Here is a 44,584-nt window from a genome sequence, read left to right as displayed (position 1 = left end):
CCACACCGCCGCCGGATTCCTCACCGTCGCCGCCTCGGTCGCGGGCGCCGCGGCCCGCCACGACCGCGCTGTCACCGGCCCCGTGCCCGGCCTCCTCGGCCGGCTGATCGAGGCGGCACTGGTCCTGGGCGGGATCGTCGTGCTCTGGGTGGTCTGCCGCCGCGGCCGCAGCGAACGGCGCCTCGACAACCAGCTCGACCGCGTCCTCATCACCTATCTGCCCGGCGCCGCCCTCGCCCTGCTCGTCCTCGCCGCGGCGTACGCCGCCTGGTCCCGGCCCGACTGGACCTCGGCCGGTGCCCTGCCCGGCGACCTCGCCTTCAGCGTCATCACCCTCGGCCAGGGGACACTCGTCGTCGTACTCGCCGTGGTGTCCCTGTGCCTGTACCGCCGGACCCCCGAACCCCGCACCGTCATGTACGGACTCGGCGGGCCCGTGGTCGCGATGCTCGCCTGTGCCCTCGGGGGAGTCATGAGCGGCGGGGTCTCCCAGCGCGTCGCCGACTGGCTCGACGGCCCCGGCACCCCCGGCATGGGCCGAAGCTCCGTCATCGAGGGGCCGCCGGTGCTGCTCAGCTGGCAGGCATCGGTCATCCCCGTGCTCCTGGTGCTGCTGGCCGTCCCCGCCCTGCTGCTGCTCGCACGGACCTGGCTCGCCGCCCGTGCCCTGGAGCCCGGGATCGACCGGGCGTACGAGGAGGAACGTCCGGAACCCGCCCGGACCCGGCAGATCGCCCGGATCCAGGCCGCGGCCGCCCTCACCGACTCCGCGCCCTGGATCCTCGGCCCGGTCTGCGCCGCCACGCTGCTGCTCGGCGCGGCGGCGGTCTGCGGGGCCTGGGTGAGTGGAGAGGTGCCGGGGCTCGCGATGAAGGGGAGCGGCCCGTTCGTCGAGTCCATCGCCCAGGCCGCGCAGTCGACCGGATCCTGGATGGTCGGACTCGGCTTCATACTCTTCGTCACCTGGGGCCGCCGCGCCTACCGTGACGCCTCGGCCCGGCGCACCATCGGCATCCTCTGGGACGTCGGTACGTTCTGGCCGCGCGCCGCCCACCCCTTCGCACCGCCGTGCTACGCCGAGCGGGCCGTCCCCGACCTGGCGTCACGGATGTCAGGCTGGACCGCGCTCACCCGGGGCAGGCTCGTCATCTCCGGGCACTCCCAGGGCAGCGTCCTCGCGGCGTCCGCGGTCTGGCAGCTGCCCGCCGAGACCCGCAGCCGGGTCGCCCTGCTCACCTACGGCTCGCCGATCGAGCGACTGTACGGGCGCTGGTTCCCGGCCTACTTCGGCCCCGGACCACTGCGCGCGCTGCACCGGTCCGTGCACTGCTGGCGCAACCTGTGGCGGGCCACCGACCCGATCGGCGGCCGGGTCCGGCTCGACGAGGGCCCCGGGCCCGAGGTGGACCGCGGGCCGCTGAAGGACCCCCTGGTCTACGGGCGGACCCGCGAACATCCGCTGCCCGAAGCCGTTCTGGGGCACTCGGACTACCAGGCCGACCCGGTCTTCGCCCAGGAGCGGGCCGCGCTCCTGGAGCGGCTGGACCCGGTCCTGCCCCGCCAGGCAGGCGGGGAGGACGGCTCCGAGGCCCCGCGCACTCAGGGCAGTTCCGGCAGGTCCTCGGGGTAGAGCAGGGTGAGGTCGTCCGTGCTCGGCGCGGCGAGCTGGGCGACCCGGCCCGCATGCCGCTCCACCATCGACTCGAAGGTCTGGCGCGCGGTGCGGCCGTTGCCGAACGCCGGACCCTTGGGGAGCTCGGCGAAGTACTTCAGCAGCGCCTCCCCGGTCCCGGAGGCCAGGCTGTACTCGTGCTCGTCGGCCTGCTGCCCGACGATCCGCAGCAGTTCGGCGGGCTCGTAGTCGCTGAAGGTGATGGTCCGTGAGAAACGGGACGCCACACCGGGGTTGACGGTGAGGAACCGCTCCATCTCGTGGGTGTAACCGGCGACGATGACGACCACCGCGTCCCGGTGGTCCTCCATCAGCTTCACCAGCGTGTCGATCGCCTCCCGGCCGAAGTCCCGGCCGGAGTCCTCGGGCGACAGGGCGTACGCCTCGTCGACGAACAGCACCCCGCCACGCGCCCGGTCGAAGGCCTCCTGGGTCCGGATGGCGGTCGAGCCGATGTGCTCGCCGACCAGATCGACGCGGGACACCTCGATCAGATGGCCCCGCTCCAGCACCCCGAGCGAGGCGAGGATCTCGCCGTACAGCCGGGCCACGGTGGTCTTGCCGGTGCCGGGGGAGCCGGTGAAGACCAGATGGCGCCGGACCGACGCGGCCTTGAGTCCGGCCTCCTGGCGCCGACGGCCCACCTCGATCATGTCGGTGAGGGCCCGCACCTCCCGTTTGACGCTGTCCAGGCCCACCAGCGCGTCCAGTTCCCCGAGCACCGCGTCCGACGTGCGCGCCGGTTCGGCGACGGGCACCTCGGCCGGGGCGGGCTCGACGGCGCGCTGTCCGGGGACCCCGCCGAGCAGTCCGGGGGCCGACTGGGTCGCCGTCAGCACGGTGGGCGCCGGGGGAGCGGGGGTGCGCAGCGCGCTCTCGTCGCTCGTGCAGTCCTCGACGACGGGGCCGGTGCCCTGGCCGTCACCGTGTGCGGAGACCGGCTCGGCGAACTCGTATCCACCGCGTGCGCACCGCTCGGTCCGGCAACGGGTCAGCGTCGTACGGCAGCCGTCCATCACATGGAAGCCGTAACCATCGCTGCCGGTGACCCGGCAGCCGTGGAAGGTGCCGCGGCCCTCGGCGGAGACGTAGAAACCGGCCTCGGCGGGCGAGGTGACCGTGCAGCGCTCGATGGTCGGGTCGGCGCCCTTGGTGACGATCACTCCGGTCTGTGCCGTGTCGATGGTGCAGTTGTTGAGCGTGCCTCCGCTGCCGTGGTCGCGGAACCAGGCACCGGTGGACGCCTCACGGATGCGGCAGTCGTCCAGCTGGGCGGTCGCCCCGTCGCTCACCGACACCGCGGTGTTGCGGACCTGGGACAGATCACTGTCGACGACATCGGCGCGCGAGCCCCGGTCGAGCACGAAGATGGCGTCCGGTACGTCATGGACCCGGCAGGAGTCCAGTATCACGGTCGCCCCGTCGCTCACCCAGACCGCCGGGTAGTCGCCCGTACTGTCGTGGATCTCGCACTGGTTGGCGTCGACACGGGTACCGGGATCCCAGACCGAGAGGCCGTTGCGGCCGAAGCGGCGCACCGTGGAGCGGGTCAGCGTGAGTACCGAACGGGAGCGCAGATCCACCGCGTTCTCCGGGATGTCGTGGATGTCGCAGTCGGCGAGCGTCAGCACGGCATCGGTGTCGAGCGTGACGCCGTCCGCCGAAGTGCGGTGCACCGTGCAGTCGGTGAGGTGGGCGGCCGCGCGTGCGGTCACCTGTATCCCGCTGCCCTTGATCTCGTACACCTCGCAGCCGACGCCCTCCAGGCCGCTGCCCTCTCCGGTGACGCTCAGGCCCGCGCCCGACGCGTGATGGATCCGGCAGCGCTCCAGCCGCGGATGCGCGCCGTCGCGTACCGAGACCCCGGACTGCCCGGCGGAGACGACCTCGCACTCCTCGAACACCCCGCCCGCGCCGTCGAGTACGGCGATGCCGACCCCGGCGGGGTTGTCGACCGTGCAGCGGCGCACGGTCGGCCGGGCCGCGCCGCGCACCTCGATCCCGGCGGCGGACCGGGTGACGATCCGCAGGTCCGCGATCTCCGCCGCGCCGTCCTCGACCAGCACCGCGGGGGCCGTCGAGTCCTGGCCCTCCACATGCAGGTCCGAGACGACGGCGGAGGCGCGGACCGTCAGCGGCACGCCGTCGGCCGGCGCTATCCGCACTGAGCCGACAGCCCCCTCGGGGCCGCGCAGGGTCACCGCGCGGTGCAGGACCAGATTCTCCCGGTAGGTGCCCGGCGCGATGGTCAGGACATCCCCGTCGGCCGCGGCCTCCAGGGCTGCGGTGAGGGAGGCGTACTCGCCTGTGCGGCGCCGCCACCGCGATGTGCCGGTGTGTGTCACCTGGACCGTGCCCTGTGCCATGGCGCTGTTGTGCCCCCACCTCGTGCGTGCGTGATGCCCGTGTCACCGGCCTTCCGGCAGCGGCGAATCCCGGGACCGCCCACCGGGAATGCGGGCGGGCCGGTCCACCGTAGCGCGCGCGGCGGGCGGGAGTTGCCGCGATCAGCAGCTGATCAGCTGCCGGCTCCGGTCCTGCCCCAGTCCGGACCGGCCTCGGCCCAGTCCCGGTCGATCCGGGCGTACCTGCCCCGCACCATGCGCCGGACGATCAGCCGGCGGCCGCCCTCGATCAGTCCGACGGCGAGCAGCGTCGCCCCGAACCCGGCCAGCACCGCATGGGTCCGGGCCGTCGGAGCGTCCATGGGGCGCGATACGGGACGGCCGTCGAGGTCCGTCCAGATCTCCACCCGGGCACCGGGGCCCGTCCTCCGGGAGGTGGTCAGCACCGTCCCGCGGCGGTTCGTGCCGTCCGGGGCCTTCCAGCGCGCCACCACCGAGGTCTGCGAACCGCGCTCCGAGGACACCTCGGGATCGGCGACGGAACGCGGCGCTTGCGGTGTCCTGCGCAGCACGACCGCAGTGGTGGCCTGACGCCCGGCCCGCTGGGCCCGCACCGCTTTCTGCAGGGCGTCGTCGGTGTGCGACCCGCACACCCAGCCCAGGGCCGGCGCCGCCAGCACCATGAGGAGCAACGCGACCAGAGCCACCCATGCCTCGCGCCGGTCAGTGGCGCGGCGCAGGGGATTGTGCCGCCAACGCCACACACCCGTGACCGCTCGCACAGTCCTGCACCCCCTTCCGTATCCGTCTTAGCCTGATACGGCATGCTTCGCGCGCTGAAGGAGCGAAGAGAGAGCAACTTCACCCCGGCCAACGCGCGGACCACCCCCGTGAGTTCCCGCCCGCCGGACCGCTGACGGTCCGTCCGGTTCGGGAACGCCGAAACCGCCGCCGAGTCCCCATGGCTCGACGACGACTTCGTACGACCGTGCGTGATGTCGGCTCAGTACCCCCGGCCCTGGTACGGGCGGTTGTACGGGTCCTCGTAGGGCGAGGGCGCCGGGGCCGGGCGCGGCGACGCCGGACGCATCGCCTCGTAACCGGTGTTGTTGCCCGGCGCGGGCCGCTGCTGTTGCTGCGGATACGGCGCCTGGTACCCGCCACGGGCCGCGGTCGGCTGCTGCGGGATGTACGGCGCCGGGGCGTGCTGCAGCTGCGCGGGCTGCATCGGCGCGTAACCCTGCTGGGCCGTCGGCTGCGGGTAGCCGTACGACGGATTGGGCTGGGAAGGAGCCGCGGGAAGAGCCGGCAGCGCCGCCGGGAGCGCCGGCAGGTAGCTGTTGCCGGTGTCATAGGCGGCAGGCACTCGGATCGGAGCGATCTGAGGGGTGCCCCGCTCCGCGACCAGGGAGTCGTAGATCGGAGTCTCGGGGAACGACGGTGCGGCGTAGTAGCCGCCGCCGTAGGTGGAGCGGGGGGAGGTCATGACACCTAAGTTAAGCCCACGATGTGCTGGTTGGGGAGCCCCAATCTCGGGGTCATCCGTTTTACGCTGGTTCTGTCCGCCTGACCTGCCAAAACATCGTTAAAGCGCCGTTAACAGCGGGGGCTTTTCCGTTGGAGGGCCCCATGGCCGACGAGAAGTGATGGATGGGCTGCAAAGGGCGACACCCGCGTGGCACTCGCCAGGACGGAGGGCTTCGACCCCGAGCGCCTGGAACCTCACGACTGTCAGGAGATCGCCGACGGCACCGCGGGCTGCCGGTCGTCACTGCCGACAGCACGCTCGGTGACTGCTGGGCCCACTGGCTCGGCGGCGTCGCCGCCCACCGGTTCCGGGAGAACATCCACTCCCGCTACGCCGCCTGCGCCCGTCTCCACCCCATCCCCAACTGCGGCGCCAAGAAGGGCGCCCGACTCAAGGTCAAGGACGTACGCACCTTCTTCGACCGGCTCCACACCACCTGCCGGTGCTGCGGTCAGGGCTGGACCCCGAACGGAAGAGGTGCCGCGTGATCGGCCAGTGCTCCTGACGGTGAACTGAAACAACATCAGAGCCTCCGGACAGGACGCAACGGCAGCCCGGCTGCTTCGAGCCGGGCTGCCGCTGCGTATGTGGATGGCGCTTGGCCGAAGTGGGATGCGTGCGGCGCGCACAGCAGGAGGCCGCAGGCTCCGTCCGCTGGGTTGCGTGACTCGCATTGCCGGGAGAGCCTTTCGGCCGGTGAGGAGGCCGTCCGAGCAGATCTGGATTGCGCGCCATGCGCCTGCCGGAGCGGGTTCTCCGTGGGCCGGTCGCGGCTTCCTGACTCCGGCAGATCGGCGCCGTCGACGTCACGCTGGTCGACCCGCCACCTGGCCCGGGGCAGCAGTCGGATCTGCTCCTCCTGCTGTGCCCAGTCGGGCCTCGTCCCAGGTCACGTCGCCGGTCGGTTCATGTCGACGTGATTCCGATGACCTCGCCCGTGGAGTGCGTGGCGATTCTGGAGCTTGCCGCAAAGGGCGTCTGACCTGCTGTTTCCTCTGGTTCTTCAGGCTGCTGGATGGCCGCCGACCTGTTTTCGCGTGTGCACGACGTGGAACGTGTCGGGGGACCAGGGAGAGGGATTGACCTGCGGCTTCGTGAACGTCGTGCGAGACGGTGGACGCGTTGTCGCTACTCCGCGGGGCGTATGGGAACCGTCCTGACGCTGGTCCCGACGGAGCGTCAGACGAGTAGCCCTCTGGTCCGCAGGGTCGTCTGCCGCCCATGCCGTCTTTCCCTGGGCAGATGGTGTCAGCGGAGGAGATCGGCGGGGCAGGGCTCAGCGACCGATCGTGCCGCGAGCGGCATGGACTCCGTCCTCGACGATTCCTCCGAGTCAAGAAAAGTCGTTCACAGCCACCCGCACCGCTTCCCGCTGCCGGCCCCCGTCCGGGCCTCCCGCGTCCCTCTCAAGAGGACCTGCCTGGACGGGGGCCTCGTCGCCTGTGCCTGTACGGGCAGCCCGACCCCGCGGGCCTGGCGGATCGGCCCCAGCGGCTCGCGCTCCGCCGGACGCTGTTCGGTGCGCAGCGCCGTGGCCGTACGGGCCCTGGCCGCCCAGCCGGCCGGGATCAGCGCGCCCAGCACCGCGATCACGACCCCGCCCAGTCCCAGCAGGAGCAGCTGAACAGGCTCGTACACATCGAGGACCGGCGACGGCAGACTGATGCCTACGGCACGCCCCATCACCGGCATGACGAGGCTGTGCAGCGCGTACCCTGCCGGCACGCCGATCAGCCCGCCGATCACGCCGATCGCGGTCACCGAGGAGAGCACGAGGCTCATGGTCTGCCGCGGCGACATGCCGATCGCCTTGCAGACGCCCAGGTCGTGGATGCGTTCCCGGGTGTCCAGGACTACGGAGTTGAGTACGCCGAGGCCGGCCACGGAGACCAGCATCAGGGTGAGCAGCACCGCCATCGCGGACATGATGAGGATGACGCCCTCCTGCCCCGAGGGGGCGTTGGGCGTGGCGTCGCCGCCCAGCGGCTGTACGACCGCGGCGACCCTCTCGGCGTACTCGTCGCCGGAGACGCCGGACTTCACCTCGACGAGGAAGGTACTGGGCTCGGCCGACGCGAAGTTGGCCATGTCCGCGTGGATCTCCAGATCGCTGCCCGAGGTGTCGAAGGACTCGCCCACGATCCGCAGGTTCGCGGTCTCCTTCTCGTAGGTCACCCGCACCGTGTCACCGATCTTGGTGCTGGTCCCCCCAGGGGGAAGGCGCCTTCCCACACGACGCGTACGGTGCGACCGACGAGGGTGCGCAACAACGGCCACATCTGGAGGAGCGGATCCCGGTTGAGGTAGTGGGGCAGATCATCGCGCAGGCCCTCGTGCAGGACGGTGCGGTACAGGCCCATGCGCTGGCGAGGCTTGCTCATGTCGTACGACGTCAGCCCCGACCACGCCATGTGCAGCGGCAGCTCCACGACCCCCTGAGTGGGGTCGTGCAACTCGTCCAGCGACTGCGGCAGACGCCGCCGGAACTTCTCCCGGTACAGCGCGAGGTCCTCGGCGACTGTGCCCGAGATGTCCATCGGCGCAGGTGCGGGATGCTGTGGGCTGGAGGGCATGACTCCATCATGGCGGCCGGAGAAGGTGGTGCGGGTCATGATGTGCGAGCCGGTGTGCGGAGTGAGCGTAAGCGGGCTCGGGCAGAGAGAGCTGGTCGGGGCAGCCTGATTCCGCGCCGAGGAAGGAGGGACGGACTGTTCGTCATGATGCTCGTTTGACGCCATGGTCGCCCGCAGGCGGGACAGCGAGCCGGAAAATGGGCTCTGACCTGGTCTTTTCCGAGACTCGCTCAGGACGACATTTTTCCGATGACCTCGCACGCGGAGTGCGTCGCGATTCTTGAACCGGTGCGGGAAGACGCCTGACCTACTGTTTTATCGGTGTGCATTATGTGCGCTGTGGGTGTTACGGGCGATATCTTGACGCTGAAATGACGCTCGTGGCGCTCATGTGACGCTCGTTCTGATGGGGCGTCACCTGATTGACCGTGCAGGTCATGCGGGGCGGACGGTGCGCGGGGCTTTCTCCGTTCCCGGCGTTCTCCTCTCGGGACCGGGCGGCGGGCTCTCTGCCGTAGCGGCGGAACCGAGCATGGCACCCTCGCCGCGCTCAGGCCTCTCGGCATGTTGCACAAACTCCGACGTCGCTGCTTGCCGCGATTGCGCAGAGACGGGTCTCGAACCGTGCTTCAGGATGTGCGATCAGACAAGGCGTGAGCCGGATGAAACATCCAGTTCACCGAGACGACATCGGGAGTCCGCTGTGCTCTGGAGAAAACTGCTCGTCCCCCTGACCTCGCTCCTGCTCCTGCTGACGGCTTCTGCCGGCGCGGGAGCGGCAGCGGCGTCCACCGGTTCCCCCGCCGGTGCCAGTGCCGAGGCGGCCGCGGCCGACTACGGCGCTCCCGGCCCCTACGCCACCGCGGTGGAGGTCGGGGCGGTGACCACCCTGTACTACCCGCGTGACATCGCGACCAGCGACCGCCGCCACCCCGTGATCGTGTGGGGAAACGGCACCTTCGCCTTCCCGGTCGTCTACCGCGACCTGTTGCTCCACTGGGCAAGTCAGGGCTTCATCGTCGCCGCCGCCAACACCCCGCAGTCCAACCTCGGCATCTCCATGCGCGCCGGGATCGACCTGCTCACCCGTCGCAACGCCGACCACGGCAGCCCCTTCCACGACCGTGTCGACCTGGAGCACATCGGCGCGTCCGGTCACTCGCAGGGCGGCGCCGCCGCCATCGTCGTCGGCGCGGACCCGCGTATCGACACCATCCTGCCCATCCAGCCCGGGCCGCTCGCCGACATCGACGACGTACACGTACCCGCGCTCCTCCTGGCCGGGCAGAAGGACAGCATCGTCTTCCCCTTCCTGGTCAAGGCCTTCTACAACGACGCCGACCACATACCGGCCATCTACGGGGAACTGCGCGGCGCCGATCACCTCACGGTCGTGGGTGACCCCGGCCCGTTCGCCGCGCCCACCACCGCCTGGTTCAAGGCACACCTGATGGGGGACCAGACTGCGAGTGCACAGTTCTTCGGGGCCGACTGCGGGATCTGCACCGACAGCGACACCTGGTCCGACGTCCGCCGCAACGGCCTCGCAAACCGGTGACCCGCTCCTGGAGATCCCTTCCGCCGTGACCGGCGGCCGTCCCGATCCACGCCGCCCGCCCCTGACGCTCCCGCGACCAGGGGCGGCCGGCCCCCGTTCGCACATGGAAGGAATCGCCATGGACCTCATCGCGACCACCGGGCAGGGCAAGGTCCGAGGCCGTTTCCACAGCGGGATCGCCACCTTCCTCGGCATCCCCTACGCCGCCCCGCCCTTCGGCGCCCACCGCTTCCGCGCTCCCGCCCCGGTCGAGCCCTGGGAAGGGGTACGAGACGCTCTGGAGTACGGGCCGACCGCCCCCAAACGCCCCTACCGCCCGCCCCTCGACCGGCTGATACCCGATCCGAGCATCGCCGGGGACGACTGTCTCAACCTCAACGTCTGGACCCCATCCGTCGGCGAGGGCCGGCTGCCCGTCATGGTCTGGATCCACGGGGGTTCCCTGCGCAACGGCTCGGCGAACCTGCCGCTCTACGACGGGGGCGCCTTCGCGCGCGACGGGGTGGTCCTCGTCTCCGTCAACTACCGGCTCGGCGTCGAGGGGTTCGGGGTCTTCCCCGACGCCCCCGTCAACCGGGGCCTCCTCGACCAGATCGCAGCCCTGATCTGGGTCCGCGACAACATCTCCGCCTTCGGCGGAGATCCGGCGAACGTCACCGTGTGCGGGGAGTCCGCCGGCGCGATCAGCGTCGCGGCCCTCATGACCAGCCCCAGCGCGGCCGGGCTGTTCCACCGGGCGATCCTGCAGAGCGGCCCGCCGCACACGATGTCGCGCCGCGAGGGCGCGAAGACCGTACGGTCGATGGCGAAGAGACTGCGGATCCCGGCCACCGCCGAGGCGTTCGCGGCGGTGGACCGAGACCTGCTGCTGGACGCGCAGGCCGCCGTCGTCGACCGGTCCGACCCCATCGGCGGCGGTCCCGGCTTCCACATCGTGGTCGACGGCGACGTGGTGCCCGCCGCCCCGCCCCTTCCCGAGGCCGACCTACTGCTGGGCTGCAACCGGGAGGAGTACCGGCTGTGGTTCGTACCCGGCGGAACCGTGGACCGGATCAGCCGACTCACCCTGCGGCTGGCACTGCTGAAGATCCGTGTCCCGCAACGCGTGGCACGCCTGTACCGAGCCACCCGGCCGCACGCCAAACCCGGTGAGATCCTGGGAGAGATGGCCACCGACCTGCTGCTGCGGGGGCCGCTCAACCGCCTCGCCGACTCCCGGCCCGCCCGCACCTTCGTCTACGAATTCTGCTGGCGCTCGCCCGTGATGGGACTCGGCGCGTGCCATGCGCTGGAAATCGGCTTCGTCTTCGACAACCTGCGCGCCGCCGAGGACCTGACCGGGCCCGGCGCGCCCCAGCCACTGGCCGACGCCATGCACCGGGCCTGGGTCGCCTTCGCCACTACCGGACAGCCGGGCTGGTCCGGCTGGAACGCGGACCGGCCCGTCATGGTCTTCGACCACCCCGGCGCCGGCCCGGTCCTCGCACCCCGGCACGAGGAACTCGGCGCCTGGCTCTGACAGATGACAGGCCGAGCGCTCGCCGATGCCGGCCGTGGTTCATCCGCTTTCCGCTGCTCCTGCGGATCCCTGCCATCCGGTGACCCCGCGGTGATCCGCGGGCCCGGCCAGGTCCCTGGCGACGAGCGCCGCCTGGATCAGCCGCGCCTGCGCGGGAACCGCGAGGTCGAGGCCCGTCAGCGCGCTCACTCGCTGCAACCGGTAGTCCAGGGTGTTGCGGTGGACGCACAGCTCCAACGCCGTCTGGCGGCGGTTGAGTCCCCGCTCCACGAACACGCGCAGTGTCTCAAGCAGGTACGGATGCTCCTCCAAGGGGTCGAGTTTGGCCGCCAGCCGCACCAGGCCGTCCCCGGGGCGCGCGAGCTGGTGCTCCAGCAGCACGTCGTCGAGGCGGTAGCACCCGGGCGGGCGTCCCAGGCGCCGGACGAGATCCAGCACGCGGCCGGCCTCCTGCGCCGCCGAGGAGATGGCCGCCGGTACGGAGGAGCGGGCGGCGGCGGCGCGCACGGGCTGCCCCACGTCCTTCTCCAGCCGGGCCACCAGGCCCGGCACGTCGGACCTGCCCGGCAACAAGGCGATCCGAGCGACGTGGTCCATCAGCACAGGGATCCCGGTGAAGGCGTCGAGCGAGGACTGCACCAATCTGCTCGGCGGGTCGGACTCGAACGCGAAGGCAACCACCTCGTACTCACCCACCACGGCCACCCGCGCCACGCCCGCCAGCTCCTCGTACGGCCGTCCTGCCAGCAGGGCGCCGAGCAGGGCCCGCCGTACGCGCTTGTCCTCGCTGTGGAGGTCCTCCTGGGCGTTCTGGTGGGCGAGGACGACCGCGGGCAGCGCGGCGTGCAGGCAGGCGAGCAGCTTGCCGCCCGCCCCGGCCAGCTCACCGGGCTCCGCGACCTCGGTCAGCGTCTGCCACCACACCTCGGCGCCGATCAGGTACGCGGCGATCACCGCCTCCAGGGGGACGCGCTCCTCGGCCCGGCGCGCCGACCACTCGATGAGCCGGGTCAGATCGCCCGGCCCCATCGGACCCCCGCCGCCGTCGCGCAGTGCCCTGAGCAACAGCGCGTGCACCGCCGCGATGGACCGCGCCACCTCGCCCTGGAGGGTGGCGCGGGGCAGCGCCCCGTAGAACGGCGCCTCCGCCGCGCAGCGCGCGACCACGACGGCCGTGAGGCCACCGACCCGGGCGGCCATCCGGGCATGCAGGTCCGACATCGGCGCATCGTCACACCGCCCTGGCCGTGCCGTCAATCGGAGCCCCGGGTCCGGCGGCGCGGGCAGTGCGTCGGGCGTGTCCCCGAACCGCTCCCGACCGCCAACTCGTCGACGAAAGAGGCGACGTCACGTGGCACACCCGTAGCACTCTGTGGGGCACTACTGTCTGGACAGCGACAAGCTCGACGTACACACCGTTGCGCTTCCCCGGTCACTGCTTCGACTCGGATACAGGACTCCACTACGACTACTTCCGCCACTACGACCCCGAATCCGGTCGACGGTGGCTGGCGCCCGGGGGCGAGCATCGACCGGTGATTCCGCACATCTGACGTCCTTGTTTCCGGCAGTGTGCGGGACTGCCGTCGACACCCGTCGAGCAGGGCCGACCCGTCTGGGCCGTGACGCTCATAAGGGGTGTTGCGCGCGATGTCCTGACGCTGCATGGCGCTTGTGACGCTCATTCGACGTGTCGTCCCGATGTAGGGTCAGGCACCCTGCCCGGCCTGCGCGAGCGTCGGATCGATCACCCTTGGGAATCCGGTGTCTCGCGGTGCGGTTCGATTTCCGGGGTGGGGGAGCTGTCGAGGGGGTGGCTTCGGTGCGTGAGGGTTTGGTTGAGCTGTCTTGCCAGTTGGGGGACGGTTGCCGGGGGCAGGTATGCCTCGGCGCCTGCGTCGAGCAGGCGTCGGACGGGGCCTTGGTAGCTGACTCCGAGTTCGTCGTCCTCGATTTCGGCGACGACGACCCGGGCCCCGGGGAACGCCGACCGCAGGCCCCCGATCAGCTGCGGGCTGACCGGCGGCACCAGCAGGACGTCGGCCGATACGGGAGCCGCGTGCATGTCGAGCACGATGTAGTCCGCGCCGAGTTGGTCGGAGAGGGAGGCGCGGGCCGAATCCGACAGTTTCATCGCCGTCACGACGACCGTGACGCCCTTGTCGGTGGCCGACGGCTCCTCATCGGACGCGCTTGGCGTCACCGGATCGATGACGGTGCCGATGACGACGGTGCCGGGGACGCCGGAGATCCTCGCGACCGGTTTGCTGTCCCGGATGATCACCAGGTCCTCTCCGGGGTCGAGGGCGTCGATGCGTGCCATGACGTCCTCGGGCAATCGCGTCGCGTCGATCGCACACGCGGCGCGTTCGTCAGTCATCGGGTGCGGAACGGGGGCGGGTCGGAGCCCGGTGTGCGGCCGGGGCGTGCGTGTGGTGGTGGGCTTTCCGGGGAGTGAGCGGTACCGGCCGGCCTGGTCCGATGGGTGCGGTGGACTGAAGGGGAAACGTCCTCACAGCAGCTGATTCTCCCATATCGGACAGGTGATCGTGGGGTACTCAGCCGGGGTGATACGGATCATGTGCGCCAGTCGTGTGTCTCATCCGTTCACTTCGGTGAGAATCCGTTCGGCCAGTTGCCGGGGACTCGCATCGTCCGTCAGCAGGACGACGGTGTCCGCCCCCAGTCAGCGGGCCAGGGCCCGCTTGTCGGAGGAGCGGCCGGTGACCCAGGTGCGCACGCCGCTCGCCGGGACCAGGCTGATCAGCGCGGTGGAGAGCCCGCCCGCGGCGCTGGACGAGCACGGTGACCCCGGGACGCAGCGCCGCCTTCGTGAACAGCATCTGGTACGCGGGAAGCCAGGTGCACACCAGGCACGCCGCCTCCTCCCAGGACAGGTGGTCCGGGACCGGCAGCAGGCTCTCCGGGGGAGCGGCGACGTACTCGGCGAGAGTGCCCGGCCGGGCATCGACGAGCTGCGCCGCGGGCATCGCCAGTGTCTCGTCGCTCATGCCCGGCGAGGAACCGAGCAGCGGATACGGCACCACTCCCGTCCCGTCCGGCCGTTCCCCCGCCGCTTCGCAGCCGAGGATGCGCGGGTACTGGTCACGGTTGATCCCGACGCCGCGCAGGGTCCAGAGATCCTTGTGGTTCAGGGAAGCCGCCCCGACCTCCACCCGCACCCAGCCCAGAGGCACTTCGGGATCGGGGCGGTGCCCGACGACGACAGCGGACAACGGGTCGTCAGGATCGGGGGCGGTTGCGAAAACGGCCTTCATGAGTCCTCGTCCTCGGACTGTCCGACAGCGTTACCACGCATATGACTGCCTTCGCGTCAGTGGGACGGAGAGCCGAGCAGCTCGGCCGACGGCACGGTCGCGCGCGCGAACCACATCGCGAATCCGGACACCACCAGCGCCCGCACCCGCAGCGGAGGCCCGGAGCCGCCCGTATCGCAGCGCACGCGCACCTCGTTACCTGTCGCGATGCTGTGCACGCTCCTGGTGTGAAGGCCCCCGGCGCCGTCGTCGACGTCGACGACCACCCGCGCGGACGGGGCCGGGTGCGCACCGCCGGAGAGCCGCGCGCCGTCGGAGGGCCGCGTACCGCCGAAGAACCGCACGCCGACCACCCTCGGCCCCTCCAAGGTGACGAGGGGGAACCGCTCTCCGTCCGACGACCTGCGGGCATTCATTCTCCAAGAGCAGTCCGTCACATACTGTCGCTGGTGAAATATCACTTTCATTGATAGGGCGCGACCCATCACTTGACCTCGCGCGCCTGGCCGTTCAAGGCAACCGGAAGGCACACGGCCGCCCGATGCACCATTGATTCGCGCGAAACCACCGGATCGGATCAGCCAGGGTGTCGCCCGGTTTCCGGGCCGGGGCCATAGTTTCGAAGAATGACGCGGGAATGGCTCAATATTGGCCAACCGGAAGAGGACACGAGTCCGAGCGTGGGTAAGGTCCTGCCCGCCACAGCGGCATGGCGTCGGCTTCGGCGGACGCCATGCACGCACGACGAAAAGCACGAAGAAGGGCGTCGAATTGACTTCTCCATGCGTGATCGATCCCGACCAGGAACCGTGGATTCTCGCACGGCGTTTCACGAATCGACTGGCCGACGCCCTGGGCGACACTCTCCGTGATGTCGTGGTGGTGGGATCCGCGTCGCTCGGCGACTGGCAGGCGAACAGCGACATCGACCTCGTCTGCGTGGTGGAGAGGGGATTGGATTCACGGGAACGCGACGCCGTCTCGCCGCTGCACGAGAACTCCAAGCACGAATACGGTCACACGATCGATGCGATGTACGTGACAAGAGACGGTCTGGCCAAGGGCCCTGACACCCTCCAGTCCGTCGTGGCGTCGGTCGCCGGAACCCTGCATCCCGAGTCGACGGACGGACCGATGAACTGGGCGACCTGGCTCAACATCGTCGAGTCCGGTGTCCGTGTCCCCGTCGCCGAGGACGGGGCCATGACGGTGGTGGATCCGAGGAACGCCGGGATGCCGATCGAGGAGGAGACCGCGCGCGACGGGGCGATCAGGTTCTCCCGCGCCAATCTCGACCAGTACTGGCGCAACAGGATCACTCTGTCCGAACAGATCTACCTGCACAACGAAGCGGCCCACCCGGTGTCCACGTTCGAGGTCGAGTGGATGTCCCTGGGGCCGGCTCGCCTGCTGGCGACGGTCCTCACCGGGCGCATCGTCTCGAAGTCGGAGGGCGGCGAGCTGGCCGCCGACAGGTCTCCGGAGTTCCGGCCGCACCTCACGCAGGTGCTCGATGCCCGCAGGGGAGCGGACGTCACAAGGGCGTGGAGCTGCGGGGACCTGGAGCGTTCGCTCGACCTCGCCCGCATCTGCGTGCGACTCGGGGCGGGGTAGGGCGGCCAGACGGTGGAAGGCGACGGTGAGTTGGTGTCGCCAGGGCCAGGTTGCTGCGATCCGCAGGCGCAGGCGACGGCCGCCGCGGTGAGACGGGCAGCGACGTGCAGGATCCGGTAGCGGAGTTTCTTGGGTTCGGCGGTAGCCGGCTCGCCGTCCAGCAGCAGGAAGCGGGTCCAGGTCAGAAGGCCGATGGCCGCGAGGCTGAGCTTGAGTTTGGCGGCGTTGACGGAGAACAAGCGGGATGGGAAGCGTCCGAAACCGGTCGTTTTGCCGCACCGGATGTGGTTCTCGACGGTGGCGTGTCCGCGGTGGCGGACCTCCAGGAACTGGCCGAGTCGCCGGAGTACGGGGTGTCGGTGAGGAAGACCTGGTGCCGCAGGCCGTCGTCACTGTCGAACAAGGAGAGCTGGGCGCCGGTGCGCGGGCGTTCGCGGCGCACGATGATGCGGGTGCCGGCCGGGTGCCGTTCAGGTCGACCATGCCGGTCAGCTCGGCGACCTCGGCGGACTCACGCAGGGTCCCGCCGGCGTCCAGGGGGGTGCCAGACCTGTTCGGGCATGGCGCGGATCGCGCGGCGGACCGGTGAGGTGACCGCGTATCGACCGAGAATCGCAGGTGAAGGCCGTTGTCACGCAAGGCGCGGAGATGCGTGAGGAACGCTTTCGCGCTGCCCGCGCTGCCCGCGCTGCCCGCGCTGCCCGCGCGGACCAGGATGCCGGTGCCGTGCCGGCGGGCGTCGGGGATCTGCGCGAGGGCCTGGTCGAGCACGGTGATGTGATGGGCGGCGGTGTTGGCTCCGGCGTGGCCAGGCCGTAGCAGCCCGGACATCGCCTCGCCGGTGTTGGCCAACTGCTCGCAGCTCGCGGGCGGTTGGAGCGTCGCGCGCGACGTGGGGGGCGTGCGCCTTCAACCACGTCTCCATGCGGTCCCACGCCACTGTCACAGCAATCCCACCAGCCAGGCAAAGACAGCCGCGGCCTCTGCCGCGGGCCTTCGGCCCGAGGTAATGCGGACGCTCCTTCGGTCCACCTCATGCGAACGTGTGAAACCACCACGCCCCGTAAGAGCCGCCCACCGCCGTAACAACGGGCGAAGAACCGTTCCGCAGGTCAACTCCAGCCTTGAACGGCCACACAATCCCATCCTCAGCGCATGCCATCGTGTCCGCCGGGCGCCACCACGCCCACCCCACCAACCGAAAGCGAGGCACCGTGAAGAAGCCCGTCGCCTACTGGACCGCAGCAGCGGCATGTGCCCTGCTCGCCCTCACCGGAACCGCCGAAGCCGCCGATACCACCATGGCCAAGCCCAAGACGTGGTACTCCACCGCCGTCTGTGGTGTCGAGAAGATCGGAAGCGGCGACCACGGAAAGAAGCAGCTCAAGGGCACCGGAAAGGGAAAGAGCAAGTCGGAGGCCGAAAAGACCGCCCAGCGAGATGTACAAGACCAGATCAGTAAGAAGTACGGAAAGGGGTACCGGGCGCACCACTGCACCTTCCGCAGCTCCAGGCGGTAGGCCCCGCGCCCGTGGAAACACGTGAACAACAGAAAGCGTAAGAAGCTGCCGAAGCGGCTTGCCGCGGCTGCCGGTGACGGACACGTCGGACTTCTCCAGCGACTCCTCGCCCAAGGGGCCGATCCCGACACCCGCGACCCTGACGGAGCCACACCGCTCTACCTCGCCGCTGTCCAAGGCGAAAACCGCTGTGCCGAGCTGCTCCTGGCGGCCGGGGCCTTGCCCAACGCCGAATCCCGGGGGTGGCGCAGCGGACTGCCACTCGCCGCAGCCGCTACGAAAGCGAACCTGCCCCTCGTCGAGCTGCTGCTACGTCATGGAGCCGACCCGCACCTTCGGGAGTCGGGGGGCGGCTCGGCGCTCGACTGGGCACAGGGCTGGAGCGATGACACCGAGGAGCGGCAAGCCGTCCTGGACCGGCTGCGCGACCTCACCGCTTGAGCCGTCCCCACCGGACGGCCGGCACCTCCGGTTTGCCGAGTGCTGCTGGGGGTGCCCCTATTTGTTTCGTCAACCTTGGCTGGGGTTGTCATAGGGGGTTTGTTCTGGTTACGGAAAGCGTGAGGTTCCCAGCAGGTCGGGTGCCGTGTGGGCAGACCTGTGGCCGATATGGCGGGTGGCCGCGCCGGTGCGCAGACGCGACGGGGCGGAAAGGGTATTCGAGCAGGTCGTTTGACGCTTCGAGTACGTGGAAGCCGCTCCTCAGCCCGCCGGGCACCGCGTGGAAAACCGCTCCCCCCACACGCGGCACAGCACCCGCGTTCAGTCGTGGGTCAGTGGCTGTTCCGGGCGATCGCGCGCAGGAAGGCGATGGTCTCCTCCTCGCCGCTGATGGCTTCGTCCAGGGACGTCCCGTACAGGCGGCTGGCCGAGAGCTTCACGATGGTGGTCCGGCTGACCGGATCGACGTAGACGAACTGGTTGTAGACGCCGACCGCGCTGAACTCGCCACGGTCTCCCGCCGGGAGCCACCACTGGTAGCCGTAGCCGACCCCATCGGCTTGCTGGCCGCCGACAAGGGGGCGGCCGGGTTGCAGGTGCGGCGCGGTCGCGGTGACCGAGTCGCGCACCCACTGTGCGGGCACGATCTGCCGGCCCTGCCACACACCCCCGTTGCGGTACAGCTCGCCGAGCCTGGCGAAGTCGCGGGCGGTCAGGTTGAGCCCCCCGAAAGCGAGTTCCGTTCCCGCGGGGTCCACCAGCCAGTGACCCGCCGATGTCATGCCGAGCGGCTCGCACAGCTTCTCGTGCATGTAGTCGGCCATCGGGCGGCCGGTGGCCCGGGCTATCAGGGCGCCGAGTATCTGGGTCTCACCGGAGTTGTAGCGGCAGACCGTGCCGGGCCCGGTCTCGCGCACCATGCGGGCGACGAAGTCGTCGAGCGTGCCGCCTATGCCCGCCGTCGCGGCGGTGAGCTGATAGATGTCGGAGGCCGGGTCGTTGTAGTCCTCGTTCCACCGGGCGCCGGAGGACATCTGGAGCACGTCCTTGATGGACACACCGTCGTACGCGGATCCGGGCCGCACCGGCACGTAGGAGCTGATGGGCTCGTCGATGCCCGTGATGTGCCCCTCGTCGACCGCTATGCCGACGAGCGCGGAGACGAAGCTCTTGGAGACCGACATGGACAGCCACTGCACGTCCGGGCCGCCGGTCAGGAAGTAGCTCTCGTGTCTGATGACCCCGTCGACGAGCACGAGCAGTGCCGACGTGTCGGTGCGGGCCAGGAACTCCTTGGTCACCCGTGCGGTGCCGTCGTAGTCGAAGCTCTCCGGCAGCGGGGCCGCCTCACCGCGTGGCCAGAGGTGAGGGTGTGCGGAGGGGGCCATCTCGCGAGTGTCGAGGAGGTCCTTCATCCGGCAGAAGTGCTCGTGCTGCGGCACCCCTGTGAAGAGGCCGAGGTCGACCAGGGTCATGCGCTTGTGATCAGTCATTGCCGTCCTTCGAGTGTGAACGGGGGATCCGGAAGGAGAGGGTGGGCGAGCCGACACCACTTGCCGGGGCGGGCTCGTCCTGGGGCCGGAGTGACCGGCTGCGATGACTGGAAAGTAGCAGTACCACTCGGTTAGTGCAACCGAGTGGTACTATTAAATCTCCATCAACGCATGAACAGGGCAAGGCGGCGATGAGTTCATCCCACGTCGACGGGCGCACCCTCCGGTTCCAGCACCGGCGGCCCGAGTTGCTGGCCGCGGCGACCGAGTACATCCTTGAGCACGGCATCAGCGGCCTGTCCCTGCGCCCCGTGGCACAGGCGCTCGGCGTCACCCACGCGACACTGCTACGACACTTCTCCTCGAAGGACGAGCTGCTCCTGGCCGTCGCGGAGAAGGTCCGCACGGATCTGGCCGCATGGCTGACGTCGGACGCGGAACTCCGCGAGGCACACTCGACGGCCGAACTCGTCAGGGCGCTGTGGCGCCGGCTGTGCGAGCCGCAGGAGCAGCGCCAGTTCCGCCTGCTCTTCGAATTCGTCGGCCATCACGGGGAGAGGTCCGGGGAAGACGAGAAGCTCTCCCGGTCGATCGTCCACGACTGGATCGGGATCATCGCCAACAGGCTCGCTGCGGACGGCTGGCCGCCCGAGGACGCCTCCGCTCTGTCCACCCTTGTCCTCGCACAGGTACGGGGCCTGCAGCTCGATCTCCTCGTCTCCGGGGACCGCGCACGAACGGACCGCGCCATCGACCTCGCCGTCCGCCTCCTCGACCGATCCACCCGGGCCAACAGCGCAGACGATCACGGATAGACAGCCGCGTTCCGGCTCCTTCGTCTGATGCCGACCCGACGACCACCGCCGGCTCAAGTCGGCGGCAGCAGAGCTGGTCAATCGGATCAGAGCCAGTGGACTGGATTTTCCATACGCCTGAGCGGCTGCCTTGTCTCCGCATCGCCGACGTCCTCCGGCAGCGGATCGCGGAGCATGAGTGGGCGCCGGGAGACCGGCTTCCGCCGCGCTCCCGGATCGCCCGGGAGTGCGGCGTCGGTGAGAACGTGGTCCGCCGGGCGCAGGAGCTTGGGAGAGCCGGACCGATGCGAAGGTCCCGGCGCCGGCGGAGATCGCGGCGCGGCTCGGCATCGCCGAGGGCGACCTGTGCGCCCGTACCGTGTACGAGTTCCTCGCCGACGGCCGGCCGGTGCAGCTGTCGACGAGTTGGGAGCCGTACGACCTCACCGAGGACAACTATCAGGTGAGAGCCCGTTCTTGACCCCCCGGCCGTGATCGGTTGGGGGTCTTCTCGATCCCGGATTCCACAAAGAGTCCACCATCCCGGATGAGTACGGAACATGGGAGGGGCAGGGGTGTCTCCCCGCGCGCGCCTGACACATGCCTCCCGCACCCTGCTGTCCCGGCGGGGAGGCCGGGACCACGGGCAAGACCCCCACCGCGCAACTCGGTGGGGGTCTTCTGCTGAACGCGGTAAACCGCCCGCATCCAGTCCCCTCAGTGGATTTCGCCACCGCGTGGGTGCGCTCAGCGTGGGTTCGCTCAGTCGGTCACGGCGACGGTTTCGGTCGCGCCCGACTCGGTACCGTCCGCGTAGAGGGCCGTGACGCGGTAGTACACCGTGGTGGCGGTCGGCTGGGTGCGGTCGTACCAGGAGCCGGAGCTGGAGTTGTCCTCGGGTTCGGTGCCGATCAGGTCGAACGTCTTGGTCTGCGGGTTCCAGCGGTAGATGTTGAAGCCGGAGACCGCACTGCCGTTCTCGTTCGTGGCGCCGGAGAGGGCCCACACGAGCCCGCCGTGCGGGTAGGTGCTGAGATTCGCGAGTGGTGCGCCGGTCGCGGGCGGGGCGGTCGGGCGGAGGTCCAGCTCGGTGACGTCGGTGACGGTCGCGCCGGTGTCCGGGGTGAGCTGGTTGCCGTACTGGTCGACGGCGACGACGCCATAACGCACCTGCTGCCCGTCGGCCGGTACCGCGTCGTGGAATGTCGTCTCCGTGATCTCCCGCGGCCGCAGGGTCCAGGGGTCCTGCACCGGGGCGTACGTCCACTTCCCGTCGACGAAGGTGCCGCGCAGCACGCGGTAGTGGTCGAGACCGGGCTCGTTGCTCGCGTTCCAGGAGAGGGTGACGCCGTTCTCCTTCGGGGCCGCGGTCACGCCGGTGACCGCGGCGGGGGCGGTCGTGTTGCCGGCGACCGCGACGGCGACCTCCTCGGACGGGGCGCCCCCATTTCCTGCGTGGTCCAGGGCGACCACCCCGTAGTAGTACGTGACGCCGGGCGGCGGGGCGGCATCGGTGAAGCGGGTGCCCTTCACCCCCTTGCCGACCTCCTCGCGCTGGGCCCCGGCGACGGTGCGCGGCTGGCGCGATCGGAAGACCGAGTAGCCCGCGAAGTCGTCGCTGGTCCGCTCGGAGGCGTCCCAGGTCAGCGTGACGCCTGCCTCGCTCTCCGCGCCTCGCGCGTTGAGGGCGGTGTCCACCGGACCCGTCAGATCGCGGGTGTAGTACATCGCCGCACCCGAGGCCGCCGACTCGTGGCCGTGCGTGTCGACGGCGGTGACGACGTAGTAGTAGACGTCGCCGGTCTGCGGCAGGGGCCCGCTGTAACCACCGCCCGAGAGCTTGTCGCCGTTCAGCAGGTTCTCGGTGGTGAGGGCGACCGGGGTGGACGTCGAGCGGTACACGCGGTATCCGGCGAGGTCGGACTCCGTGTTGCTGTCCCAGTAGAGAGTGATCTTCTCGGGATAGCCCATGGCCCAGTTGTCCTCGACGCCCTTCGGAGCGGCGGGGGCGGTCTGGTCGAGGGTGGTGATGCCGAGGTCGGCGGTGCCCGAGGAGGCGTTGCCGGCCTTGTCGTAGGCGCGGACCTCGTAGTAGTAGACGTTGCCGTCCTTCGGGACGGTCGTGTCGGTGTACGAGGTGGACGTCGTGGTCGCGATCGGCTTCGCGGGGTAGGAGGTGCCCTTCAGCCGCCGGTACACGCGGTACCCGGCGAGGTCCATCTCCTTGTTCCTGGCCCAGCTGATCTTCGTGGACGTGGTCGCCGTGCTGTAGGTGACGGTGGTCCCGGTCGGGACGAGCGGCTTGACCTTGTCGACGGTCGCCGAAGTGCGGGGGTTGTAGGCGAACTTGACGTTGGCAGCGCCGGTCCAGTTGACGAAGTCGACGCGGAGACTGTGCTTGCCCGACGGGATGGTCACATTGACGGTCTTGGACACGGTGGTGGCGACGTTCTTCCACATGTCGACCTTGCGGATGCCGTCGAGGTAGACGCGGATGCCGTCGCGGGAGGAGACGGTGAACGTGAAGGGCCCGCCGGAGCCGAAGTCGCGGGTCATGGACCAGCGGACGCCGAAGTCGTTGGCGGGCATGCCCTTGTAGCCGGGTGCGCCGGTGCCCCAGTTCTGGTCGATCACCAAGTCGCAGTCCGTGCCCTTGGGGGTCCCGGAGAACGTGGTGTTCGCGTAGAACGTCCGCTTGAAGACGGGCGATGCGCAGGTCACGGCGGCGGAGGCAGGGGTGGCCGCGGCGAGCAGGCCGCCCGCGGTGGCGAGCACGACGGCGCCGGCAGTGGAGGCCGTCGTGCCTCTGGGTCGGTTCATGCGTTCCTTCAGTCTTGATCATCTATGGCGGGATGTGACCGCCGAGATCAAGACTCGCGAGGAACGCGCTTGGTTGTAGGCCCGGGAAATCCGACTCCGGCTCATTGTCCCGGCGCTTCACGAGGAGAGGGTCCTCGTCCTCGGAGCGGTGATCCACGAAGCCTGACCGGGTACGAGGACGGCGTGGACACCCCAGAGTCACCGGGACCGGCCGGTGCCTCGCCGGGGACTCCTCGGGCAGGGGGTGCCGGACCGGGCCGCGTGCCGCGCTGGGTGAGAGCAGATCCTGACCCCGGACGCACAAAAGCGCCCCCTCCTGCCCGAAGGCAGAAGGGGGACCGCCGATACGGTGGCCGTCTTGCGAGCGTCCGGGATGCCGGTCGACGTGGGTATGGCCGGAGGGTTTGGAGTACGTACGCCGAGGGCGGGCAGAGCGCCGACACGACGGCGGTACGGAGCGCGGCTCGACCCGATATGGGTTGGGCTACAGGTGTCCGTCCGCTCCCGGGGACGGGTTCAGGGCCCGGTTGAGTGCGGTCATGCGGTAGTTGGTGATGCGGGTGCTGAGCTCGGCGTCGGGGGCGAGCAGTTCGCCGGCGTGGATGCCGCCGGGGTAGACGTGGAGTTCGACGGGGACGCCCGCTTGCATGAGCCGGTTGGCGTAGGCGATGTCTTCGTCGCGGAAGAGGTCGAGGTCGCCGACGTCCAGGTATGTGGGCGGCAGTCCGCTGAGGTCCTCGGCCCGGGCGGGCGCGGCGTAGGCGCTGACGTGGTCGGTGCCGAGCCTGTCGCCCAGGAGGGACTGCCAACCCTGGAGGTTGGCGGCGCGGTCCCAGATGCCGATGTCGGTGATCTCGTGGCTGGACGGTGTCGTGTTGCGGTCGTCGAGCATCGGGTAGGGCAGCATCTGGAAGGCCAGGTGAGGGCCGCCGCGGTCGCGGGCGAGCAGGGCGACGCCGGCGGCCAGGCCGCCGCCCGCACTGCCGCCGTAGAGGGCCAGTCTGCCGGGGTCGATACCGAGCGCGGAGGCGTTGCGGGACATCCACAGCAGTGCGGCGTAGCAGTCCTCGACGGGGGCGGGGTCGGGGTGTTCGGGTGCCAGGCGGTATTCGACGGAGACGACCACCGCGTCGACCGCTTCGACGAGGGGCAGCACCTGCCGGTGGTCGGTCCGGATGCTGCCGGTGATCATGCCGCCACCGTGGATGTACAGGATGCCCGGGAGGGGCGCGGTGTCCGTGCTGTCCGTGGGGCGGTAGATCCGTACGTTCACCTCCGGGCCGTAGGCCGGGCCGGGCACGGCGAGGTCTTCGTACCGCACTCGGTCATTGGGCGGCAGCGCCGCGAGGGCTGCCCGGTTCATCTCCTCGTACAGCTCGCGCTGGCGCGGGATGTCGAAGTTGATGAGACCGCCGGGCCCGGTCAGCGCGTGCAGGCCCCGCAGGCCCTCGCGGACCTGGGGGTCGATGCGATCGGTGATGCGCGGGTCGGACATGTGTGCGCCTTTCCTTCAGGGGGGTCAGGTGCAGTAACGTAAAACCCTCACGTGAACGTGAGGGTCAACGGCAGGCGTTGTGAGGTGGGCCACATGAAGATCGGCGAGCTCTCGCGGATGACCGGTGTCAGCGTGCGCGCGCTGCGTTATTACGAGGAGGAGGGGCTGATCCGGCCCGCCCGGGGCAGCAACGGCTACCGCGACTTCTGTGACGGAGCCGACGAGGTGGTCCGGCAGATCCGCGGGCTGATCGAGTGCGGGCTGCCCACCCGGATCATCCGCGACATCCTGCCGTACCTCGACGGCCCGTCGGATCTGCTGCCGCAGGTCCCCTGTGCGCAAATGCTCGACCAGGTGGCCGCCGAGCGGGAGCACCTCGACAGCCGCATCCGGTGCCTGACCCGCAATCGCGATGCCGTCGACGCCTATCTGCGGGCCGCCCGGGAAGCGGCCCGCGCGACCGTGGAGGCGTGAGGGCTGGGCGATGAGGCCCGGATTTGACCCTCACGTAGACGTGAGGGTTTTAGCCTCCGGGCATGACCTCCGATACTCACTCTCCGCGTTCTGCGAACCCCCCGTCCACCACCGCGAGTTGGTCCCTGGGTGGGCTCCTGGTGCTGGCCGGATCCGCGTTCGTCACCATCCTCACCGAGGCTCTGCCGGCCGGATTGCTGCCCGCGATGAGCGCCGACCTGGGCGTGAGCGAGGCGCGTGCGGGGCTGCTGATCACCGTCTACGCACTGGCCGCGGCCCTCACCGCGATCCCGATGACCGCCTGGACCCTGATCCTGCCCCGCCGCACCCTGCTGCTGGCGCTGCTCCTCGGATTCGCCGCCACCAACGTGGTGACGGCGATGTCCACCGGCTTCGCCCTGACGCTTGCCGCGCGGGTCGTCTCCGGGGTGTTCGCCGGCCTGCTGTGGGCCATGGTCCCGGCCTACGCCGCGCGGCTGGCCCCGCAGCGCAGCGGCAAGGCGATCGCCACCGCGCTGGCCGGCATGACCGTCGGGCTGTCGCTCGGTATCCCTGCAGGCACCGCGCTCGGCGGACTCATCGGCTGGCGCGCCACCTTCGGGCTGCTCACCGTGCTGGCCGTGGCCCTGGCCGCCACCGCACTGTGGCATCTTCCGCAGCTGCCCGGCGAGACGGCGAACCGCGGCTCCGGGCTGATGCGCACAGTCCGTACGCCCGGAATCCCTGCCATCAACATCGCGTCGCTCCTGATGGTCCTCGGGTTCTACGTGCTCTACACCTACATCGCCCCCTTCGTGGAACAGGCGGGGCCGGCTGTCGGCACCGGCGCCGTGCTGTTCCTGTTCGGGCTGGGCTCCATGGGAGGCGTGTGGATCGCCGGAGCCACCGCCGACCGCCGGCTGCGCGCCGCCACGATCGGCCTGCTGGCATTGGCCGCTGTGTGCCTGGCGGTATTCGGCGCGGTCGGGCACAGCACCGTGGCCGTAGTGCTCGGTGCGGTGTTCTGGGGCGTTACGCACGGCGGCATTCCGACCCTGACGCAGACCGCGGGGGTGAAGGCGGCCCCGTTCGATGCCGACACGGCCAACTCCCTCTGGGTCACCGGCTGGAACATCGGCATGGCCGGCGGCTCCCTGCTCGGCGGCGCCGTTCTGGACGGCGCCGGGACACGGGCCCTGCCGTGGACGGCCTCCGCCCTGCTGGCTGCCTCCGTGCTGACTGCCGTGCTCGCCCGACGCGACGGCTTTCCTTCCCCCGGCCGCATCCACTCCCGCGACTGCGATCGCGTACAGCAGGGCTCTGCCGTCGCTGCTGCGCCCAAGGGGTGAGGCCTACCGGAACCCCAACCCTGATTACGCAGCTTTTCCAGGACTCAGGACACTTGTGCTGCTCCATAGGAGTTCGTGGAGGGGGTTGATCAGGGTGTCCTCGTCACAGTCGGCAAGATACTGAACTCCGTCCGGTCAGCGGATTCCGGAGTCGGGATGTACGACATCCCATTCTTGGCGTGCTCGTGCGATGGCATCGCGGTGCTCTGCCGACCAGTCCGCGAGGGCTTTCACCAGATGTGTGAGGCTGTGGCCCATCGTCGTGAGCTCGTACTCGACCTGCGGAGGCACCGTCGGATGCACGGTCCGCGTGATCAGACCGTCGCGTTCCAAACGACGCACGGTGAGCGTCAGCATCCGTTGCGAGATACCGGGTACGGCGCGTTGCAGCTGTCGGAAACGGCGGATGCCCTGGGCCAGTTCGACGACGACCAGGACCGACCATTTGTCTCCGATCCGGTCGAGCACCTCGCGGATCCCGCAGTCCTCATGCTCGTCGCCACAAGTGACGACAGGCGGGGTGGTTACCCCTGTGTGCCCCACTGACATTGAAGTGCCTCCTTACGCTCCCTGGTGCAAACACGCAGGATGATCCCGGTTACGGAAGAGAACCTACTGGAATGGGAAGACTCTGATGATCCTGGTTACCGGAGCCGCCGGCGCCTTGGGCGCGCTGATTGCCGAGCGGCTGGCCGATCGTGACGACACTGTCCTTGGAACGCGTGATCCTCGCCAGCCCGAGGTTGCGCTGCCGGTTCGCCGCATCGACTTCGACGATCCCGGCACTCTCGTCGCGGGCTTCGAGGGTGTGGATGTGCTGCTGTTGATCTCCGCGGGCTATGGCGAGGACGACACCGTCATAGCCCGGCATGGTGCCGCCATTGACGCTGCCGAGAAGGCCGGTGTGGGTCATGTCGTCTATACGAGTCTGACCGCCGACGGCGATCACCTTTCTTATGCCCTGCCGCACCGTTGGACCGAGCGTCGGCTCCAGGAGAGCACGCTGGAATGGACGATCCTGCGCAATGGCCTCTACGCGGAGTTGCTGGCCGGGCTGGCGGCGCCGTCCGCGGACGGGCGGATCACTGCCGCGCTCGGCGAGGGCCGGCTGGCAGCCGTTGCCCGGGCGGATCTGGCTGACGCCGCGGTGCGTGTGACGGTGGAGGCCCCCGCTCATGCGCGGCGCATCTATGAACTCGTCGGCGAGCAGGCCATCGGCGGCGTCGAACTGGCCCGTGCTCATGGCCCGCACTTCACCTATCAGCCGGAGACACTCGCCCAGGCCCGCACGCGCATCGCCGCCTCCGGTGCCGAGCCGTTCCAAGTGCCGATGCTGGTGAGCACCTACTCCGCCATTGCCGCCGGATTCATGTCCCGCACCGGCGGTGACCTGCGTCATCTGCTGGGCCGCGAACCTCTCTCCCCGCTCGCGGCAGCCCTCGCATAGCCCCGGAGCACAGGCCCCGCTCAGCCAGGAAGTCCCATGTCCTGCGCAACCCAGGCGATGCCGGGAGCGGTTGTGGTGGACCTTGCCGAACCGGTGCGTGCGCGGCTGCTGCGGCCGGCAGCATCCGTGACCGCCCTGGTACGGCAGGTTCTGCGGGCGCAGATCGTCCTCGCTGCGGCCGACGGGCCGGCCAATGCCGCGATCGCACGCGAGCTGAAGGCCGGCGTCAACACGGTACGCAAGTGGCGGGGCGAGAAGACCGCCACTGCCGCGTGATCCCGACGGCACCCGAGGCAGACGCCCCTGACGCGCAGCGCGCCACGACGGCCGGGCGGGAACGGGGCACCAAGCTGGACGCCGACGGCACCCCGCTGTACGGCAGCACCGTCGGGGTCAAGGGCCCGCAAGCCTTCACCGAGGAGGAGCTGCGACTGCTGAATGCAGCTCTGAAGCGGCAGGCCCGAGGACCCCGAGCCGAGGATGCCACGCATCCGCTGTCGACCTGCCTCAATGCGAGCGAACTCGGGAAAAAGGGGCGTCCGGAGGCGCCGAGATCGTGTAAAGGGCAAGTTCACCGCGGGTTACCGGCGATCCCGAGGACCGGACCGGACGTCTGTGACTCGTGTGGCGGCCTGGGGGATTAGGTTGGCGGAGGAAAGTTTTCGGGCAGCCGGACTCGCGATGGGGGCGAGCATGACCATGCTAAAAGGAGCCAATGTTCCGGTGGCGGCTCAGGCCGTGCGGGTCGAATTGGGGTGGCGCACCTCCCCGGGGACACCGGACGTGGATGGCTCGGCGCTCCTTCTCGTGTCGGGAAAGGTGCGCAGCGACGCCGACTTCGTCTTCTACAACCAGCCCTCCCACGCATCCGGCGCGGTGCGCCACGAGGGCAAGCGGACCGCCGGTGACGGGATGACGGACAACCTCGCGGTCGACCTGGCGCGCGTCGAGTCGGCCATCGACCGCGTGGTCCTGGCAGCCTCCGCGGACGGCGGCACGTTCGGCCGGGTGACCGGGCTGTACGTACGGATCACGGACGCGGCGAGCGGCAGGGAGATCGCGCGCTTCGACAGTGCGGACGCGACGATCGAGACCGCGTTCATCCTCGGGGAGCTCTACCGACGCCAGGGCGCCTGGAAATTCCGCGCCGTCGGCCAGGGATACGACACCGGCCTCGAAGGTCTCGCCACCGACTTCGGAATTTCCGTCGATGAACCACAGCAGCCCCAGCAGACCCAGCCGTATCACCAACCCCAAACGCCTCAACAGCCCCAGAGTGCAACACGGGTTGACCACCGGCAACCGGCCCCGCCCGCACCTCCGATGGCACCGCCGGTACCTTCCGCACCCCCTGCCACTGCGCCCGTCCGCCTGTCCAAGGTGACACTCACCAAGCACGCGCCATCGGTCTCCCTCGCCAAGCAGGGCGGCACTTCGGGAGCGCTTCGCGTCAATCTCAACTGGGAAGTGCGCAAACAGTTCAAGGGCTGGGGAAGCAAACTCGGCAGGGCGGTCGCCAACCACTCGGACCTCGATCTTGATCTCTGCGCTCTCTACGAACTGACCGATGGCCGCAAGGGAGTCGTGCAGGCACTGGGAAACGCGTTCGGCGCACTCCAGCACCCTCCCTATATCCATCTCGACGGAGACGACCGCACCGGCGCCGTCGCCACCGGCGAGAACCTCACCGTCAACCTCGACCACAAGAACAAGCTCCGGCGCGTCCTGATCTTCGTCACCATCTATGAAGGCGCCCGGAGTTTCGCCGATCTTCATGCGACCGTCACTCTCCAGCCGCAGCACGGCGCGCCGATCGACTTCTCGCTCGACGAATGCACCGTCCCGTCCACCGTCTGCGCACTGGCGCTCCTGACCAACAACGGGGGAGACCTCACGGTGCAGCGCGAGGCCCGCTATCTCGTCCCCGAGCGCGGAGTGAGCCCGCAGCGCACCATCGACTACGCCTACGGGTGGGGCATGAACTGGACGCCCGGCCGCAAATAACCCCCCGGCGGTCCGGCCGGCCCTGCAGCCATCGGCCCACCGCCGGCTCCGCTCACCGGTCCGGCGCGGCCTCGGGACGGGCGTAGGTACGCCCCTTCCAGGCCGCGCCGCGGCCCCGGTAGTGCTGCACCGCCGAATCGACCGTCATCAGCAGATAGAGCGCCGCGGTGAACGGCAGCAGCGGCGCCGGCCACAGCGGCTGCCGGTAGTAGCCCAGCATCGGCAGGTACGTCCCGGTCATCACCGCCCACGCCATCCCGCCCGCCCACGCCGCGACCGGGTCACCGGTCAGCAGCCCGGTGGCGAGCGCGACCGGCGGCGCGAGATAGACCAGTGCGAGCCCCAGCACCGTCCCCAGCAGCAGCGGCGGACTGTGCCGCAACTGGGCGTACGCGCTCCGCGACACCATCCGCCACAGATCCCCCAGCCGCGGATACGGCCGTACGCTGTCCACCCGCTCGGCGAGCCCCAGCCAGATCCGCCCGCCGCCGCGCTGCACCGCCCGCGCCAGCGACACGTCGTCGATCACCGCCTGCCGGATCGACTCCGGCACCCGCGCCCGCTCCGCCGCCTCCGTCCGCAGCAGCACACAGCCACCGGCCGCCGCGGCCGTCCGCGCACCCGCCCGGTTCACCCACCGGAACGGATAGAGCTGCGAGAAGAAGTACACGAAGGCCGGTACGACCAGCCGCTCCCAGAGGCTCGACACCCGCAGCCGGGCCATCTGCGAGACCAGGTCGAAGCCGCCCGGCACGGCAGCGGCGACCAGCTCCCGCAGACTGTCCGGCTCGTGCGCGATGTCCGCGTCCGTCAGCAGCAGATACTCCGGCTCCCTGGTCCGCGCCAGCGAGATCCCGTGCCGCACCGCCCAGAGCTTGCCCGTCCAGCCCGGCTCGGGCTCACCCGGCGAAACCACCGTCACCGGCAGTCCTCCGTACCGTACGGACAGCGCACGGGCGACGTCCCCGGTCCCGTCCTTGCTGCAGTCGTCGACGAGGAAGATCTCCGCTCTCCCCGGATAGTCCTGCGCCAGCAGCGACGGCAGACTCACCGGCAGCATGTCGGCCTCGTCACGTGCGGGCACCACGATCGCGACGGACGGCCATCGATCGAGGGCCTTTCGAGGGGGCAGCCGCTGGTCGGTCCGCCAGAAGAACCCTTGTCCCAGCAGCAGCCACACCCATGCGGCCAGCGAACCCACGGCGATCCAGGCAACGGCACTCATTCGCCGCAGTCTGCCCCACCGGGGCGGAACCGCAAGGGTGGTCGACTATGGTGACCGGGTGAAGATCGCGCTCATGGACTCAGGAATCGGCCTGCTCGCGGCAGCGGCCGCGGTACGCCGGCTGAGGCCGGACGCCGATCTGGTGCTCTCCTCCGACCCCGACGGCATGCCTTGGGGACCGCGTACGCCCGAGTACGTGACCGCCCACGCGCTCGACGTGGCCCGCGCTGCCGCCGCCCACCGGCCGGACGCACTGATCGTCGCCTGCAACACGGCCTCCGTGCACGCCCTGCCGGCGCTCCGCGCCGCGCTCGAACCCACGCTGCCGGTCATCGGCACCGTCCCCGCCATCAAGCCGTCCGTGGCCGGCGGCGGCCCCGTCGCGATCTGGGCCACGCCCGCCACCACGGGCAGCCCGTACCAGCGCGGACTCATCGGTGAATTCGCGCGCTCCGTCGATGTCACCGAGGTCCCCTGCCCGGGTCTCGCCGACGCCGTGCAGAACGCGGACGAGACCGCGATCGACCTGGCGATCGCCGCAGCCGCTGCCCGCACCCCGTGCGATGTCCGGGCCGTGGTCCTGGGCTGCACCCACTACGAACTGGTCGCCGAACGCATTCGCGACGCCGTGCAGCAGCCCGGTCTGCCGCCCGTCGCGCTGCACGGTTCCGCGGGCGCCGTCGCCGCCCAGGCACTGCGCCGGATCGGTGCCGAACCCGCTCCGTCGGCCGAACCGTCCGCCTCTCTGGCCGTGCTTCTCAGCGGCCGCCCCGCGGACCTGCCGAAGGCCGCTCTGGCCTACGCCGAGGGGCAACTGCTGGGGGCCGTCAGCCCGGCCCGCTGACCCTGCGGAGGCCGTTCGACCCATCCCCGGCATGCGGAAACCTAAGTACGCTGCTTGACATGAGGGACCACTCCCGAAAACCCCGACACACCGGAGCCGACCCCCACTCCGCCGTCTGGATCGGCCGGGCCACCAACCGGGCCCAGTGGGTACTCGCGGCCGCGGGCGCGGCCTGTCTGGCACTGGGCATCCAGCTGGCCGTCACGTCCAACTGGACCTCCGGGATCGCCCCGCTGCTGATGTCCGTGATCGGCTGTGTCGCCGCCGGACTGCTCATGCTGTTCGGCACCCTCGCCTTCGTGAATGTCGCGGTCAGGATCGACGGGGACGCCCTGGAGGTGCGCTGCGGCCACGTGGGTCTGCCGCGCCGCCGGATTCTGCTCACCCAGGTGGTGGGCGTCGAGTTCGCACCCGAGGTCACCCCGCGCCAATGGGGCGGCTGGGGCTACCGCTGGCGCCCCGAGCAGGGCACGGCCGTGGTGGTCCGCAGGGGCGAGGGCCTGGTGCTCCGGCTCGGTGACGGCAGGACGTTCACCATCACGGTCGACGACGCGGAGGCGGGCGTACGGTTCATCCGCGAGCGCCTGCACCTGACGGCGACCGGGGCTACGGCCGGAGCCTGACCGGGACGGCAGCGGCCGGATCTGACGGCAGCGACCGGATCTGTACGGGAAAGCGACCGAACGATCCGGTACGAAGGGTGCCACCACGCGGGCGGGGCTGCCGGGCACACAGCCGACCACCGTAGACTCCGCCGGGTGAGCGCCACCATCACCCCAGTCGAAGCCGCGCAGCCGGCCTCATCCTCCGTGTCCCGGGACCGACGCCTGGTACGGCCCGCCGCCGCCGTGATCGCGGGTGTACTGCTGTATCTGAGCTTCCCGCCGCGTCCCCTGTGGTGGCTGGTTCTGCCCGGTTTCGCCCTGCTCGGCTGGGTGCTGCACCGGCAACGGCTCCGCGCCGGGTTCGGACTGGGCCTCCTCGCCGGACTGGGCTTCATGCTGCCGCTGCTGCACTGGACCGGCGAGGAGGTCGGCCCGGTGCCGTGGCTGGCCCTCGCCGCCGCCGAGGCGCTGTTCATCGCGGTCGGCTGCATCGGGATCGCCGCCGTCAGCCGCCTCGCCTGCTGGCCGCTGTGGGCAGCCGCGGTCTGGGCACTCGACGAGGCGGTCCGGGCCAGGGTGCCGTTCGGCGGCTTCCCGTGGGGGAAGATCGCATTCGGACAGGCGGACAGTGTGTTCCTGCCGCTCGCGGCCGTGGGCGGCACGCCACTGCTCTCCTTCGCGGTGGTGCTGTGCGGCTTCGGTCTCTGCGAAGCAGTGCGTCAGTTCCGTGCCCACCGACGTACGGGCACGCTGCCACGGGCGGCCGTCGCCGCCGCGGCCGCGACCGTCCTGGTGCCCGTCGCCGGCGCGTTCGCCGCGCTGCCCCTCGTCGACGACTCGGCCGAGGACGGCACCGCGACCGTCGCCGCGATCCAGGGCAACGTGCCCCGGCTCGGACTCGACTTCAACTCCCAGCGCCGTGCCGTCCTGGACAACCATGTGCGCCGCACGGAGCAGCTCGCCCAGGAGGTGAAGGAGGGCAAGGTCCCGCAGCCCGACTTCGTTCTGTGGCCGGAGAACTCCTCCGACCTCGACCCGTACCGGAACGCCGACGCCCGGATCGTGATAGACGACGCGGTGAAGGCGATCGGAGTGCCCACCGTGATCGGCGCGGTGGTCGATCCCGACAGCGGGAATCTGCGCAACACCCTGATCCAGTGGGACCCGAAGAGGGGCCCCGTCGACACGTACGACAAGCGCCACATCCAGCCGTTCGGCGAGTACATGCCGATGCGTTCCGTCGCACGGATCTTCAGCTCGGACGTGGACCGGGTGCAGCGTGACTTCGGCCCCGGGAAGAAGGTCGGCGTCTTCGACCTGGCGGGGACGAACGTGGGGCTCGTGACCTGCTACGAGGCCGCGTTCGACGACGCCGTACGGGACACCGTCACGCACGGTGGCCAGTTGATCGCCGTACCCAGCAACAACGCCACCTTCGGCCGCAGCGAGATGACCTATCAGCAGCTGGCCATGTCCAGGGTGCGGGCGGTCGAGCACAGCCGGTCCGTCGTCGTCCCCGTCACCAGCGGGGTCAGCGCCGTCATCCGCCCGGACGGGAAGATCGTCGAGAAGACGAAGCTGTTCACCCCGGACGCGCTCGTGGACGAGGTGCCGCTGAGGTCCTCGCTCACCCCCGCGACCCGGATGGGCACGCTCCCCGAAGGGGTGCTCGTGCTGATCGCCGTGGCCGGGCTCGGCCTGGTCACCGTCCGTTCGGTACGGAGCCGGCGCAGCCGATGAAATCCCGGCACGCCACGTAGGGTCGGTCCATGGCAACTCCTGATTTCATCCGCGAGATCCGCGCCACCGCGGGCCAGCAACTGCTCCTGCTGCCGGGCGTCACCGCCATCGTCTTCGACGACGAGGGCAGAGTGCTGCTCGGACGCCGTTCCGACACCGGTAAATGGTCGGTCATCGGCGGCATCTGCGAGCCGGGCGAGCAGCCGGCGACAACGGCGGAGCGCGAGGTGTACGAAGAGACCGCCGTGCACTGCGTCGCGGAGCGGGTGGTGCTCACCCAGGCCCTGGAGCCCGTGGAGTACGCGAACGGCGATCGCTGCCAGTACCTCGACGTCACCTTCCGCTGCCGGGCGACCGGCGGCGAGGCGCGAGTCAACGACGACGAGTCGCTGGAGGTGGGCTGGTTCCCGGTGGACGCGCTGCCGCCGCTGAACGAGTTCGCGCTCTTCAGGATCAAGCAGTCCATGACCGACGAACCCACCTGGTTCGAACCCACCGCCCGGCAGTGAGAACCGCTGTCCGCCGGACGGGTCCGGTCTCCCGGCCCGCCCGGCGGACAGCGTTCAGACGGTACGGGCGTCGGCCGGCACCGTGTCGGACGCGTCCTGCCCGGCCGCGGTCCCCTCGATGTCCGTCAGGTCCCGGTGCCTGGTCTCCTTGGCACACCCGACCGCGAGCAGCGTGATGAGCGCCGCGGCGATGACGTACAGCGAGATGGGTACCGAGCTGTCGAAGTCCGCGAGCAGCGCGGTGGCGATGAGCGGCGCCGGAGCACCGGCCGCGACCGACGAGAACTGCGCGCCGATCGACGCGCCCGAGTACCGCATCCGGGTCGCGAACATCTCCGAGAAGAAGGCCGCCTGCGGCGCGTACATCGCACCGTGGAAGAACAGCCCGACGGTGACGGCGAGCAGCAGGCTTCCGAAGTTACGTGTGTCGATCAGCGCGAAGAACGGGAACGTCCACAGCCCGACACCGATCGCGCCGACCAGATAGACCGGCCTGCGCCCGACCCGGTCCGACAGCGCGCCCCACATCGGAATGACCGCGAAGTGGACGGCCGAGGCGATGAGCACCGCGTTGAGCGCGGTCTGCTTGCTCAGATCCGCCGCCGTGGTCGCGTAGACGAGGACGAACGCCGTGATGACGTAGTAGCTGATGTTCTCCGCCATCCTGGCGCCCATGGCGATCAGCACATCGCGCCAGTGGTGCCGCAGTACGGCGACGAGCGGCATCTTCTCCGTCGCACCGGCAGCGGACCTGCGCTCCTCGGCCTGCGCCAGCGCAGCCTTGAAGACCGGTGATTCATCGACAGAGAGACGAATCCACAGACCGATGAGCACCAGGACACCGGAGAGCAGGAAGGGGATTCGCCAGCCCCACGCCCCGAAGGCGGATTCCGACATCAGCGCGGTGAGCGCGGACAGCACCCCGGTGGCGAGCAACTGCCCGGCCGGCGCACCCGTCTGTGGCCAGGAGGCCCAGAAACCGCGCCGCTCGGCGTCCCCGTGCTCCGACACCAGCAGCACCGCCCCGCCCCACTCGCCCCCGAGCGCGAAGCCCTGCACCAGCCGCAGCACGGTGAGCAGCACGGGAGCGGCGGCGCCGACCGTGGCATGCGTCGGCAGCAGCCCGATGGCGAACGTCGCCCCGCCCATCATCAACAGACTGAGCACCAGCAGCTTCTTGCGGCCGAGCCGGTCGCCGTAGTGCCCGAACACCAGGGCACCGAGCGGCCGGGCGGCGAAGCCGACCGCGTAGGTGAGGAAGGACAGGAGCGTACCGACGAGCGGCTCGGACTCGGGGAAGAACAGCTTGTTGAAGACCAGCGCGGCGGCTGACCCGTACAGGAAGAAGTCGTACCACTCGATCGTGGTCCCGATGAGACTTGCGGCGACGATGCGTTTGAGCGAGCGGGTGGTCGGCGGGGCGGATGCCGAGGCAGCCATGAACACCACTTCCGGACAGTTGGCGGGGACGGTTTCGTGTCGCCACACCGTAGGAATGGGCAGGTCAGAGGCACATGTGGCGGGACACCATAGTTCTCGGGCCGGGTGTGCGCGGGGCCACTATGACAGGCACGTCGAGACTGCTTCGAGGACCGTATTGAAGGCCGGCAGGCGCCTGTCAGGATTGCGCTATCAGGCATGGTTTAGTGCCCTGGTGCTGACTCCCGTGCTGGTTTGGTGCTGACCTGAAACCGCATGTCAGCACCCCTGATCACCTGTCCCGTGCTGACTTGGTGCTGACTACGCAGCGTTGAACTTCGGCATTCGGGGCGGATCGGGCGGGTAGTGTTCTCCCCTTCCGCGCGCCTGCGGTCAGGCCTGGCGGGTTTCTGCGGAGCCGGCCATGGTTGGTGGCACGTGGTCCCGCACCGGCAGGCCCCGCACCGTGAAACCCATACATAGGCGGCCGGATGAACCCACGCGACCACACCCATGCCCCGCCAACCGCCGCTTCACCACCATCGACCCGGAACCCTCCACGGCCGGAACGCCCAACTCCTCGCCGTACGCCTATGTCAACAACGCCCCCCAACCAGTCCGCCCCCTCCAGCCGCTGCCTCCTGTGCTTCTCCGCAGTAATCGGCGAACCGTCGCCACGCGGTGTGAGACCAACGCGGCTGGTTACCGGAGCCACCAAGCAGCCGGGCAGCGGCAGCGCATCAGACAGGCCATCGACTACGCCGACGTCCTCCGCGACGACATCGCCCCCGTCCTCGCGGAACTCGTGCGCCAGCCCGGCATCCGCCGCCGCATCCTCGAACTCACCGCAGGACCCACCCCCATCGCGGACGCCGTTGCCTGCGCAGTTGCAGCTCCAGGTCGCAGGTTCCGTGGTGGCCGATGCCCGTCATGTCCCCCGTGAAGCCGGGGATGAGGTCGACCTCTTTCGGGGCGGCTTTGAGGTATACGAGTGTGCGAAGCCGCGGCAGTGGCAGGCGGAGCGCAGGGATGGCTTCCATGTGCTGAGGCACACGTACACCTCGATCGTCCTTGAGGGTGGGGAGTCCGTGGTGACACTGGCCAGGTGGCTGGGGGCACTCGTCTGCAACCATCACGCTGGACCACTATGCCCACTTCGTGCCGGAGGCGCGTTGCCCGATCGACAGTCTGCTCGATGGTCAGGCCAATGGAGACATGGTTCCAAACTCCGCAGATTTTCCCCCGGCTCGTCCGTGAGCGCGCTATCTGCGCGTCTGCACGTGTTCAAGTGACAAGGATTCAGGGCATGCTCACTGCTTGTCCCAGTCTCCAGGGCACCTTCGGCCTGAAGTTCTCTGCCTGGTGGCGCTGACCTGGAGCGATGCAGCTTCAGTCGCCTCTGACCAGCGCAGATGAATCTTTCAGGGTCTTTCAGGGGCGTGCCGTCTTATGTAGTCGATTCTCCCCAGACGCTCCCCAGCAGCGCTGATCCTCCCCAGATTCTCCCCAAGGAGGGCCGCCGTGACGGACGGCGGAAGACGAAACTTGGCGCTGTCGCAGGCACGCTGAGTGACTGTAGCGGGCGCTCAGCCGGCATCCCAGGGGTGATCTCGGCTCCAAGATCTCCGCCCTGTGCGTACCCGTCCCTTCGAAGGCGCTGCGTCCGGCCACTGATAGCGAGACGGCTGCCCGCCCTGGGCCGTGACGGTCCCACCTGGCACATGTCGTAGAAACCGTCTCAGGGCGTCCATCTGGGCCAGGGAAGCCCCATAAGTCCAGGTCAGGTGCCTTGCATTCAGCGGAGTCCGCCTGGTCCGTGACACCGAAGTGATCTTTTGTGACATGAAGAACCCCCGCTGGTGAGCTCCGGCGGGGGGTCGTGCGTGGCGAGTTGCGGTGGTGCGCAGTCTCAGGTGCGGGCACTGCTGTACTCCGGCTCGCCGCTTTCGAGCACCCGGAGCAGGGACGTGGTGACGACCCGCGTGCTGCGACCGATGCGGAGTACGCGGCACGGAAACTTTCCCTGGCGAACCAGGTCGTAGCCCTTTGCTCGTGAGAATCCAAACACCTTGGATGCCTCCGCCACGCTCCCGGTCCCGCCCCAGGTGGCACGGATGTGGGTGGGGCTGTAGTTGGGGCTCTGCATCGCGCTGTGCTGTGTGTGCATGTCTGCTGGTTCTGTCCTTCTCGCGACGGATTTCGGTGTCGGAAATATCCCTGAGCTCTATGGGGTTCCCCTCTGGCATCGTGGTCGTGCAGGGGAGTGGTGGGACTGAAGCTGTTCAACGTGAAGAGCGGTGTGACCGAGGTCGTGCCGCGTCTTGCCGAGGTCGAGGCGGATGTACAGGGCCTCGTCGAGGCGCACATGGAGAAGATGCTCGGCGTCACGTTCCTTGCGAGCGAGTACGTCATCGACTGTGCCGATGGTGGGCGGATCGACTCGTTGGGCCTCGACGAGAACGGTGCACCCGTGATCGTCGAGTACAAGCGGGGCACCGACGCAGGCGTGATCAACCAGGGCCTCTACTACGTGGCCTGGCTGACGAATCACAAGGACGCCTTCCGGAGTCTGGTCCGTGACCGGCTCGGGGTGACGGCCGCATCCCAGATCCTGTGGAGCGCACCTCGACGGATCTGCGTGGCCGGCGACTTCACCCGCTACGACGCTCACGCCGTACGCGAGCACCGGCGCAGCATCGACCTGGTGCGCTACCGCTATTACGGCAGCGACCACATCGGCCTGGAGACCGTAGCGTCGGTCACCGGCTCCTCGGCCGCTTCACGGCGGGTTCACCGGCGCGCGGCCGGGCTGCCGGCAGTCCGACGTCAGGACGGGGCGATGGCTGAGCTGGCCGCGGCCGTCGACGAGACTCTGTTCGGCCTCGGTGAAGGCGTCACCCGAGTCCAGCGCAAGCAGTACGCGGCCTACCAGCGGCTTCGGAACTTTGCCTGCGTCTGTCCGCCGCAGCAGACCAAGCTCCTCGTCTACCTCAGAGCGGACCCGAAGGAGGTCGACCTCGTTGCGGGTTTCACCCGGGATGTCACGGGGCTCGGTCACCACGGCACCGGCGATCTGGAGCTGCAGCTGCGCACGGAGCGGGATCTGGAGCGCGCCCAGGATCTGTTCCGCCTCAGCTACGCCGCGGCGTAGCGCGCTGGTGGCCGGCGTGGTCGTGCGCGGCGGGGATGCGACGTTATGGGTTGCTGCCGTGGTGCTGCCTTTCGACGCGGTGGTCAGGGAGTGGCGGTGGAGCTATAAGGATGCGGCGGATCCCCGGGTTCGGTGACCGGGGATCCGCCGCTATGTTGCCGCGCTCCTGATGCCGGACTGGTGTGGACGACCGTCCCGGGCCCCACCTCCCCGTGCACGCCCCCTGGGGCCACGAGGCTCAGGGCGGTGTGGTGGCGCTGCCAGTCGACAGGCCAGGCCGGTTTCCAGTTCGGGGGCGATCGCCCCCGAGCTGCGTTGGAGCGTGTTCCTGTGGGCCGGTGCGATGAACGGTTGGGGCTGTGGCGTCGGGCGGGGTGGACTGGGTCAGGCGCTGAGGGGTGCCTGCGGCGGGACCGTCGGGTTGGTCCCTGGCGTATGCGACACGCGGGCCGATCGGCAGCATGGTCGTAAGCGACACGGTCTGAGAAGCCGTTGTCGTACCGACCTTGTTGGGCGCCAGTTCGAGTGCGGTGACTCGGTCGCGTGATCTTCGGATCCGGCGTGCATGAAGGCGGGGCCTCCTGTCCAGCTCGGGATTGTCGAAGTCCGAACGACCTAAACAGGAGGCCCTCGTGTCGCAGTCTTGCGGGTCCGTGCCGGTACAGTCCAACTCGGTTGCCCGGTCGTGTGATTGCCTCGCTCACCGGTTCGGGAACGCGGGCGACCATCCGGACCGCGAGCCCCGGTATCCCTCGGACATGTCGGACGCGGAGTGGGCGGTCGTGCGGGACGCGATGCCGGTTCCGGCGTGGATGAACGGCAAGGGCGGGTAGCCGGAGTGCTACTGCCACCGTCAGACGTTGGATGCCATGCGCTACCTGGTCGCCGGCGGGATCACATGGCGGGCTATGCCGGGCGACTTCCCCGTGTGGGACCGCGTCTACGCGTTCGCCAGGCGCTGGGGCGCGCGGGGCTGCTGGCCGAACTGCACGACCGGCTGCGCGGCCTGGTGCGCGAGGACGCCAGCCGCGATCCGGAGCCGACCGCCGCCATCGTCGACTCGCAGTCGGTACGTGCCGCGGCCACCGTGCCCGCGTCCTCAAGGGGATACGACGCGGGAAAGAAAGTGCCGGGGCGCAAGCGCCACATCGTGGTGGACTGCCTCGGCCTGCTGCTCGCGGTCACGGTGACCACCGCGAGCGTCCAGGACCGCCACGCGGCCGCGCCGCTGCTGAAGCGCGTGCGGGACCGTCACAGGAAGATCATGCTGGTGTGGGCCGACGGCGGCTACGCGGGCCGCCTGGTCGTCTGGGCGAAGGAGAAGCTCCAGCTCACCGTGCAGATCGTCAAACGCTCGGACGACGTATCGGGGTTCGTGGTGCTGCCGAGGCGATGGTGCGTGGAGCGGACGTTCGCGTGGTTGTTCCGCTCGCGCCGGCTGGTACGCGACTACGAGACGCTGCCCGCCGTCCACGAGCGGATGGTCCTGTGGTCGATGACCATGCTCATGAGCCGCAGGCTGGCCCGTCGGCAAGCATGAACCGGCCCGGGGCCGATACGTTGTCGCGTTCACAGAGCAGATCATGCCTGATCAGGTTGTGATCTGCACCGATCGGAGACAAGGTGTGGCCGGTAAGCCCGCAGTCACACCTCCAGATACTCCTCGTCGAGCCAACGGCACACGAACGCGGCCACCTTGGCGGCCGACATACCGCTCGTCTCGACGACGAGGTCGGGTTTGGTGGCCTGCTTGGGCAGATTGTTCTGATGCAGTGAAAGGCCGACCGGATGAGCGTGGCAGCGCTGCCGGTCAGCCAGCGGCTCGTCGGTGACCGAGAGCTCGATGAAGGCGACCCGGGCCAGCCCCCGTGCACGCAAGTCGTGTGGCCACTGTGTGATAGCCGTGAGCGAAGCGGACGCGGAACGGACCGGGGAGGAGCACGGCCTTCTGCCCGACGAGCAGGGCGTGATCGAGATGCTCCACGACTGGCATCCCAGCGACAGGGTCAGCGTCACCCGCGCGGTGTGATTGACTCGAAGCCCCTTCGACGGGCGCTCTGGCCCGTGCTGGATCGATGCCGAGCGCGTACCGCCGGCCTGGGGAGCCACACCTCCAGCCGGACCGGCGTACCGTCCGGCAGTTCCTCATTCCAGGACCGGGGCGCGACGAGCCACCCTTCCCACTCCTCGTACTGGGTAGGCGCTGCGACGCCAGGCCCAACACGCCCCAGCCGCCGCTCGGTGCGGCGGGTGGACCTCCCGTCGGCGCACGTGACCCCGGCCCTGGCCGGAAGCGGGCGCGAGGTCCAGGGGACCCGCCGCACGGTTCGTGACCGGGGTCGTGGTGCGGGTCGACGGCGGAACCACCGCGTCCAGACAGTAAGGTGCCTTACGGTTTGAGCTATCATTGGAAGGTACCTTATAGCGAGAAAACGAGGACGCTCTGCAATGTCCGCACCCTCCACCACCCTCGAATCACGTCACGCGCACCATCCACCGACGGTGGACGCCGCGCCCCCTCAGCAGGGGGCCGGCGGAGTGAAGGGCGTCCTGCTGCCGGTCGTGATCGTGCTGGCCATCGGCTCCATCTTCGTCAGCGTGTTCCTGGCCGCGTTCCACGCGCCGAAGCCGCATGACCTGCCGGTCGCCGTCGTCGGTACGACCGCCCAGCTTGCGCAGGTCACCCAGGGTCTGGAGCGTGGGCTGCCCGGAGGTTTCGAGGTGAAGGGCTACGCCGACGAGGACGCGGCGCGCCGCGCGGTACAGGACCGGACTGTCTACGCCGCCTACGTGGTGGGCGCCGGGAAATCCGCCGAGTTGCTGTACGCGGGCGCCAACGGTCCGTCCGTGACGTCCACTGTCACGGGCGCGTTCGCCGGTGTCGCCCGGGCGAGCGGCGGTCATCTGAGCCAGCGCGATGTCGCCCCGGCCTCGGCCGGTGACACACGCAGCATGTCGGTGTTCTACGCCGGCTTCGGCGTCGTCCTGGCCGGCTTCCTGTTCGGCATGATGACCTACCAGATGGCGCCCCGTCTGCTGTACCGGTGGCGGATGGCCAGCCTGGCCTCTTTCAGTATCCTCGGCGGCATCATCGTGGCGCTGATCGCCGGCAGCCTCGGCTTCGCCGCGCTGCCCGGCCCCTTCCTGGGCATCGCGGGAATCATCGCGCTGATGGCCGCAGCGGTCGGCGGTACGACCATGGTGTTCATGCGCCTGTTCGGCAAGGCCGGGATGTCGCTGGCCTCGGTGGTGCTGCTGACCTTCGGCAACAGCACCAGCGGCGGCACCCTGCCCAGCGCCTATCTGCCGGGCTGGCTGCAGCCGCTTTCCGAAATCCTTCCGGTGGGAGTCGGCGTACGAGCCCTTCAGGGCGTGTCCCACTTCAACAACGACGGCCTGACCATCGGCATCGTCGTCCTGACGGCCTGGATTCTGGTCGCCGCCGCGACGCTCTACTGGCGTGACGCCCGTGCCCCACGCCGCCGAGCCATCGGCTGACCTGCCTGTCCGCGGCCGTGATTCGGCCACGAGCAGGCCACGGAATCCACCGGTCGCGGTGCGGCATGGGACACCCGCACCGGTGGAGGCGTCGTACGCGGGGACGGTGACGCCTGCGTGAAGCCCGGGACCACTCCCTTGTGGGCCGGGCCACAACGCCCGCAAAAAGTAAGGTGCATTCTCGTTAAACTGAGACCGTGACCGACGCAGCGTTCCCCACCACCGGATACCTCGCCTGGCAGTTCTCGCAGATCGTCGCCGGACGGCTGGAGCGGGAGCTGCGCGCGGAGGACCTCACCCTCGCCCAGCACAACGCGCTGACGCAGACTGTCCGTACGCCGGGAGTTTCCGCGGCGGACATCGCGCGCCGATCCGGTATCACGGCTCAGTCGATGGGAGCTGCGGTGAGCCAACTCGTCGAGCGTGGGCTGCTGCTGCGTGAGCCGCACCCGACCAGCCGCCGCAGCATGTGTCTGTACGTCACCGACGAGGGGCGCGCCACTGCAACCCGAGCCGAGTCGATCTCGCGTCGGGTCGAGTCCAAGACGACCTTGCCGCTCTCACCGGACGACAAGAAGGCCCTTCACGAGGTGCTGTACCGCCTGGTCGAGGAGCTGAACCCCGACGCCATCGCAGGTGCCGAGGCGCCCAAGACCACGCCCCGGAGTGCCGAATGAACGGGCGCCCGCCACACTCCTCGTCCTCGTGAACGCAGCGATGTCACGAAGAAGTGAGAGTCCTCGGCTGGGGTTCAAATGGCCCGCCCTGGATCGGACCATCGTCTGCTGGCGGTTTTGTGTTCTCGTGTTCGGGTGGTGGGGGACGATGTCTCTGTGATCAACGGGGATGTTTCCTTGCGTCTGGCGGAGAGGCGTGGCCGCCGTGTTGCTCAGCGTCGGTGACGCGGCGGCGGAGTGGGGCAGGGAGGTGCCGGAGGATCCGGGTATTTCCGAGCTGGCCGATCTCTTCGAAACGGCCGCTGCTGATATTCCTGCTCGGACCGGCGAGCCCGGGCACGTCGCCAGGATCCTTCTGACCGGTGCTGTGGAGGATTTGAGGGCGGCTGCCCGGCTCGGCGGCCTGCTTCCCACGGTGACCCTGTGGCACCTGCACCGCGCCATGGAACAGGAACACGCCGCGCACCAACACCTGCACCCAAGGGCGCCGACAGGATGAGCACATGGTGCGCCGCGCGCCTTGCCCTCCAGCCCGCCTGCTCGGCGCACACGGCCAGCCTTGCCCCGACCGGGCGGGCCTGCCAGACCTGCCGCTGTACGATGACGCCCGTACCCACGACGCAGACAGCATGAGACCCCGAGAGCCAACGCCCAGGGTCTCTGTGTGACATGACGTGACGTCTGTCCTGCCGGTTCAACGACCGGCCACGGCCGGTGTCACGCCCATTCCATCCCGAGCTCGGTGAGGGCGTTGCGTTGTTCGAGGGTGATCCGGTGGCGTCGGCCCCGGCGGAAGGACCGGAGCGCGGCAAGTTTCGCCTCCCATGCCTCGTCTCTCCCCGGTTCCCACACCATCCCCTCCTCGTCGAGGAGTTCCTTGCGATGGGTGTCGAGCTCACCGGCCCGCTGTACGCCGCTGTTACTGACTTCGGCCCGTTGGGGTGAACCTTCTCGAAGTCCCTGACGCGTTCGCCGTAATGGCTGTATTCCGTGGTGTGTGAGGTATGCGGATG

General features: G+C 69.5%; 41 protein-coding genes and 4 pseudogenes. 25 read left to right on the top strand and 20 right to left on the bottom strand.

What is annotated here, in order from left to right; all coding sequences use genetic code 11:
* A partial coding sequence (locus tag ABZY11_RS19620) for a hypothetical protein (protein WP_356480336.1) occupies positions 1-1,630 on the top strand: 1,630 nt, incomplete at its 5' end.
* On the opposite strand, the gene ABZY11_RS19615 is transcribed toward ABZY11_RS19620, so the two are convergent.
* From ABZY11_RS19615 to ABZY11_RS19595, 5 genes are all read right to left on the bottom strand, one after another.
* Positions 1,600-4,038, bottom strand: coding sequence for a right-handed parallel beta-helix repeat-containing protein (locus ABZY11_RS19615; RefSeq protein WP_356480335.1), 2,439 nt, complete (start codon positions 4,036-4,038; stop codon positions 1,600-1,602). The two genes, ABZY11_RS19620 and ABZY11_RS19615, sit on opposite strands and share 31 nt — an antisense overlap.
* Positions 4,039-4,190: 152 nt before the next feature.
* The gene (locus ABZY11_RS19610) at positions 4,191-4,799 is read right to left on the bottom strand and encodes a hypothetical protein (protein WP_356480334.1); all 609 of its coding nucleotides are present in this window, start codon (positions 4,797-4,799) and stop codon (positions 4,191-4,193) included.
* A 221-nt stretch (positions 4,800-5,020) separates the two neighbouring features.
* Positions 5,021-5,503 (bottom strand): DUF6643 family protein, encoded by a 483-nt coding sequence (locus ABZY11_RS19605; protein WP_356480333.1) that lies wholly within the window; start codon positions 5,501-5,503, stop codon positions 5,021-5,023.
* Positions 5,504-6,892: 1,389 nt separating this feature from the next.
* On the bottom strand, positions 6,893-7,720 hold the full coding sequence (locus ABZY11_RS19600; protein WP_356480332.1) for an ABC transporter permease: 828 nt from the start codon (positions 7,718-7,720) through the stop codon (positions 6,893-6,895).
* Complete coding sequence (locus ABZY11_RS19595; RefSeq protein ID WP_356480331.1) at positions 7,717-8,118, bottom strand: hypothetical protein; 402 nt, start codon at positions 8,116-8,118, stop codon at positions 7,717-7,719. The genes ABZY11_RS19600 and ABZY11_RS19595 overlap by 4 nt, the downstream gene beginning before the upstream one ends.
* A 703-nt stretch (positions 8,119-8,821) precedes the next feature.
* Here ABZY11_RS19595 and ABZY11_RS19590 point away from each other — a divergent pair.
* Both ABZY11_RS19590 and ABZY11_RS19585 read left to right on the top strand, forming a co-directional pair.
* Positions 8,822-9,676: an acetylxylan esterase gene (locus ABZY11_RS19590; RefSeq protein WP_356480330.1), complete on the top strand. Its 855-nt coding sequence runs from the start codon at positions 8,822-8,824 to the stop codon at positions 9,674-9,676.
* Positions 9,677-9,794: 118 nt separating this feature from the next.
* Positions 9,795-11,195, top strand: coding sequence for a carboxylesterase family protein (locus tag ABZY11_RS19585; protein ID WP_356480329.1), 1,401 nt, complete (start codon positions 9,795-9,797; stop codon positions 11,193-11,195).
* A 39-nt stretch (positions 11,196-11,234) separates the two neighbouring features.
* Here ABZY11_RS19585 and ABZY11_RS19580 read toward each other — a convergent pair whose 3' ends face one another.
* Complete coding sequence (locus ABZY11_RS19580) at positions 11,235-12,416, bottom strand: helix-turn-helix domain-containing protein (RefSeq protein WP_356480328.1); 1,182 nt, start codon at positions 12,414-12,416, stop codon at positions 11,235-11,237.
* A gap of 26 nt (positions 12,417-12,442) precedes the next feature.
* Here ABZY11_RS19580 and ABZY11_RS19575 point away from each other — a divergent pair, with 26 nt between their 5' ends.
* Complete coding sequence (locus ABZY11_RS19575; protein WP_356480327.1) at positions 12,443-12,748, top strand: RHS repeat-associated core domain-containing protein; 306 nt, start codon at positions 12,443-12,445, stop codon at positions 12,746-12,748.
* Between the two features lie 194 nt (positions 12,749-12,942).
* Here ABZY11_RS19575 and ABZY11_RS19570 read toward each other — a convergent pair whose 3' ends face one another.
* From ABZY11_RS19570 to ABZY11_RS19560, 3 genes are all read right to left on the bottom strand, one after another.
* The gene (locus ABZY11_RS19570) at positions 12,943-13,575 is read right to left on the bottom strand and encodes a hypothetical protein (RefSeq protein WP_356480326.1); all 633 of its coding nucleotides are present in this window, start codon (positions 13,573-13,575) and stop codon (positions 12,943-12,945) included.
* Positions 13,576-13,753: 178 nt separating this feature from the next.
* The gene (locus tag ABZY11_RS19565; RefSeq protein WP_356480325.1) at positions 13,754-14,473 is read right to left on the bottom strand and encodes a medium chain dehydrogenase/reductase family protein; all 720 of its coding nucleotides are present in this window, start codon (positions 14,471-14,473) and stop codon (positions 13,754-13,756) included.
* 56 nt (positions 14,474-14,529) lie between these two features.
* Positions 14,530-14,889, bottom strand: a complete 360-nt coding sequence (locus ABZY11_RS19560) for a hypothetical protein (RefSeq protein WP_356480324.1) — start codon at positions 14,887-14,889, stop codon at positions 14,530-14,532.
* 370 nt (positions 14,890-15,259) lie between these two features.
* On the opposite strand from ABZY11_RS19560, the gene ABZY11_RS19555 reads away from it, so the two are divergent.
* Entirely contained in the window at positions 15,260-16,087 is an 828-nt protein-coding gene (locus ABZY11_RS19555; protein WP_356480323.1) for a nucleotidyltransferase domain-containing protein, read from the top strand.
* On the opposite strand, the pseudogene ABZY11_RS19550 reads toward ABZY11_RS19555, so the two are convergent.
* Positions 16,076-16,939: pseudogene (locus ABZY11_RS19550) on the bottom strand (transposase); the annotation flags it as partial. The gene ABZY11_RS19555 and the pseudogene ABZY11_RS19550 sit on opposite strands and share 12 nt — an antisense overlap.
* Positions 16,940-17,250: 311 nt before the next feature.
* On the opposite strand from ABZY11_RS19550, the gene ABZY11_RS19545 reads away from it, so the two are divergent.
* Positions 17,251-17,607 carry a hypothetical protein gene (locus ABZY11_RS19545; RefSeq protein WP_356480322.1) on the top strand — a complete coding sequence of 119 codons (357 nt, stop codon included), beginning with the start codon at positions 17,251-17,253 and terminating at the stop codon, positions 17,605-17,607.
* A gap of 21 nt (positions 17,608-17,628) precedes the next feature.
* The gene (locus ABZY11_RS19540) at positions 17,629-18,048 is read left to right on the top strand and encodes an ankyrin repeat domain-containing protein (RefSeq protein ID WP_356480321.1); all 420 of its coding nucleotides are present in this window, start codon (positions 17,629-17,631) and stop codon (positions 18,046-18,048) included.
* Positions 18,049-18,380: 332 nt separating this feature from the next.
* Here the strand turns inward: ABZY11_RS19540 and ABZY11_RS19535 are convergent, their stop codons facing one another.
* Positions 18,381-19,541 carry a serine hydrolase gene (locus ABZY11_RS19535; protein WP_356480320.1) on the bottom strand — a complete coding sequence of 387 codons (1,161 nt, stop codon included), beginning with the start codon at positions 19,539-19,541 and terminating at the stop codon, positions 18,381-18,383.
* A gap of 191 nt (positions 19,542-19,732) precedes the next feature.
* On the opposite strand from ABZY11_RS19535, the gene ABZY11_RS19530 reads away from it, so the two are divergent.
* Both ABZY11_RS19530 and ABZY11_RS19525 read left to right on the top strand, forming a co-directional pair.
* Entirely contained in the window at positions 19,733-20,356 is a 624-nt protein-coding gene (locus tag ABZY11_RS19530; RefSeq protein ID WP_356480319.1) for a TetR/AcrR family transcriptional regulator, read from the top strand.
* Positions 20,357-20,460: 104 nt separating this feature from the next.
* Positions 20,461-20,783: pseudogene (locus tag ABZY11_RS19525) on the top strand (GntR family transcriptional regulator); the annotation flags it as partial.
* A 314-nt stretch (positions 20,784-21,097) separates the two neighbouring features.
* On the opposite strand, the gene ABZY11_RS19520 reads toward ABZY11_RS19525, so the two are convergent.
* Complete coding sequence (locus ABZY11_RS19520) at positions 21,098-23,155, bottom strand: PA14 domain-containing protein (RefSeq protein ID WP_356480318.1); 2,058 nt, start codon at positions 23,153-23,155, stop codon at positions 21,098-21,100.
* 484 nt (positions 23,156-23,639) lie between these two features.
* Positions 23,640-24,650, bottom strand: a complete 1,011-nt coding sequence (locus tag ABZY11_RS19515) for an alpha/beta hydrolase (RefSeq protein WP_356480317.1) — start codon at positions 24,648-24,650, stop codon at positions 23,640-23,642.
* Positions 24,651-24,743: 93 nt separating this feature from the next.
* Here ABZY11_RS19515 and ABZY11_RS19510 point away from each other — a divergent pair, with 93 nt between their 5' ends.
* Positions 24,744-25,124: a MerR family transcriptional regulator gene (locus ABZY11_RS19510; RefSeq protein ID WP_356480316.1), complete on the top strand. Its 381-nt coding sequence runs from the start codon at positions 24,744-24,746 to the stop codon at positions 25,122-25,124.
* 62 nt (positions 25,125-25,186) lie between these two features.
* Entirely contained in the window at positions 25,187-26,452 is a 1,266-nt protein-coding gene (locus tag ABZY11_RS19505) for an MFS transporter (RefSeq protein WP_356480315.1), read from the top strand.
* 135 nt (positions 26,453-26,587) lie between these two features.
* Here the strand turns inward: ABZY11_RS19505 and ABZY11_RS19500 are convergent, their stop codons facing one another.
* On the bottom strand, positions 26,588-27,001 hold the full coding sequence (locus tag ABZY11_RS19500; RefSeq protein ID WP_356480314.1) for a helix-turn-helix domain-containing protein: 414 nt from the start codon (positions 26,999-27,001) through the stop codon (positions 26,588-26,590).
* Positions 27,002-27,086: 85 nt separating this feature from the next.
* Between ABZY11_RS19500 and ABZY11_RS19495 the strand changes: the two genes are divergently transcribed.
* The 3 genes from ABZY11_RS19495 (at position 27,087) to ABZY11_RS19485 (ending at position 29,903) form a co-directional block, all read left to right on the top strand.
* A complete protein-coding gene (locus ABZY11_RS19495) occupies positions 27,087-27,899 on the top strand; it encodes an NAD(P)H-binding protein (RefSeq protein WP_356480313.1) in 813 nt (270 codons plus the stop codon).
* 36 nt (positions 27,900-27,935) lie between these two features.
* Positions 27,936-28,175 (top strand): hypothetical protein, encoded by a 240-nt coding sequence (locus ABZY11_RS19490; RefSeq protein WP_356480312.1) that lies wholly within the window; start codon positions 27,936-27,938, stop codon positions 28,173-28,175.
* Between the two features lie 405 nt (positions 28,176-28,580).
* Positions 28,581-29,903: a TerD family protein gene (locus ABZY11_RS19485; RefSeq protein WP_356480311.1), complete on the top strand. Its 1,323-nt coding sequence runs from the start codon at positions 28,581-28,583 to the stop codon at positions 29,901-29,903.
* A gap of 52 nt (positions 29,904-29,955) precedes the next feature.
* Here ABZY11_RS19485 and ABZY11_RS19480 read toward each other — a convergent pair whose 3' ends face one another.
* Positions 29,956-31,128, bottom strand: coding sequence for a glycosyltransferase (locus ABZY11_RS19480; RefSeq protein ID WP_356480310.1), 1,173 nt, complete (start codon positions 31,126-31,128; stop codon positions 29,956-29,958).
* 58 nt (positions 31,129-31,186) lie between these two features.
* Here ABZY11_RS19480 and ABZY11_RS19475 point away from each other — a divergent pair, with 58 nt between their 5' ends.
* From ABZY11_RS19475 to ABZY11_RS19460, 4 genes are all read left to right on the top strand, one after another.
* Positions 31,187-31,972, top strand: coding sequence for an aspartate/glutamate racemase family protein (locus ABZY11_RS19475; RefSeq protein ID WP_356480309.1), 786 nt, complete (start codon positions 31,187-31,189; stop codon positions 31,970-31,972).
* A 59-nt stretch (positions 31,973-32,031) separates the two neighbouring features.
* Entirely contained in the window at positions 32,032-32,595 is a 564-nt protein-coding gene (locus tag ABZY11_RS19470; protein WP_356480308.1) for a hypothetical protein, read from the top strand.
* A 135-nt stretch (positions 32,596-32,730) separates the two neighbouring features.
* Entirely contained in the window at positions 32,731-34,317 is a 1,587-nt protein-coding gene (gene lnt / locus ABZY11_RS19465) for an apolipoprotein N-acyltransferase (protein ID WP_356480307.1), read from the top strand.
* Positions 34,318-34,346: 29 nt separating this feature from the next.
* Positions 34,347-34,826, top strand: coding sequence for an NUDIX domain-containing protein (locus ABZY11_RS19460; RefSeq protein WP_356480306.1), 480 nt, complete (start codon positions 34,347-34,349; stop codon positions 34,824-34,826).
* A gap of 54 nt (positions 34,827-34,880) precedes the next feature.
* On the opposite strand, the gene ABZY11_RS19455 is transcribed toward ABZY11_RS19460, so the two are convergent.
* From ABZY11_RS19455 to ABZY11_RS19445, 3 genes are all read right to left on the bottom strand, one after another.
* Complete coding sequence (locus tag ABZY11_RS19455) at positions 34,881-36,266, bottom strand: MFS transporter (RefSeq protein WP_356480305.1); 1,386 nt, start codon at positions 36,264-36,266, stop codon at positions 34,881-34,883.
* Between the two features lie 821 nt (positions 36,267-37,087).
* Positions 37,088-37,285, bottom strand: coding sequence for a hypothetical protein (locus tag ABZY11_RS19450; RefSeq protein ID WP_317867307.1), 198 nt, complete (start codon positions 37,283-37,285; stop codon positions 37,088-37,090).
* 869 nt (positions 37,286-38,154) lie between these two features.
* Positions 38,155-38,412: a helix-turn-helix domain-containing protein gene (locus ABZY11_RS19445; protein WP_356480304.1), complete on the bottom strand. Its 258-nt coding sequence runs from the start codon at positions 38,410-38,412 to the stop codon at positions 38,155-38,157.
* Positions 38,413-38,508: 96 nt separating this feature from the next.
* Between ABZY11_RS19445 and ABZY11_RS19440 the strand changes: the two genes are divergently transcribed.
* The 3 genes and pseudogenes from ABZY11_RS19440 to ABZY11_RS19430 all read left to right on the top strand — a co-directional run bounded on the left by ABZY11_RS19440 (position 38,509) and on the right by ABZY11_RS19430 (position 40,936).
* Positions 38,509-39,396: a DUF5655 domain-containing protein gene (locus ABZY11_RS19440; protein ID WP_356480303.1), complete on the top strand. Its 888-nt coding sequence runs from the start codon at positions 38,509-38,511 to the stop codon at positions 39,394-39,396.
* An 869-nt stretch (positions 39,397-40,265) separates the two neighbouring features.
* A pseudogene (locus ABZY11_RS19435) lies at positions 40,266-40,319 on the top strand (hypothetical protein); the annotation flags it as partial.
* Positions 40,320-40,324: 5 nt separating this feature from the next.
* On the top strand, positions 40,325-40,936 hold the full coding sequence (locus ABZY11_RS19430) for an IS5 family transposase (protein WP_356480302.1): 612 nt from the start codon (positions 40,325-40,327) through the stop codon (positions 40,934-40,936).
* Between the two features lie 104 nt (positions 40,937-41,040).
* Here ABZY11_RS19430 and ABZY11_RS19425 read toward each other — a convergent pair whose 3' ends face one another.
* Positions 41,041-41,274: a hypothetical protein gene (locus ABZY11_RS19425; protein ID WP_356480301.1), complete on the bottom strand. Its 234-nt coding sequence runs from the start codon at positions 41,272-41,274 to the stop codon at positions 41,041-41,043.
* A gap of 25 nt (positions 41,275-41,299) precedes the next feature.
* Here ABZY11_RS19425 and ABZY11_RS19420 point away from each other — a divergent pair, with 25 nt between their 5' ends.
* The 4 genes from ABZY11_RS19420 to ABZY11_RS19405 all read left to right on the top strand — a co-directional run bounded on the left by ABZY11_RS19420 (position 41,300) and on the right by ABZY11_RS19405 (position 44,070).
* Positions 41,300-41,425 carry a hypothetical protein gene (locus tag ABZY11_RS19420; protein ID WP_356480300.1) on the top strand — a complete coding sequence of 42 codons (126 nt, stop codon included), beginning with the start codon at positions 41,300-41,302 and terminating at the stop codon, positions 41,423-41,425.
* A 419-nt stretch (positions 41,426-41,844) separates the two neighbouring features.
* On the top strand, positions 41,845-42,894 hold the full coding sequence (locus tag ABZY11_RS19415; protein ID WP_356480299.1) for an ABC transporter permease: 1,050 nt from the start codon (positions 41,845-41,847) through the stop codon (positions 42,892-42,894).
* A gap of 197 nt (positions 42,895-43,091) precedes the next feature.
* Positions 43,092-43,571, top strand: coding sequence for a MarR family transcriptional regulator (locus tag ABZY11_RS19410; protein WP_356480298.1), 480 nt, complete (start codon positions 43,092-43,094; stop codon positions 43,569-43,571).
* Positions 43,572-43,767: 196 nt separating this feature from the next.
* Complete coding sequence (locus ABZY11_RS19405; protein ID WP_356480297.1) at positions 43,768-44,070, top strand: hypothetical protein; 303 nt, start codon at positions 43,768-43,770, stop codon at positions 44,068-44,070.
* A gap of 218 nt (positions 44,071-44,288) precedes the next feature.
* Here the strand turns inward: ABZY11_RS19405 and ABZY11_RS19400 are convergent.
* Positions 44,289-44,584 (bottom strand): annotated as a pseudogene (locus ABZY11_RS19400) (hypothetical protein); the annotation flags it as partial.

Origin of the sequence: Streptomyces sp. NPDC006510, from assembly GCF_040611955.1 — a bacterium.
Classification (GTDB): Bacteria; Actinomycetota; Actinomycetes; order Streptomycetales; family Streptomycetaceae; genus Streptomyces.
Note: the sequence above shows the minus strand (reverse complement) of the source record. Positions and strands in the feature narration are given on the sequence as shown.

Excerpts from the sequence above, each read along its gene's own strand:
- ABZY11_RS19495 (WP_356480313.1), top strand. The coding sequence starts at position 27,087 with ATGATCCTGGTTACCGGAGCCGCCGGCGCCTTGGGCGCGCTGATTGCC.
- ABZY11_RS19615 (WP_356480335.1), bottom strand. The coding sequence starts at position 4,038 with ATGGCACAGGGCACGGTCCAGGTGACACACACCGGCACATCGCGGTGG.
- ABZY11_RS19585 (WP_356480329.1), top strand. The coding sequence starts at position 9,795 with ATGGACCTCATCGCGACCACCGGGCAGGGCAAGGTCCGAGGCCGTTTC.
- ABZY11_RS19470 (WP_356480308.1), top strand. The coding sequence starts at position 32,032 with ATGAGGGACCACTCCCGAAAACCCCGACACACCGGAGCCGACCCCCAC.
- ABZY11_RS19565 (WP_356480325.1), bottom strand. The coding sequence starts at position 14,473 with ATGAAGGCCGTTTTCGCAACCGCCCCCGATCCTGACGACCCGTTGTCC.
- ABZY11_RS19605 (WP_356480333.1), bottom strand. The coding sequence starts at position 5,503 with ATGACCTCCCCCCGCTCCACCTACGGCGGCGGCTACTACGCCGCACCG.
- ABZY11_RS19560 (WP_356480324.1), bottom strand. The coding sequence starts at position 14,889 with ATGAATGCCCGCAGGTCGTCGGACGGAGAGCGGTTCCCCCTCGTCACC.
- ABZY11_RS19520 (WP_356480318.1), bottom strand. The coding sequence starts at position 23,155 with ATGAACCGACCCAGAGGCACGACGGCCTCCACTGCCGGCGCCGTCGTG.
- ABZY11_RS19570 (WP_356480326.1), bottom strand. The coding sequence starts at position 13,575 with ATGACTGACGAACGCGCCGCGTGTGCGATCGACGCGACGCGATTGCCC.
- ABZY11_RS19490 (WP_356480312.1), top strand. The coding sequence starts at position 27,936 with ATGTCCTGCGCAACCCAGGCGATGCCGGGAGCGGTTGTGGTGGACCTT.
- ABZY11_RS19415 (WP_356480299.1), top strand. The coding sequence starts at position 41,845 with ATGTCCGCACCCTCCACCACCCTCGAATCACGTCACGCGCACCATCCA.
- ABZY11_RS19480 (WP_356480310.1), bottom strand. The coding sequence starts at position 31,128 with ATGAGTGCCGTTGCCTGGATCGCCGTGGGTTCGCTGGCCGCATGGGTG.
- ABZY11_RS19450 (WP_317867307.1), bottom strand. The coding sequence starts at position 37,285 with ATGGAAGCCATCCCTGCGCTCCGCCTGCCACTGCCGCGGCTTCGCACA.
- ABZY11_RS19535 (WP_356480320.1), bottom strand. The coding sequence starts at position 19,541 with ATGACTGATCACAAGCGCATGACCCTGGTCGACCTCGGCCTCTTCACA.
- ABZY11_RS19530 (WP_356480319.1), top strand. The coding sequence starts at position 19,733 with ATGAGTTCATCCCACGTCGACGGGCGCACCCTCCGGTTCCAGCACCGG.
- ABZY11_RS19510 (WP_356480316.1), top strand. The coding sequence starts at position 24,744 with ATGAAGATCGGCGAGCTCTCGCGGATGACCGGTGTCAGCGTGCGCGCG.
- ABZY11_RS19580 (WP_356480328.1), bottom strand. The coding sequence starts at position 12,416 with ATGTCGGACCTGCATGCCCGGATGGCCGCCCGGGTCGGTGGCCTCACG.
- ABZY11_RS19505 (WP_356480315.1), top strand. The coding sequence starts at position 25,187 with ATGACCTCCGATACTCACTCTCCGCGTTCTGCGAACCCCCCGTCCACC.
- ABZY11_RS19595 (WP_356480331.1), bottom strand. The coding sequence starts at position 8,118 with ATGCCCTCCAGCCCACAGCATCCCGCACCTGCGCCGATGGACATCTCG.
- ABZY11_RS19485 (WP_356480311.1), top strand. The coding sequence starts at position 28,581 with ATGGGGGCGAGCATGACCATGCTAAAAGGAGCCAATGTTCCGGTGGCG.
- ABZY11_RS19515 (WP_356480317.1), bottom strand. The coding sequence starts at position 24,650 with ATGTCCGACCCGCGCATCACCGATCGCATCGACCCCCAGGTCCGCGAG.
- ABZY11_RS19500 (WP_356480314.1), bottom strand. The coding sequence starts at position 27,001 with ATGTCAGTGGGGCACACAGGGGTAACCACCCCGCCTGTCGTCACTTGT.
- ABZY11_RS19460 (WP_356480306.1), top strand. The coding sequence starts at position 34,347 with ATGGCAACTCCTGATTTCATCCGCGAGATCCGCGCCACCGCGGGCCAG.
- ABZY11_RS19445 (WP_356480304.1), bottom strand. The coding sequence starts at position 38,412 with ATGCACACACAGCACAGCGCGATGCAGAGCCCCAACTACAGCCCCACC.
- ABZY11_RS19455 (WP_356480305.1), bottom strand. The coding sequence starts at position 36,266 with ATGGCTGCCTCGGCATCCGCCCCGCCGACCACCCGCTCGCTCAAACGC.